Source organism: Candidatus Edwardsbacteria bacterium RifOxyA12_full_54_48, from assembly GCA_001777915.1.
GTDB lineage: Bacteria > Edwardsbacteria > AC1 > AC1 > EtOH8 > UBA2226.
On the sequence record MFFN01000004.1, the window covers coordinates 804,347 to 862,017 of the forward strand.

At 53.6% G+C, this 57,671-nt stretch carries 45 protein-coding genes, 1 pseudogene and 1 CRISPR repeat array (2 of these 47 running past the window's edge); of the genes and pseudogenes, 45 read left to right on the top strand and 1 reads right to left on the bottom strand.

Annotation, left to right across the window (positions count from 1 at the left end; translation table 11 throughout):
- The 21 genes and pseudogenes from A2273_05260 to A2273_05360 all read left to right on the top strand — a co-directional run.
- A protein-coding gene (locus tag A2273_05260; GenBank protein ID OGF07872.1) for a hypothetical protein crosses the window boundary here: on the top strand, positions 1-324 show its end. It extends 1,632 nt beyond the left edge of the window; the window shows 324 of its 1,956 coding nt (coding positions 1,633-1,956); its start codon lies beyond the left edge, outside the window; it ends in the stop codon at positions 322-324.
- Positions 325-480: 156 nt separating this feature from the next.
- The gene (locus A2273_05265) at positions 481-2,379 is read left to right on the top strand and encodes an asparagine synthase (glutamine-hydrolyzing) (GenBank protein ID OGF07873.1); all 1,899 of its coding nucleotides are present in this window, start codon (positions 481-483) and stop codon (positions 2,377-2,379) included.
- A 138-nt stretch (positions 2,380-2,517) separates the two neighbouring features.
- On the top strand, positions 2,518-3,573 hold the full coding sequence (locus tag A2273_05270; protein ID OGF07874.1) for a UDP-N-acetylglucosamine 2-epimerase: 1,056 nt from the start codon (positions 2,518-2,520) through the stop codon (positions 3,571-3,573).
- Between the two features lie 57 nt (positions 3,574-3,630).
- Positions 3,631-4,377, top strand: coding sequence for a hypothetical protein (locus A2273_05275; GenBank protein OGF07875.1), 747 nt, complete (start codon positions 3,631-3,633; stop codon positions 4,375-4,377).
- Between the two features lie 111 nt (positions 4,378-4,488).
- The gene (locus A2273_05280) at positions 4,489-5,919 is read left to right on the top strand and encodes a hypothetical protein (GenBank protein ID OGF07876.1); all 1,431 of its coding nucleotides are present in this window, start codon (positions 4,489-4,491) and stop codon (positions 5,917-5,919) included.
- 30 nt (positions 5,920-5,949) lie between these two features.
- Complete coding sequence (locus A2273_05285; GenBank protein ID OGF07877.1) at positions 5,950-6,939, top strand: GHMP kinase; 990 nt, start codon at positions 5,950-5,952, stop codon at positions 6,937-6,939.
- A gap of 6 nt (positions 6,940-6,945) precedes the next feature.
- A complete protein-coding gene (locus A2273_05290; protein OGF07878.1) occupies positions 6,946-8,061 on the top strand; it encodes an epimerase in 1,116 nt (371 codons plus the stop codon).
- Positions 8,058-8,765, top strand: coding sequence for a hypothetical protein (locus A2273_05295; protein OGF07879.1), 708 nt, complete (start codon positions 8,058-8,060; stop codon positions 8,763-8,765). Before A2273_05290 ends, A2273_05295 begins: the two co-directional genes overlap by 4 nt.
- Positions 8,762-9,337, top strand: coding sequence for a hypothetical protein (locus A2273_05300; GenBank protein ID OGF07880.1), 576 nt, complete (start codon positions 8,762-8,764; stop codon positions 9,335-9,337). The genes A2273_05295 and A2273_05300 overlap by 4 nt, the downstream gene beginning before the upstream one ends.
- Positions 9,338-9,343: 6 nt before the next feature.
- On the top strand, positions 9,344-9,874 hold the full coding sequence (locus A2273_05305) for a hypothetical protein (GenBank protein OGF07881.1): 531 nt from the start codon (positions 9,344-9,346) through the stop codon (positions 9,872-9,874).
- Positions 9,875-9,946: 72 nt separating this feature from the next.
- The gene (locus tag A2273_05310) at positions 9,947-11,395 is read left to right on the top strand and encodes a hypothetical protein (GenBank protein ID OGF07882.1); all 1,449 of its coding nucleotides are present in this window, start codon (positions 9,947-9,949) and stop codon (positions 11,393-11,395) included.
- Positions 11,396-11,402: 7 nt separating this feature from the next.
- Positions 11,403-12,518, top strand: coding sequence for a hypothetical protein (locus A2273_05315; GenBank protein OGF07883.1), 1,116 nt, complete (start codon positions 11,403-11,405; stop codon positions 12,516-12,518).
- Entirely contained in the window at positions 12,515-13,930 is a 1,416-nt protein-coding gene (locus A2273_05320; protein ID OGF07884.1) for a hypothetical protein, read from the top strand. Before A2273_05315 ends, A2273_05320 begins: the two co-directional genes overlap by 4 nt.
- 126 nt (positions 13,931-14,056) lie before the next feature.
- Positions 14,057-15,160, top strand: a complete 1,104-nt coding sequence (locus A2273_05325; GenBank protein ID OGF08035.1) for a hypothetical protein — start codon at positions 14,057-14,059, stop codon at positions 15,158-15,160.
- A gap of 14 nt (positions 15,161-15,174) precedes the next feature.
- Positions 15,175-15,725, top strand: a pseudogene (locus A2273_05330) (hypothetical protein).
- Positions 15,713-16,390, top strand: a complete 678-nt coding sequence (locus A2273_05335; protein OGF07885.1) for a hypothetical protein — start codon at positions 15,713-15,715, stop codon at positions 16,388-16,390. Before A2273_05330 ends, A2273_05335 begins: the two are co-directional and overlap by 13 nt.
- Positions 16,378-17,115, top strand: coding sequence for an LPS export ABC transporter ATP-binding protein (locus tag A2273_05340; GenBank protein ID OGF07886.1), 738 nt, complete (start codon positions 16,378-16,380; stop codon positions 17,113-17,115). Before A2273_05335 ends, A2273_05340 begins: the two co-directional genes overlap by 13 nt.
- A gap of 208 nt (positions 17,116-17,323) precedes the next feature.
- Complete coding sequence (locus A2273_05345) at positions 17,324-18,262, top strand: GDP-fucose synthetase (protein OGF07887.1); 939 nt, start codon at positions 17,324-17,326, stop codon at positions 18,260-18,262.
- Between the two features lie 46 nt (positions 18,263-18,308).
- Positions 18,309-19,514, top strand: coding sequence for an aminotransferase (locus tag A2273_05350; protein OGF07888.1), 1,206 nt, complete (start codon positions 18,309-18,311; stop codon positions 19,512-19,514).
- A 337-nt stretch (positions 19,515-19,851) separates the two neighbouring features.
- Complete coding sequence (locus A2273_05355) at positions 19,852-20,547, top strand: hypothetical protein (GenBank protein ID OGF07889.1); 696 nt, start codon at positions 19,852-19,854, stop codon at positions 20,545-20,547.
- 77 nt (positions 20,548-20,624) lie between these two features.
- Complete coding sequence (locus tag A2273_05360) at positions 20,625-22,172, top strand: sodium:calcium symporter (protein ID OGF07890.1); 1,548 nt, start codon at positions 20,625-20,627, stop codon at positions 22,170-22,172.
- Between the two features lie 1,992 nt (positions 22,173-24,164).
- Here A2273_05360 and A2273_05365 read toward each other — a convergent pair.
- The gene (locus tag A2273_05365; protein ID OGF07891.1) at positions 24,165-24,491 is read right to left on the bottom strand and encodes a hypothetical protein; all 327 of its coding nucleotides are present in this window, start codon (positions 24,489-24,491) and stop codon (positions 24,165-24,167) included.
- Positions 24,492-24,837: 346 nt separating this feature from the next.
- Between A2273_05365 and A2273_05370 the strand changes: the two genes are divergently transcribed.
- The 24 genes from A2273_05370 to A2273_05485 all read left to right on the top strand — a co-directional run.
- Positions 24,838-25,197 carry a hypothetical protein gene (locus A2273_05370; protein OGF07892.1) on the top strand — a complete coding sequence of 120 codons (360 nt, stop codon included), beginning with the start codon at positions 24,838-24,840 and terminating at the stop codon, positions 25,195-25,197.
- Between the two features lie 96 nt (positions 25,198-25,293).
- On the top strand, positions 25,294-25,647 hold the full coding sequence (locus A2273_05375) for a hypothetical protein (protein OGF07893.1): 354 nt from the start codon (positions 25,294-25,296) through the stop codon (positions 25,645-25,647).
- Positions 25,644-25,934, top strand: coding sequence for a hypothetical protein (locus tag A2273_05380; GenBank protein ID OGF07894.1), 291 nt, complete (start codon positions 25,644-25,646; stop codon positions 25,932-25,934). The genes A2273_05375 and A2273_05380 overlap by 4 nt, the downstream gene beginning before the upstream one ends.
- A gap of 309 nt (positions 25,935-26,243) precedes the next feature.
- Positions 26,244-28,676: a CRISPR-associated protein Cas3 gene (locus A2273_05385; protein ID OGF07895.1), complete on the top strand. Its 2,433-nt coding sequence runs from the start codon at positions 26,244-26,246 to the stop codon at positions 28,674-28,676.
- 11 nt (positions 28,677-28,687) lie between these two features.
- On the top strand, positions 28,688-29,389 hold the full coding sequence (locus A2273_05390; protein OGF07896.1) for a type I-C CRISPR-associated protein Cas5: 702 nt from the start codon (positions 28,688-28,690) through the stop codon (positions 29,387-29,389).
- Complete coding sequence (locus A2273_05395) at positions 29,376-31,277, top strand: type I-C CRISPR-associated protein Cas8c/Csd1 (GenBank protein ID OGF07897.1); 1,902 nt, start codon at positions 29,376-29,378, stop codon at positions 31,275-31,277. Before A2273_05390 ends, A2273_05395 begins: the two co-directional genes overlap by 14 nt.
- 25 nt (positions 31,278-31,302) lie before the next feature.
- Positions 31,303-32,163, top strand: a complete 861-nt coding sequence (locus A2273_05400) for a type I-C CRISPR-associated protein Cas7/Csd2 (protein OGF07898.1) — start codon at positions 31,303-31,305, stop codon at positions 32,161-32,163.
- A gap of 4 nt (positions 32,164-32,167) precedes the next feature.
- Positions 32,168-32,863, top strand: a complete 696-nt coding sequence (locus A2273_05405) for a CRISPR-associated protein Cas4 (GenBank protein OGF08036.1) — start codon at positions 32,168-32,170, stop codon at positions 32,861-32,863.
- Positions 32,847-33,878 carry a subtype I-C CRISPR-associated endonuclease Cas1 gene (locus A2273_05410; protein ID OGF07899.1) on the top strand — a complete coding sequence of 344 codons (1,032 nt, stop codon included), beginning with the start codon at positions 32,847-32,849 and terminating at the stop codon, positions 33,876-33,878. The genes A2273_05405 and A2273_05410 overlap by 17 nt, the downstream gene beginning before the upstream one ends.
- Before the next feature lie 4 nt (positions 33,879-33,882).
- Positions 33,883-34,173, top strand: a complete 291-nt coding sequence (locus A2273_05415; GenBank protein ID OGF07900.1) for a CRISPR-associated endonuclease Cas2 — start codon at positions 33,883-33,885, stop codon at positions 34,171-34,173.
- A gap of 179 nt (positions 34,174-34,352) precedes the next feature.
- Positions 34,353-34,648: direct repeats of the CRISPR family, unit length 32 nt; unit sequence GTCGCGCCCCGCGCGGGCGCGTGGATTGAAAC.
- Between the two features lie 319 nt (positions 34,649-34,967).
- Positions 34,968-35,516 carry a hypothetical protein gene (locus A2273_05420; protein ID OGF08037.1) on the top strand — a complete coding sequence of 183 codons (549 nt, stop codon included), beginning with the start codon at positions 34,968-34,970 and terminating at the stop codon, positions 35,514-35,516.
- Between the two features lie 556 nt (positions 35,517-36,072).
- Positions 36,073-38,838 (top strand): hypothetical protein, encoded by a 2,766-nt coding sequence (locus A2273_05425; protein ID OGF07901.1) that lies wholly within the window; start codon positions 36,073-36,075, stop codon positions 38,836-38,838.
- A 200-nt stretch (positions 38,839-39,038) separates the two neighbouring features.
- Positions 39,039-42,245 (top strand): hypothetical protein, encoded by a 3,207-nt coding sequence (locus A2273_05430; protein OGF07902.1) that lies wholly within the window; start codon positions 39,039-39,041, stop codon positions 42,243-42,245.
- 536 nt (positions 42,246-42,781) lie between these two features.
- Positions 42,782-44,089 carry a hypothetical protein gene (locus A2273_05435; GenBank protein ID OGF07903.1) on the top strand — a complete coding sequence of 436 codons (1,308 nt, stop codon included), beginning with the start codon at positions 42,782-42,784 and terminating at the stop codon, positions 44,087-44,089.
- Positions 44,090-44,343: 254 nt separating this feature from the next.
- Entirely contained in the window at positions 44,344-46,824 is a 2,481-nt protein-coding gene (locus tag A2273_05440; GenBank protein ID OGF07904.1) for a glycogen phosphorylase, read from the top strand.
- Between the two features lie 88 nt (positions 46,825-46,912).
- The gene (locus A2273_05445) at positions 46,913-48,697 is read left to right on the top strand and encodes a hypothetical protein (protein OGF07905.1); all 1,785 of its coding nucleotides are present in this window, start codon (positions 46,913-46,915) and stop codon (positions 48,695-48,697) included.
- Positions 48,698-49,039: 342 nt separating this feature from the next.
- On the top strand, positions 49,040-50,782 hold the full coding sequence (locus tag A2273_05450; protein ID OGF07906.1) for a hypothetical protein: 1,743 nt from the start codon (positions 49,040-49,042) through the stop codon (positions 50,780-50,782).
- 72 nt (positions 50,783-50,854) lie between these two features.
- Complete coding sequence (locus A2273_05455) at positions 50,855-51,421, top strand: pseudouridine synthase (protein ID OGF07907.1); 567 nt, start codon at positions 50,855-50,857, stop codon at positions 51,419-51,421.
- Between the two features lie 13 nt (positions 51,422-51,434).
- On the top strand, positions 51,435-52,325 hold the full coding sequence (locus A2273_05460) for a hypothetical protein (protein ID OGF07908.1): 891 nt from the start codon (positions 51,435-51,437) through the stop codon (positions 52,323-52,325).
- A gap of 105 nt (positions 52,326-52,430) precedes the next feature.
- Positions 52,431-53,582 (top strand): hypothetical protein, encoded by a 1,152-nt coding sequence (locus A2273_05465; protein ID OGF07909.1) that lies wholly within the window; start codon positions 52,431-52,433, stop codon positions 53,580-53,582.
- A gap of 138 nt (positions 53,583-53,720) precedes the next feature.
- A complete protein-coding gene (locus A2273_05470; GenBank protein ID OGF07910.1) occupies positions 53,721-54,668 on the top strand; it encodes a hypothetical protein in 948 nt (315 codons plus the stop codon).
- On the top strand, positions 54,665-54,919 hold the full coding sequence (locus tag A2273_05475) for a hypothetical protein (protein ID OGF07911.1): 255 nt from the start codon (positions 54,665-54,667) through the stop codon (positions 54,917-54,919). The genes A2273_05470 and A2273_05475 overlap by 4 nt, the downstream gene beginning before the upstream one ends.
- 159 nt (positions 54,920-55,078) lie before the next feature.
- A complete protein-coding gene (locus tag A2273_05480) occupies positions 55,079-56,554 on the top strand; it encodes a glycine dehydrogenase (aminomethyl-transferring) (protein OGF07912.1) in 1,476 nt (491 codons plus the stop codon).
- Between the two features lie 70 nt (positions 56,555-56,624).
- Positions 56,625-57,671, top strand: the 5' portion of a protein-coding gene (locus A2273_05485; GenBank protein ID OGF07913.1) for a hypothetical protein. The gene runs 198 nt beyond the window's last position; 1,047 of the gene's 1,245 nt are visible here — the first part of the coding sequence; its start codon is at positions 56,625-56,627; its stop codon lies off the right edge, out of view.

Below are 57,671 nucleotides of genomic sequence, written 5' to 3' on the forward strand. Positions count from 1 at the left end.
AACAAAAATCATTTTATAATACGGGACATGATACAGATTAATGATAGCAAGTTGCATATTATCGAAATCCCGTTTCATCTAAACCCCAAGACTGAAGTGTTGAGCATAGATAAAAACAACTATTTATTGAAACACGATAATAGTCGTGCGGTGTCAGTTCAGTTAGATAATCGTTTAAGCCCGGAAATAATATCGGGACAAGATGAACCAATACTGGGTTGGTATTCTAACGCGTATTTCCATAAAGAAAAAGCCCGGGTTATTTATAATCAAATAAAAACCAACAAATCAATTGTAATAACAAATAACATAATAATAGAATGACCAAAGAATTACTTCAGGTGGTGTAAAAAACAGCAGATCCATTTATTTTTCGTATTATATTTAGATTGCAGCAACATTAAAATGGATAATCAGCAAATGAAAATAGATTCGATCAATATATACATCCCGGTCAGAGTCAAGGAGCAACGCAAGTAAATGTGCGGCATAACCGGCGTTTTCAACTACAATTCGGACCGGCCGATCGATCCGGAATCATTGAACCGGATGTGCGCTTCGATAGCCCACCGCGGCCCGGACGACCAGGGGATGTTCTTTGACAATGACGCCCGGATAGGGCTGGGACACCGCCGCTTGAGCATCATAGATCTGGCCACCGGGGCCCAGCCGATGTCCAGCGCGGACAAAAACATCTGGATAGTGTTCAACGGCGAGATATATAATTTTCCGGAACTTAAAAAGGAGCTGATAGCCGGGGGATTTCGGTTCAAAACCACCTCCGACACCGAAGTGATAATATACCTGTATCAGGCATACCGGGAGAAGGCCCTGGAGAGGTTGAACGGGATCTTTGCCTTGGCCATCTACGACAAAAAAGAGCGCAGCCTGCTGCTGGCCCGGGACAAGTTCGGGGTCAAACCCCTGTATTATCATGACGACGGCCAGAGAATATCGTTCGGCTCCGAGATCAAGACCATCCTTCAGGATAAGACTTTTACCAGGAACATCGACCTCCAGGCGCTGGATAATTACCTGACTTTCAGGTACAGCCCCTCGCCTCAGACCCTGATCCAGGGCATAAACAAGCTGCCGCCGGGGCACTGCCTCAAGATAATGCCGGGCCGAGAACCCTGGCAGTCCCGGTTCGACAATAAAGCCCCCAAGACCGACCGGACCATAAAAGAAAGCGACGCCATAGCTAGGTACCAGGAGTTGCTGGAGAACGCCGTCAAGCGGCAGATGATCAGCGATGTTCCGGTGGGTCTGTTTCTCAGTGGAGGGGTTGATTCGGCGGTGCTCGGCACCCTGATGCAGAAGAACCATGACGGCAAACTGAAGACCTTCTCCATAGGCTTCAGGGGAAAAGGGGATCACAACGAGTTGGATGATGCCCGAAAAACCGCCCGATGGATAGGATCGGAACACCACGAAATGCTGCTGGAGAAAAAAGAGTATCTGGATTTTTTTGCCCGTTCATTTTATTATGTCGAGGAGCCGGTGGCCGAGACCACCATTCCGGCCCTGTATTATGTGTCAAAGCTGGCGGCCCGGGACCTGAAAGTGGTGCTGGCCGGGCAGGGGGCCGACGAGCCGATGGCCGGATATCCCAGATATTTTGGCATCAGCCTGATACTCAAGTATCCCCGGCTCTGGAAGAACGGGCTGGTAAAAAGCCTGATCGCTAATTTGCCCCGCAACGAAAGGGCCAAAAGAACAGCATATGCCGGGGGGTTTGACCAGGAGCTGGACCGGTTTTTAGCGGTGCACACCATTTTTACCCCGGAGCAAAAGATCTTTCTGGTCCGGGAACCGCCTGCCGCGGTACGGGCAGATTCCGCCCGAACCTTGATGGCGGATCTCTACGGCCGAACATCATCATTAAGCGATCCTCTTTCCAAACTGCTGTATATCGACGCCCGGATGAACCTTTCCGACGATCTGCTGCTCTTCAACGACAAGATGGCCATGGCCAATTCCCTGGAGATGCGGGTGCCGTATCTGGATCTGGAGCTGATGGACTTTCTGGAATCACTGCCGGTAAACCTTAAACTCCGGGGCAGAACCGGAAAATACATCCATAAAAAAGCCGCCGGGAAATGGCTGCCCGGGGAGATCATAAACAGAAAGAAACGCGGGTTTGCCACCCCCATGGACCAGTGGCTCCAATCGGGCCTGTCCGATACGGCCAAACGGCTGTTCGCCCTTCCCGATTCGGCCTGCCGGCAATATTTCAATCTGGATTATATCAATGGTCTTATAGACAGCCATATCAAACGGCGCCATAATTATCAAAGGCATATCTTCATGTTACTGTCGTTCGAGATCTGGCATAAGACATTTTTTGAAAACAAGGAAGTCGATATCGGCGCTAATTGAAAATCACGGCCTTGGCAGTAAAACATACATCCAATTATATTTGGGTGGAAAATAAATTCGACAGAACATACGACATTAATGTCAGCAGGGTAATTATCCGTGAAAATTGTTAATATTGTTGGGGCCCGTCCCAACCTGATGAAAATAGCGCCACTCCTGACAGAGATGGGCCGTTATCCGGATATGAGCCCCATTCTTATTCATACCGGCCAGCATTATGACGATAATATGTCCACGGCGTTCTTTAAAGACCTGGAATTACCCCAACCTGATTACAATCTGAATGTTGGCTCAGGGACCCATACCTGGCAGACAGCAAATGTGATGCTCAAGCTGGAGCCGCTGCTGAAAGAAATAGCCCCCGATATGATACTGGTGGTGGGCGACATAAACTCGACCCTGGCTGCGGCGCTGGTTGCCGCCAAGATGGGCCTTCCGCTGGCCCATATTGAAGCCGGATTGAGGAGCTTTGACCGGTCAATGCCGGAAGAGATCAACCGAGTGGTCACCGATGCTTTATCGGATCACCTTTTTACCACGGAACGCAGCGCCAATGAAAATTTGCGGCGCGAGGGCATTCCTCGAAAAAAAATACATTTCGTTGGCAATGTAATGATAGACACCCTTCTCAAACACAAAAGACAGGCTGCGGCCCTGGGGATGCCGGGAAGGCACGGGGTTTCGGCCAAGGCCTATGCGGTCATGACCCTGCATCGTCCATCGAATGTTGATGTGCCGGAGTCCCTGAATAATATCTCTGATGTTCTATCAAGCATTCAGGGCCAGATTCCGGTATTATTTCCGGTTCACCCCAGGACGGTAAAATGCCTGGAGACAAGCGGCCTTCGGAGCCGACTCGATGCCATGCCAAATGTGCATCTTCTGGAGCCGCTTGGTTATCTGGAGTTCCAGGGGTTAATATCCCAGGCCCAGCTGGTGATGACCGATTCCGGAGGGATCCAGGAGGAAACCACCATCCTCGGTGTGCCCTGTCTGACCCTTCGCGACAATACCGAAAGGCCGGTCACGATCACAGAAGGCACTAATGAGCTGGTGGGAACATCGCCCAAAAAAATCACATCTGCTGTCCGGAGGATCCTAAAAGGCGGGATAAAGAATGGCCGGCGCCCAGAATTATGGGACGGGAAGGCCTCCAAGAGGATAATTGAGATATTACGGGCAAGCAAGCTATAACCATTACCGGGACCGGTGTAATTAACCATTTAATGCGCAGATTGAAAAACGGGGGAAATGAGCCAGCTTTCAGATGATATAAACTTTTTGGGCTGTCCAGTAAGCCGTCTTTCAGTAACCCAGACCCTGGACTGGATAAGAGAGGCCATTGCCAAAGGAAGCCCTTGCCAGATAGCCGTGGTTAATGCAAATAAATTTTATCTGATGTCCCGGCATGCCGCCTTAAGGGACATTATTCAAAAGGCCGACCTGGTCATCCCGGAGTGGGCGGTGGTTTGGGGAGCTGCCCAGCTAGGGCTGCCTTCGCTGAATCATTCGGGGGGGATAATCCTGGCCAAGGAATTTATGCCCTATGCCGCCCAAAAAGGATTGCGCCCATACTTTTTGGGAGCAAAACATGAAGTGGTAAGTGCTCTGGTAAAAAAAATGAAATCCGATTATTCCGAACTTGATATCGCCGGTTATCATGACGGATATCTGGACACACCGGAAATCGAGGAATCAATAATAGAGGATATCAGGAAGTCCCGCCCGGATGTGCTATTTGTTGCCCTCGGTTCCCCAAAACAGGAGCTATGGATACATTCCCATATGCAATTGCTCAATGTGCCGGTCAGCATCGGAGTGGGCGGCAGTTTTGACGTGCTCTCGGGGCTCAAGCCGGACACCCCCGAATGGGCCCGCGGCAAAGGCTTGGAATGGCTGTACCGGATAGCACAAAACCCCAGGGCGTATGCCAAGCGTTATATTATCACCAATACCTGGTTTGTCTGGCAGATACTAAAAGAAAAATTTAAACAATGAATCCCTGGCAAATATCCGGCCGGTATTTTATTAAACGCAACCTGATCAAACATCTCCAAGGGAATGTCCGGAAAAATGATAACCAAATATAACAATTGCTGTCGATAAACAATGATTTGGCGCTCATCATTAAATAGCAGGATCGCCCAGCTGGTGGATTTTTTAACCGGCATTGCCGGTTTTGCGACCTCATATCTGCTATGGGGCCTGCTGTATAACAAAGATCCGAACTTTTTCCCCCGGCCCTTCTCGGTCGGCGCGGAACATATCTATTGCGTATTGTTCTGCAGCGCACTGTATGTGGTCCTGTTCGACGGGCAGAAAGCCTACAGCTACCTGCGTTTTACTTCGCTGGAAACCGAGTACAATATCGTGATCAGAGTGGTGGGGTTCGCCATTCTGGTGGATTTCTTCTTCCTGCATATGCTGGGCTACCGCGATATCCCCCGCACCGTTTTCATCCTATCCCTGGCGGTGGCCCTGATTTATTTCGCCATTCAGAAGACCATGTTGTTTTATTTGGCCGCCCTGGCCCGGGGGAGGGGCCATAACCGGAAAAGGGTGATAATTATAGGCACCGGACATCGGGCCCGGATGGTGGCGGAAAATGCCAGGAAACACCACGCCTGGGGGCTGGATATAATAGGACTGTTGACGGCCGACGACACCAGGGTGGGAAAGGAGTATTTCGGGATCAAGGTCCTGGATAATTACCGGAATATCGAAGAGATCATAAAAAGCCACAACCCTGAAGAAGTAATAGTCACCAGTTCCACCAAGAGCTTTGACCAGCTTCGGGATGTTTTTGACAAATGCGAGCTGGCCGGGATCCCGATCCGATTGATCTCTGATTTTTTTGGGTCGAACGTCAGTAATGTTCACATCGACAACGTATACGGCCTTAATGTGATCAGCCTTTATCTGGCCGAGCGGCCGGAGTGGAAATTAGCGTTTAAGAGGCTGATGGATATAATCCTTTCGCTGGCGGGGATAGTCCTGTTGCTGCCGTTATATGCCGCCATAGCTTTGATCATTCTGATACAGGATGGCCGGCCGGTGCTGTATGGCTGGAATGTGGTGGGCTATAAGAGGAAGCCCATTAAAAGCTGGAAATTTCGGACCATGGTGCGTAACGCCGATGAGCTCAAGAAGAAACTGATGGACCGGAACGAAATGACGGGCCCGGTTTTCAAGATAACCAACGACCCCCGGATAATTCCCATCGGACATTTCCTTCGTAAATATAGCCTGGATGAGCTGCCCCAGCTTTTCAGCGTGCTCAAGGGAGACCTCAGCCTGGTGGGGCCCCGGCCGCCGCTGCAATATGAATACCGGGAGTTCGATATTTGGCACCGAAGGAAATTATCGGTGAAGCCCGGTTTGACCTGTCTCTGGCAGGTATCGGGCCGCAATGATATCGTTGATTTCAACGAATGGGCCAGGCTGGACCTGGCATATATAGACAACTGGTCGCTGTGGCTGGATATCAAAATACTGATAAAGACAATTCCCGCGGTCCTGATGAGCCGGGGGGCAAAATGATCAACCCTGAAATATAAACGGATCAAGATCATGATAATATCACAAACACCTTTAAGGGTCAGCCTTTCCGGGGGCGGGACAGATTTTTATGATTATTATATACATCATGAGGGATTTGTGGTAAGCACCGCCATAGACAAATACGTGTTCGTGGTGGTTAAGGAGCGCTTTGACGATCTGATATATGTCTCCTACACCAAGAAGGAGATCGTGGAGAACATAAACGAAATTCAGCACGATCTGGTCCGGGAGGCGGCGAAAAGAACCGGCATGGACAAGGGTTTTGAGGTCTCCATGATGGCCGATATCCCGTCCGAGGGATCGGGACTGGGATCTTCCAGCAGCCTGACCGTCGGCCTGCTTAACGGCTTCTATCAGTATAACGGGGTGCAGGTAACGGCAGAGGACCTGGCCCAGCAGGCCTATGAGATCGAGGTCGGCATCCTGAAGCGTCCCATCGGGAAACAGGATCAATATATCGCTGCCTATGGCGGGCTGTCCTCCTTCAAATTCAAGAAGGACGATACGGTTTTGGTGGAAAAACTCAAGGTGGGCAATGATGTCAAAAGAAGATTGGGGGAAAACCTGCTGCTATTCTACACCAACATCAACCGCCTGTCTTCCACCATACTGACCGAACAGAAGGAAAACATCGGACACAAGCGGGAACATCTGGGAAAGATAAAACATTTGGCCCACGAGGTTCACGACTGCATCCTGAAGGGGACCCTGGATTGCGTGGGCGAGACCCTGGACCGAAACTGGATATATAAAAAGCAGCTTTCCTCAAACATCTCTAACCCGGTTATCGAGGAGATGCATGAGACTGCCATGAAGAACGGCGCCATCGGAGCCAAGATCTCCGGAGCCGGGGGAGGAGGTTTCCTTCTGGTCTACTGCCCCCGGGAGAAACAGGACCGGCTGCACCGGGCCATGAAGAAATACCGGGAAATGCCTTTTATGTTAGAACCCCAAGGCAGCCGGATAATATTCAATTACCGTAGGTATGATTGGAAGTAGGTGACTATGTCTCTTGTTTTGGTGACCGGCGGTGCGGGATTCATAGGTTCGCATACGGCGGACAGGTTGATAAGCTTGGGGTATCAGGTCAGGATACTTGATAATCTACAAAAGCCCGTACATTTAAAGGGGAAGCCAGATTACCTGAATCCAAAGGCCGAATTCATGCTGGGCGATGTGCGGGATAAGGAAACCATGATCCGGGCACTTGATGGGGTCGAATATGTGTTCCATTTTGCCGCCTACCAGGATTATCTTCCGGATTTTTCAACCTTCTTTCAGGTGAACTCGGTCAGCACCGCACTGATCTACGAAATTGCCGTGGAGAAAAACCTGCCCCTGAAGAAAGTGGTGGTGGCCTCTTCCCAATTTGTCCAAGGCGAGGGATTGTATAAAAAAAAGGACGGCTCCCTGGTTGCGCCCTACCAAAGGCCGCTGGCCCAATTGGAGGTTGGGGATTGGGAATGGAGGGACCAGGCCGGCCGGCCCATGGAGTGGCAGTGGACCCCGGAGAGCCATGCCAGTCCACCCAATGCCTACGCCATATCGAAATATTCCCAGGAACTGATGACCCTGGCCTTTGGGCGCAGATACCAGATACCATCGGTAGCTTTGCGCTATTCGATCGTCCAGGGCTCTCGCCAGTCCTTTTATAATGCCTACAGCGGGGCCTGCCGGATATTCAACCTGCATTATTTTTTCAACAAAGCTCCCACCATCTACGAGGATGGCCTTCAGCGGAGGGATTTTGTCAATATCCATGATGTGGTGGATGCCAATCTGCTGGTCATGCAGGATCCCCGGGCGGATTATAACGCCTATTGCATAGGCGGCGGTCATCCCTACACCGTCAGGGAATTTGCCGATATCGTGGCCAAGGTTCACGGAAAGGAACATTTAAAACCCAACATACCCGGCGAATTCAGGCTGGGCGACACCAGGCACACCTGTTCCGATATAGCTAAAATAAAAAAGCTGGGTTGGTCTCCCCGTAGAACGGCGGAGGATTCGGTAAAGGATTATCTGGAATATCTCAAGGCCCAGACCGATATAGAGGATATTCTGGAATATGCCGAAAAGACCATGAAGCAGTTGAACGTGGTCAGAATGGCCAGAAAATGAAGGCCTTCTTGCTGGCGGCCGGCCTTGGCACCCGGCTTCGCCCCCTGACCAACGATCTTCCCAAATGCCTGGTGCCGGTTGCCGGAAAGCCTTTGCTGAGCTGGTGGATAGAGCTTTTGGAGGAAAACGGCGTAGATGAGGTGCTGATCAATTTGCATCACCTGCCGGAGAAGGTGGAATATTTTTTAAAAGAACAGGGCACAAAAATCCGGTTCCGGATATTTTGTGAAGAAAAACTGCTGGGCAGCGCCGGAACCCTTAGGACCAACCGTGAGTTTGTGTGTCGGGAAAAAGAATTTTACATCTTGTATGCCGATAACCTGACAAATTATAACCTTACTGAATTTTTGGCCTTCCACCGCCGACAGAAAAGCCTCTTCAGCATGGCCCTGTTTCATTCCAAGAATCCCCAGGCCTGCGGCATCGCCCAGATAGACCAGCATAACACCATAACCAGCTTTGAAGAGAAACCGAAAAAACCTAAATCCACCCTGGCCAATGCCGGACTTTATATCTCCGGCCCAGCTATTTTGGATATGATCCCGGACCGGGAAACGGCCGATATCGGCTTTGACCTGCTCCCGCTGCTGTCCGGAAAGATGAAAGGCTGGATAACCGACGATTATTTGATAGATATCGGGACCTTGGAGAATCTGCGGAAGGCCGGCGAAGAATGGCCAAAAATAATAGGAGCGCGAACATGAGCTTCGAAAGCTATATCCGGGAACTTAATGAAACACTGTCTAAGATCGACCGGGGGCAGTTGGACGGGCTTGCCGACCTTTTGCTGAAGGCCTACCGTCAGGAAAGGACCATCTATGTTATCGGCAACGGCGGGTCGGCGGCCAACGCCTCGCATTTTGCCCAGGACCTGGCCAAGGGATGCCGGGGGGCACTGGACAGTGAAAGGCGCTTTAAGGCCATCAGCCTGACGGACAATGTCCCGTTCATTACCGCCCTGGCCAATGACGACGGCTATCAATATGTATTTGAACAGCAGCTGAGAACCTTTGCCAAAGCCGGGGATGTTCTGGTGGCCATCAGCGGCTCCGGCAACAGCCCGAATGTGTTGACGGCGGTGGACTGGGCCAACCACAGCGGTTTGACGACGGTCGGGGTCACCGGTTTTGATGGCGGAAAATTGAAAGCCTTGGCCGGACATCAGCTTCATGTTCCCCTGAACGACATGTGCACCGCCGAAAGCATACACTCAATTTTATTTCATTATGTAGTACTGGAGCTGCAGAAGATGCTTGACCTGAGCTGCCGGGGATAGGTTCTGATGCCCGGCAAAATAAAAAACATATTTTTGGACCGCGATGGGACCATCAATGAGATCATCTTCCGGGACTCCAAGGCCACCTCGCCCCGGTCGGTGGAGGAATTCCGGCTGCGGGACGATTTTATAAGATTCCACAGGATGGCAACTTCCCTGGGGCGGGACCTGTTTATAATCTCAAATCAACCGGAGGTTTCCCGGGGATTGATCGATCGGGGGTTTCTGGAACAGGTCGATCTGATGATAAGGTCGGCCTGCAGGATAAAGGATGTTTCCTACTGCCTGCATGACGACGGGGATGGATGCGACTGCCGCAAGCCCGAACCCGGCATGATCAACCGAATGATCGAAAAACACGCCCTGCAGAAAGATGAAACCATCATGATCGGGGACACCTGGAAGGATGTGGCTGCCGGCAAAGCCGCCGGAGTAAAAACCGTCATGTTGCGGAGGGATTATAACCGTCAGGCCAACTGCCAGCCGGATCACCAGGTTGACCAGCTGATGGATCTATGGGCAACCGGCATCTTCTAATCTTTTAAGAACGCTGTTGATAGTATGAGGACGATCAGAATAATAATAGGCCTTATTTGTGCCGCGTTCCTATTGGTGTCGAACCGGGCCCGGGCCTTCGATTACTCGGTGCCCGATCATTGGGGATACCGTCAACTGCTGGAGGAGCTGGAGATCAGGGGCCGGGCTCCGCTGTTGAAAGGATACGGGCCGTACAGCTATCAGGAGATAGCGGCGCTGATAGACAATCTGCCGAAGGAGGAATGGCGCTTAAATCACTCCGCAGCCTTGAACGCCTTCAATCCGGCCTGCGATGCCCTTCTTTTCATCAATCCCCGGGCCGCCGGCAATCTGGGAAGCGATACGCTGGACGGCCGGCTATACAACAAGACCTTCGGCGGGATAAATATCGGGCAGGGGCATTGGTCAATGGCCGGTGCTTACTATATGCTGGCCGGAGAACAGCCCGCCGCCGACTATTACAAAAAATTATGGAGGGGATTTTCCGGCGGTTCCGATCAGATGTATCTCAGGTACTCCTCATCCCGGGGGTACTTTCAGATAGGCAAGGATCATCTTTCCCTGGGGTCCGGACTGGTATTGTCCGGCCAGCAGGCCTTTGAAAAAGGGCAGGCGGAATACCGCCTCAATAAGCACCTCAAAATATTCTTCTTCACCGGACAGTTGGACAAGATGGCGGATTCCCCGGCCGTCTATAACCGATACCTGGCCGGACACCGGGCCGAACTGACCTTCGGAAGGGTACAACTGGGATTCAACGAATTTGCCATATACGGCGGAGAGGGCCGAAACATCGAACCATATTACCTCCTGCCGTTTTACATATTTCAGGCCGAACAGCTGAACAAGTTGTATGTCGACGACAATGTGATATGGGATATGGACATCAAGGCGGTGCTGCCGCCCTTCAGGTTCCGGGCCGAGTTGATGGTGGATGATTTTCAGATCGACAGCGAATCTCCCACCGACAACGAGCCGACCCAGGCCGGGTTCCTGGCCCAGGCCGATTGGGCCGTCCTGGATCGTCCCTTCTTTGCCACGGCTTCGATCAAATACCAGATGGTCACCGACTGGACCTTCAATCAGCCGAATATCTGGAATCGGTTCCTGTTCGAGGGACAGCCGCTGGGGGGTGAATATGGGAACGATTACGACCGCCTGTCCCTGGGGGCCAGCCTGGTGACCGGAAGGGACCGGGGCTCTTTGGAAATATACCACCGGAGGAAGGGGCAGGGAAGCATAGATCAGCCATGGAACGAGCCCTGGGTCAGCGACACCACCTGGCAGGGGAGATTCCCCACCGGAACCGTGGAGAGAGCAATGGGGGCCAAATTTGCAATGTCCCATTACCTGGGTCATTGGGATCCGCTGGCTATCGGGGGAGACTACTATCTGGTGGCCGAAACCGGGTGGGAGAGAACGAAGAACCTGCACCATTCAGCCGGCGCCACCGGGACCAGCTGGCAGATCAGGCTTGGCCTGGAGGCCATGTTCCGGTCTGATATATTCAAGATAGATTGAACCAATGATGGGCCATAATCCAAAGGTCGCCATAGTTCACGATTATCTTAACCAGTATGGCGGGGCGGAGAGGGTTCTGGAGCTTTTGCACCAGATCTATCCCGGGGCACCGGTCTATACCATTGTGCACGACCCAGCAAAAGTGCCGGCGGCCTACCGCGGATGGGAGATCAGGAGTTCTTTTATAAACCGTCTGCCCGGGTCCAGGGATCATTATGAAAAATATTTCTTCCTGTATCCCCGGGCGGTGGAAAGTTTCGATCTGAGCCGGTTCGACCTGGTGATATCCAGCTCCAGCGCCTGGGCCAAGGGGGCGGTGACCAGCAAGGATGCCTTTCATGTCTGCTACCTGTACAGCGCCATGCGGTTCGTCTGGGACTGGAAGGAGAATGTGCTGCGGGAGCATGGCCCGCTGATCCGGCCAGTGTTGAGCCGTTTTTTGGACGCGGTAAAAAAATGGGATATCAGAACCGCCCGTAACCCCGACCTGATCATAGTGGATTCCCAGGAGGTCCAGGGCCGGGTCAAGAGATATTACGGAAGGGAAACCCTGGTGCTCAATCCGGCGGTGGACACCGAATATTTCAGGCCCGGCGGAAAAGGGCCGGGGGACTATTACCTGGTGGTGGCCCGCCTGAAGCCTTACAAGCGGGTGGATGTAGCGGTGGAGGCCTTCAATAAAACCGGCCGCCAGCTGATAATAGCCGGCGATGGGCCGGAGTATAAAGCTTTGCAAAAGGCCGCCAATGACAACATAACCTTCGCCGGCAAGGTCAGCGATTCGCAGCTGCTGGAACTGTATCAAAATTGCCGGGCGCTTGTCTTTACCCCGTTGGAGGACTTCGGCATTGTCCCCCTGGAGGCCCAGGCCTGCGGCCGGCCGGTGATCGCCTTCGGCAAAGGCGGAGCCCTGGAGACGGTGATCGACCGGCGGACCGGGCTGTTTTTCCATCGCCAGGATCCGGAATCACTGTTGGAGGCGGTGGAGGAATTTGAGGGATCGGAGTTTTCCAGCGCGGTTATCAGGGAACACGCCGTCCGATTCGATAAAAAAATATTCATTGATAAATTCCGGGCCATCGTGGAGCAGGGGTACCAAAAACACAGGGGCGGGCAGCAATGACGATCAAAAAAAACTGGAAGTTCCTCTACTCCGGGATGACGGTGCTGGCCGACCTGCTGTGCGCCTGGTCTGCGGTTCACCTCAGCTGGTGGCTATGGTTCGACCTGATATCGTTTTCGCCGGTCCACCGGCCCAGCGAGCATCCGCTGAAGATGATGGTGGTGGTGGTATTTGGGACGGCCCTGATCTTGGGCGGCGGCTATCGCGGCATATTCAAGAAGAGCATTGACGATCAATGGGTGGAGATATATAAAACAGCCCTGTACAGCCTTTTGATAACCGCTGCCTGGGTGTTCGCCACCAAGGGTTACAATTATTCCCGGGGTTTCATAATCGCCTATTTTTTAATTCTCCCGGCGATCCTGTCCCTGGTCCGCCTGGCATTTTACCGGGTAAGAATTCATCTGATGAAATCCGGCTGGGGGGTCAAGAACGCCCTGATAATAGGGAACAGCCAGACCGCCCGCGATATCATCGACCAGCTGGCCATCCACCACGCCTTTGGCTATAAAATAGTCGGGATACTGACGGAGAACAGCCGGGACCTGAATTTTGCATATCGGGGGATCAAGGCCATAGGGCTGTCCCAGGAATGCGACAGGGTGGCCAGGCAATATGACGTCAGCCAAGTGTTCATTCCGGACCTTTCCGGGGAATTGACGGATTATAATTTTCTGATAGCTTCCTGCCGCAGACTTAATGTCGAAGTTCGGGTGGTATCCCACCAGGCCGATCTTTTGGCCCGGGTGGCCGGGATCTACGACATGGCGGGGATCTCGCTGCTGGAAAGGCGCAGCCGGCCGCTGGCAACCCTGTATGCCGTCCTCAAGAGGGCCAGCGACATCCTGGTCTCCGGGGTAGGCCTGGTGGCATGTTCGCCCCTTTTTGCCGTGATTGCAGCGGTGATCAGGCTGGATTCTCCGGGGCCGGTGTTCTTCAAACAGGAGCGGGTGAAAAAAGGAGGGAAGCCTTTTCAGCTCTACAAGTTCCGCACCATGTTTCAGGGATCCGACGGCATCAAGGATCAAATGTCCGGACAGAATGAGCTGGAAGGACCCATCTTCAAGACCCGCCAGGATCCCCGGATCACCCGGACCGGACGGTGGCTGAGACGCCTGAGCCTGGACGAGCTTCCCCAGCTGATCAACGTCTTCAAGGGGGAGATGAGCCTGGTGGGCCCGCGTCCCCCGCTGCCTTCGGAGGTGGAGCATTACCAGGAGTGGCACAAATACCGGCTTAACGGCCCCCAGGGCATGACCGGGCTTTGGCAGGTCTCCGGGCGAAGCGAGCTTTCATTCGAGGAGATGGTGCTGCTGGACATCTATTATCTTGAGTATAGTTCGCCCCTGATGGATCTGGAGATACTGATCAAAACCATTCCGGCGGTGATCAGCGCCAGGGGGGCCTACTGATCGATGACGGTTCACTGATAACATATTAAAGCAGATCGATAAGTGGAAAACACCGGGAATAAAAAGATATCGCCCAGCGTGGTCCGGCTGGGGTGGGTCAGCCTGCTGACCGACACCTCCTCGGAGATGCTGTACCCCCTGATCCCCCTCTTTCTGACCACGGTGCTGGGCGCCCCGATGGCGGCCCTGGGGCTGATCGAGGGGCTGGCCGAGAGCGCCGCCAGCATCCTGAAGATATTCTCGGGATGGTGGTCGGACCGGATCGGAAAACGCCGGCCCTTCGTGATCGGCGGCTATTCGCTGTCGGCCCTGTCCAAGCCGCTGATGATATTCGCCCTGACGGCCGGCTGGCCGCTGGTCCTTGTGCTGCGGGTGATGGACCGCACCGGCAAGGGCTTAAGGTCATCGGCCCGGGACGCCCTGATCGCCGACCACACCCCGGACTGTTTGCGGGGGCGGGCCTTCGGACTGCACCGGGCCATGGATTCCCTGGGAGCGGTGCTAGGCCCGCTGGCGGCCCTGTTCTTCATCAGCCGGCTGGGGGAGGACGCCGCGGCCTACCGGACGGTATTTTTATGGGCCTTCGTCCCGGCGGTGCTGGGGGTGTTCCTGCTGTTCACCGTCCGGGACAAGCCCTTTGTCAGCCGCTATGTAAAACCCCATTTCCAGTGGAAGGCCTTCAACCGGGATTTCAAGATATTCATTTTCATCAACCTGATCTTCGCCGTCGGCAACTCATCGGATGTCTTCCTGATCGTCCGGGCCAAGGAGCTGTTTGCCGTCAATCCGGTGGTGATGTCGCTGCTGGCCTACATGCTGTACAACCTGACCTATTCCCTGGGCTCCTACCCGGCCGGGATGCTGGCCGACCGGATAGGTTCGCGCAAGGTCTTCACCCTGGGGCTGCTGGTCTTCGGGCTGGTCTATCTGGGATTCGCCTTCAATCACAGCCCGCATATGCTGTGGGCGCTGTTCGCGGTCTACGGGTTCTACACCGCCCTGACCGACGGGGTGGGCAAGGCCTATGCCTCCAAGCTGGTGCAGCAGGAGCTGCGGGCCACCGGGATGGGGGTGTACCACATGTCGACCGGACTGGCCAGCTTTGTGGCCAGCACCATCGCCGGGCTGTTGTGGCAGACCCTGGGGTTCAGGTCCGCCTTCGTCTTCGGAGCGGCCGCCGCCCTGCTGGCGGCGATCATGTTCGTATTTTTAGTCAAAGGAAAGAAATAAAAAAAGTTCATAGCGTGCCAGAAAACGAACCAAAATATAAAAGAAGGTCGATTCGTTTGCCAGAGCATGATTATTCAAAACCAGGTTTATATTTTCTGACAATTTGTGTTAAGGATCATCGGTGTCTGCTGGGAAAGATCAAAAATGGAGATTGCGTTCTATCCCAGGTTGGCCGGATCGTTAAAAAGAACTGGATGGATATCCCAAATGCGTTTTCCGGTGTTATTTTGGATGATCATGTGATAATGCCAAATCATATCCACGGCGTGATCATATTGGCCGGGCATGGTAGATTAATCAAACCCCTACAGGTAACGATGATAAATGGATATTGATGAAAAATCCGAAACAAACCTTGGGGAAAATAGTCCGGCATTTCAAGGCTAAATCGGCCAAGCAGGTCCATGATGCTGGAGGAGCCATATTTAAATGGCAAAGGAATTATTGGGAGCACATAATTCGCAACGAAAAATCATATTATAAAATAAAAGAATACATGTACCAGAATCCTTTATACTGGTCGCAGGACGAAGAAAATCCGGGAAGAGATAGATGCACCCAGTAATTGAGGCCATAGATGTGAACCGGATATTCCCGGCTCCCAAAGGCGATCTTAAGGTCCTGGCAGAACTGTCCTTCTCCATCGAAAGAGGCGGAACCGCCTCCATCGTGGGGGCCTCGGGCTCGGGCAAATCCACCCTGCTGCACATCCTGGGATGCCTGGACCGGCCCACCGCGGGAAAGATCCTGCTGGGCGGGCAGGACACCTCGCTGCTGTCCGACCACGACCTGGCGGGGGCCAGGAACAAAAGCATCGGCTTCGTCTTCCAGTTCCACCATCTGCTGCCGGAGTTCACCGCGGTCGAGAACGTGGCCCTGCCCCTGCTGGTCGGAGGCATGGAAAAAAACGAGTCGTTGGCCCTGGCCCAGCAGCTGATGGACGAGGTGGGCCTCAAAGAGAGGTGCCTGCACCGGCCCTCGGAGCTGTCGGGCGGGGAACAGCAGAGGGTGGCGGTGGCCCGGGCCCTGGCCAATTCGCCGGAGGTCATCCTGGCCGATGAGCCCACCGGCAACCTGGACAGCCGGTCCGGGGGGGCGGTGGCCGACCTGCTGTGGCGGATGAACCGGGAGAAGAATATCGCACTGGTGCTGGTGACCCACAATACCGAACTGGCCGGGCGGGCCGACAGGATAATGGAACTGAAGGATGGAAGATTATGGCCCAAGTGAACAATCGCTCCCTCAAGGTCAAGGACATCTACAAAAGCTACCGCAAGCACCGGGCGGTGAACGGCATCTCCATCGAGATCAATCAGGGGGAGATCGTGGGGCTGCTGGGGCCCAACGGGGCCGGCAAGACCACCACCTTCAACATCATCACCGGGCTGGTCAAGCCCGACGAGGGCACGGTGCGCCTGGATGAAACGGACATCACCGAGATGCCGATGTACCAGCGGGCCCGGCACGGCCTGGGCTACCTGACCCAGGAGTCCTCGGTGTTCCGCAAGCTGACGGTGGCCGAGAACATCATGGCCATCCTGGAGATGATGCCGCTGAGCCGGCAGCAGCGGCAGGATCGTCTTAAAGATCTGCTGCAGGAGCTGAGCATCACCCATCTGGCCGACAAGAAAGCCCATTCCATCTCCGGCGGGGAGCGGCGCCGGGTGGAGGTGACCCGGGCCCTGGTCACCAATCCGGCCTTTCTGCTGCTGGACGAGCCGTTCACCGGGATAGATCCCATTGCCCGGGCCGACATCCAGCAGGTGGTGGTCAAGCTCAAGGAGCGCGGCATCGGGGTGCTGCTGACCGATCACAACGTCCGGGAGACCCTGGAGATCACCGACCGGGCCTACGTGATCTACGAGGGCCAGGTGTTCGCCTCGGGCACGCCCCAGGAGATCGTGGACCACGCCGGGGCCCGGGAGAAGTTTCTGGGGGACAAGTTCACCCTGTGAGGCCGGAGGGGGATTTATTAACGCGGCAATGGAATAGGTCAATAATACCGATTGTCATGCCATTCGCGCATCAAGTGCGGGATAAATTCCGAATGGCCTCCCGGCCTGGATTCCAGCCTGCGCTGGAATGACAGGGGCGGGAATGACAAGTTGCTGTATTTAATTGTCGGAGTAATAATAAGCCGGATCATTATATAAGGAAAATACCATGGAGAAAAGTTCCAAGATCTATGTGGCCGGACATGCCGGGCTGGTGGGATCGGCCATGCTGAAGCAACTGAAAGGGAAAGGCTATCACAATATCATTCTGCGGGAGATGAGCCAGCTGAACCTGCGGGACCAGCCGGCGGTGGGTGAATTCTTCCAAGCCGAAAAACCGGAATATGTGTTTCTGGCGGCGGCCATGGTGGGCGGCATCCATGCCAACAACACCTATCCGGCCGATTTCATCTACGACAACCTGCTGATAGAGTGCAATGTCATCCATGCCTCCTATCTCAGCCGGGTCAAAAAGCTGCTGTTTCTGGGCTCATCCTGCATCTATCCCCGGGATTGCCCCCAGCCCATGAAGGAGGAATACCTGCTGACCGGCCCGCTGGAGCCCACCAACGAGCCCTACGCGGTGGCCAAGATCGCCGGGATCAAGATGTGCCAGGCCTACAACAAGCAGTACGGCACCAAATTCATCTCGGTGATGCCCACCAATCTGTACGGACCCAACGACAATTACCATCCCCTCAATTCGCATGTCCTGCCGGCCCTGATCCGCCGCTTTCACCAGGCAAAAATAGAGAACAAACCGTTCGTGGAGGCCTGGGGCACCGGCTCGCCCCGCCGGGAGTTCTACTATTCCGAGGATATGGCGGCGGCCTGCATCTTTTTGATGGAAACCTACGACGGCAGCCAGATGGTCAACATCGGCTGCGGGCAGGATATGACCATCCGGGAGCTGACCGTCCTGGTGGCCCAAACCGTGGGTTATCAGGGCCAGATCCGGTGGGATGGATCCAAGCCCGACGGCACCCCCCGGAAGCTGCTGGACGTCAGCCGGCTGCACGCCCTGGGCTGGACCAGGCACACCCCCCTGGAGGAGGGCCTCAAGCTGGCCTACCGGGATTTTCTGGAGAATCCCAAGATCAGAAAATAATGACAATGCATTCAAATAAATAAATACAAAGATGGAGGAACATGGGATGATCAAAGACCTTTCTGCTTTCTATTCCAAGAATGCCCTGAACATGAAACGCTCCGAGATCCGGGAGCTTCTCAAATACACCCGCAAGCCGGAGATCATCTCCTTTGCCGGCGGGCTGCCCGCCCCCCAGACCTTCCCCCTGAAGGACATCGAGGAGATCGCCTGCCAGGTGCTGAGGGAGAAGGGGAATGTGGCCTTGCAGTACGGCACCACCGAGGGCGAACTGCCGCTGCGCCAGGAGATAGCCAAGTGGATGGCGGCGCACAAGGCGGGCATCAATCCCGATAACATCATGATCACCTCCGGCTCCCAGCAGGGGCTGGACATCATCGCCAAGGTATTCATCGATCCGGGCGATCCCATCATCGTGGAGCTGCCCAGCTATATCGGCGGACTGCAGGCCTTTCAGGCCTACCGGGCCAAGATGATCGGCATCCCCCAGGACAACGACGGGATGAAGGTGGACAAGCTGGAGAAGGTCCTGGCCAAGATGGCCCGGAAGAACAAGAAGCCAAAATTCATCTATGTGGTGCCGGATTTTCAGAACCCCTCGGGGGTGACCATGCCGCTGGAGCGCCGCAAAAAACTGCTGGAGCTGGCCTACCAGTACCAGGTGCCGGTCATAGAGGACAGCCCCTACCGCGACCTGCGCTTCACCGGGGACGACGTGCCGCCCATCTACAGCCTGGACACCCAGGACCAGGTGATAGTGCTGGGCACCTTCTCCAAGATATTATGCCCCGGCCTGAGGCTGGCCTGGATGATGGCCCCGGCCGCCTGGACCGACCGGATGATAGTCTCCAAGCAGAGCATGGATCTGGCCTGCCCCACCTTCAACCAGCTGATCGTGGCCGAGTACATGAAGCGCGGCCTGCTGCAGCCGCAGATCGAGAGCATCAAAAAACTGTACGGCAAAAAGCGGGAGGTGATGCTGAAGGCCCTCAAGAAGAACATGCCCAAGGGGGTCAAGTGGACCAAGCCGGAGGGCGGGCTGTTCCTGTGGGTCAAACTGCCCAAGAACCTGAGCGCCACCGAGTTGTTCATGAAGGCCATCGAGGAGAACGTGGCCTATGTGATAGGCTCGGCCTTCCACTGCGACGGCAAGGGCCAGAACACCATGCGGCTGAACTTCTCCTACGCCTCGGAGGAGCAGATCGAGGAGGGCGTCAAGCGGCTGGCCAATATGATCAGAAAGAATATGTGATCCCGGCTATATAAGCAGAAGGGGTATACAGTATATGGTATACAGGAGACAGTTAGTAGTTTAAAAGCCGAATCTGTCACACTGAGAAGACCTGCTTGTCTGGCTGGCTGAGTGCCTCCGCTAAAGCTTTGGCACTCGTGGAAGCCAAACATGTAAGCGAAAGCGGAATGTGTGTGCATAGAATTAAGGATACGAATCATTGCCACCCGTTCAGTGTGTCGGGCGGGGGATCTCTCAGGGTGACAACCCCAGGGTGCATTGTGGAGATGTAGGTATGACTAGGCGGCCAAGGATAATTCTGGGCATCAGCCTGTGGCTATGTCTGACGTCGGCAGCCATGGCCCAGCCGGCCTTCAAGCAACGGCAGTTACAGTACCCCCGGGTCCGGGCGGCCTTCGTCGAGAAAGAGCCGTTGCTTAAGGCAAAATTTTCGGAAAAGGAATTGGCCTACCCGCCCGCCAACATCTTCCTCCGGATATTCAAAAATGAAAAGCAGGTAGAGGTCTGGGTGGGATCGGGGCAAAACGGATATCAATTGGCCGAAATTTATGATATCTGCTCCTCGTCCGGGGGATTGGGGCCCAAGCGGGCCCGGGGAGACCGGCAGGTGCCGGAGGGCTTTTATCACATCAGCCATTTCAATCCGGCCAGCAGTTTTCACCTGTCGCTGGGCCTCAGCTATCCCAACCGCTCCGACCGGATCCTCAAAAAGGGGAGCGATCCCGGGGGCTCCATCTACATCCATGGCGACTGCGTGACCATCGGTTGTATTCCCATAACCGACGACAGGATCAAAGAACTGTATGTCCTGGCGGTGGAGGCCCGGGCCGCCGGGCAGGCCAGGATCCCGGTGCATGTCTTTCCGGCCAGGCTGGACAGCCTGAACTTCGCGGCCCTCCAAAGGGAATATGCCGGGGATGGGGCGCTGATAGGATTCTGGGAGAACCTCAAGACCGGCTATGACCGGTTCCAGTCATCGGGCCGGGTCCCCAAGGTCACCATCGACAATAAGGGAAAATATCTGTTTGAATAAATACGCCATCTGGGAGGTGGTCAGTTACTCTTTTTGAACGTTTTCAACCTTTTTATCTTTTTAAGAAGGGTGCAATTATGCCTGATAAAAGAGAACACTGGGGATCCAAACTGGGGGTGATACTGGCGGTGGCCGGCAGCGCGGTGGGGCTGGGAAATTTCCTAAGGTTCCCGGCCAAGGCGGTGCTGAACGGCGGCGGCGCCTTTATGATCCCCTATTTTGTGGCCTTTTTGCTGCTGGGCATCCCCCTGATGTGGGTGGAGTGGACCCTGGGCCGGATGGGCGGACAGCGGGGCCACGGCACCGCGCCGGGCATCTTCGACGCCCTGGACGGGACCGGCCGGTGGGCCAAATATCTGGGCATCATCGGCATCCTGGGGCCGTTCGTGATCCTGATCTATTACCTGTACATCGAGTCCTGGACCCTGGCCTATGCCTGGTACTCCTTCAGCGGTCACCTGTCACGGGCGGCCGACCAGGCCTCCATGAAGGCCTTTCTTTCCGGCTACCAGGGATTGGCCCACAATCAATTTTTTTCCGGACGGGGTCCGGCCTACACCTTCTTCATCATCACCTTTCTGCTGAACTTCTTCTTCATCTATAAGGGGCTGCAGGGCGGGATCGAAAAGCTCTCCAGGTACGGAATGCCGGTGCTGCTGGGCATCGGGGTCCTGCTGGCGGTCCGGGTGCTGACCCTGGGCACGCCGGATCCGGCCCTGCCGGAACTGTCGGTGAGGAACGCCCTGGGCTTCGTCTGGAATCCCGATTTCTCCCAGCTGGCCAACGCCCGGGTGTGGCTGGAGGCGGCCGGGCAGATATTCTTCACCCTGTCGGTGGGCATCGGCGTCATTCTGACCTACGCCAGCTACCTGCGGAAGAACGACGACGTGGCCCTGTCCGGCCTGTCGGCCGCGGCCACCAACGAGTTCTGCGAGGTGATCCTGGGGGCCTCCATCATCATCCCGGCGGCCTTCATCTTCTTCGGCGGGAGCGGGGCGCTGGAGGTGGCCCAGAGCGGGACCTTCAACCTGGGCTTCGTCACCATGCCCCTGATCTTCGAGAAGCTGCCGCTGGGCGCGCTGTTCTCCGGGCTGTGGTTCCTGCTGCTGCTGATCGCCGGCATCACCTCCTCGGTGTCCCTGATCCAGCCGGCGGTGTCCTTTCTGGAGGACGAGTTCAATTTCTCCCGCCGCAAGGCCACCCTGACCCTGGGGGCGGCGGCCTTTCTGGCCTGCCAGCCGGCCATCTTCTTTTTGGGCCACGGCTTTGTGGACGAGCTGGACTTCTGGGGCGGCACTTTCTTCCTGGTGGTGTTCGCCACCATCGAGATCATCCTGTTCGCCTGGGTGTTCGGCATCAAGAAGGGCTGGGAGGAGATGCACCAGGGGGCCCGGATGAAGATCCCGGCGATCTACCAGCCCATCATCAAGTACGTCACCCCGGCCTATCTGCTGATCCTGCTGGGGGTGTGGTCCTACCAGCAGTTCTGGCCGTTCATGGTGATGAAGGGCATAGCCCCGGCCGACCGGCCCTACATGTGGGGGGCCAGGATCTTGATCCTCCTGCTGGGGGCGGCCCTGGCGGCCATGGTGGCCCGGGCCTGGGGGAAGAGAAAGAAGGCATGATAAGTTCAAGGTTAAAAAAGTTTAAAAAGTTCGAAAGGTTTCAAGCACAACAAGGAGGCATGGTATGAACCTGTGGGGCGCGATATTCATGGCCCTGTCCTGGGCCACCATTCTTTTCCTGGTGATATATTCCTTCGGGAAGATATTCTCCGAGAAGCCGGAGGACCCCAACGGCGGGCAATAGGGGTTTTCACCGCAGAGAGGCGCAGAGGACACAGAGACCTTTTCACCACAAAGACACCAAGGCACAAAGATACTTGGATCATTACAGTCATTGCGAAAACACTCCCTGCCACCCAGCGGGTGCAATCCTCTATCTTGTCACCCCGGGGCTTTTTCACCGCCAAGCGATGCACTGAGTTTAATCGAAGTGACGCAAAGGACGCAAAGATAATTTAGTTAATAGTTATTGGTGGTTGGCCAATCAAATATAATGGCCCAATATCGTAGGGGAGGGTTTAAAACCCTCCCCTACATGCATGCCCGGCGGGAAATATTGTGCCATTTTGGGATTTGTGTGACATTTGGTCACAGCGGGGGAAATTTATGATCGCCAAGAGGTTATAGGAAGAGGCGGGGAAAAGCGGGACATTATGTCCCGCTTTTTTGTTTGGGAAGGGGGAGGGGGGAATTGGCAGGCCCGGGGATGACAAGGGTTTGCCGGCGGCCGGCCGGTGCGGCACAGGTTTTGCGTTTGTAAATATGTTAAATATAAATCTTTAACATATTCTCATGGGGTTGGAACAGGGCCTTACTTTCTCTTGTGACACCCCTCCCTTTATCCCTCCCCGATACGGGGAGGGTAGGGTGGGGTCGGAAGTCTTATCCGCCCGGCAATTTCCGGCAGGAATGATATCCCCGGGCTAAATTCCTTGACCAGGGCGGGGTGCCCTGCTCTGCAATGAATTTTCACGCCCGCTCCCGCCAAAGCAAAATTGCCGCAGGCGGGGAACGGCCCTTGACAGTTCTTCCGCCACCGCAGGTAAATCCATATAGGCGGATCCGCCTTTGGCGTGACTTTGCAACTTTCTCTTCAAAGAGAAAGTGGGGAAAGGGTGGTTTTGGTACCATGCTTTACTTTCTCTTACAGCACCAGTTAACACCTTGAAAGGAGTTAAGATGTAAAGAAATAATATTACCTAATAATATTAAAAACAACAACAACCGACAAAGGAAAAGAAAATGAAAAAAGTATTTTTGGTTCTAACATTAGTTTTACTGGCGGTGACGGTTTTTTCAACAACAGCAGATGCAGACACGTGGTGCGTATGTTATGGGATGGTGCGCAACGGGGATCTTGTAAATTATCCGCCATTGGCTGGGGCCACTTGCACCTTGGTAGAAAATGGCTGGTATACAACCAGCACCAGCACGGGCAATTTTAGCATTAACCTACCAGGCACAACTTTACCTTCGGGCTATTACCATGTAAGGGTGACAAAAGCCGGTATGACCACGATTGAGAAATCGTTTTACTACGATAGCACAAACCACAACGGTACAGATGTGGGCGATTTTCGCTTACATGAAATTTAAACCATAACAGCGTATTATTTATTAAATAGAGCACTATCGTTTATAACAATTTAACGTGTGTGCTCTTTTTAAAACAGTATTTGCCCGCTCCCGCCAAAGCAAAATTGCCGCAGGCGGGGAACCAGGGAACCGTCCGGTCGCATCAGCGCTGCTGCTGAACCAAGAAGGCCGTTAAGAATTTGGCAGTGTCTGAAGCGCAGCGAGTTTGTCAAATTTAGGCCGCCGGTCTGCGGCCACCGGGCAGAGGTGCAGCGACAGTTCTCTTTGCAACTTTCTCTTCAAAGAGAAAGTGGGGAAAGGGTGGTTTTGGTACACCAGTGCCCGGCCTTACTTTCTCTTGTGACCAAGAGAAAGTAACAAAGAGAAGTCTTATCCGCCCGGCAATTACCGGCAGGAATGATATCCCCGGGCTAAATTCCTTGACCAGGGCGGGGTGCCCTGCTCTGCAATGAATTTTCACGCCCGTTTCAGCCAAAGCAAAATTGCCGAAGGCGGGGAACGGCCCTTGACCGGTTCATTCTTCCCCGGCCCGGCTTGGGTTTGGTACTGCAAAATTGCCGCAGGCGGGGAACGGCCCTTGACCGGTTCGTGCTTAACCGGCCAAGCTTGGATTGGACGGGTTAACGTAACCCAGGTCGCATCAGCTCTGCTGCTGAACCAAGAAGGCCGTGAATAATTTGGCAGTGTCTGAAGCGCAGCGAGTTTGTCAAATTTAGGCCGCCGGTCTGCGGCCACCGGGCAGAGGTGCAGCGACGAGCTTTTTTCTTTTTGGTTCTTTTTCATTTTGGCGGCACAAAAAAGAAAAAGAACAATATCATTTCCTTGGTTGGTACTTACTTTTCTGTAGGCCAGAAAAGTAACAAAAGCATGTCCCGAGCAAGACCCATGCAAAACAAACGAGGGAAGCCTTGCCTGCCTGGCAGGTTGAACAGGCGGTAATTGTCATCCAACAAACTGTTATGCCTCGAAGTGTACTCAGGATGACAAGATCTTTTTCCCGCCAAAGCAAAATTGCCGCAGGCGGGGAACGACCACCGACGAGCTTTTGAACACAACCATCCTGGCCAATATAAAACCGCCCACCAAAAGCAAAAGGCAATAAACAATTTCAAACTAACGAAAGGATTATATGAAGAAAAGCATGATCCTGCTGGCCATCGCGCTGGTTTGCCTGGCCTCGCTGGCCCAGGCCGATATGGCCTGGTGCAACGGCAACGCAAGGAACACCACCAACGGTTATCTTAACGGTTGGACCATCAAATGCAATAGCGGAACCTATGGAACTTCGCCGGCGGATGCACCCTATGCAGACTTTGCCATGCCCTACGATATGCACCCAGCTGCCGGGTATTACTTTTTTACCGCCGACTCTTCGAGCCAGAAAAAAAGGTATTCAATTTCAACCTATTACTATGACGGCAGCACTGCCGGGGTTGAGTATGGGAATATTGTTTTCAGTATAAACATGCCTAATTACCTGGGCCACTAATTAAGAACCCGCCTTTTGCTTTTGGTTACAATAATAAACCGCCTTTTATTCTTTTAACTTTCAGCTTTAAACTTTTAACTCATGTAAGGAGGAGCCATGCGCCGGTATCCATCATCCACCGCCGACTTTTCCGAGGGGGCCAAACTGCTGGTGAAAGGGGGCGAGGCCAACAAGGCCGAGATCGCCAAGTGGGGGCTGATCCCCGCCGATCTGCAGAAATTATTGGACGGCTACCAGGCCGCCAACTCCGAACAGGAACGGGCCAAAGCCGCCCTGCAGCAATCCACCATTGACTGGCAGGACACCAAGAAGGCGCTCAAGGAGGAGATGGCCCGCTGGGTAAGCACCCTGGAGGGGAATTACGGCAAGACCGGGGAGAAACTGCAGGAGTTCGGGATAGCGCCCCGGAGCTTCCATCCCAAAAAAGGGCCGAGGGTGAAAAAACCTTGACCAACCACCAAGACACCAGGGCACAAAGGGTAAAATACTGTTCCGCCGGCAGGCAGATCGGGGCCGATGCGGGTATGAACAGGACCGTTGCCTGTGTGATCGGTCCCGTTGCCGGGCGGAACAATCCCGTTTTCATGTGGAACGGTCCCGTTCAGAGGTTGAACGGGACTGTTCTTTGCCATAACGGGACTGATCGGGGGTCGAACGGGACCGATAAGGGGTCGAACGGGACCTATCGGGGGTCGAACGGGACTGATAAGAGGGTGAAAGGGACTGATCAGAGGTAAAACGGGACTGATTTAAGGCCGAAAGGGGGCTATTTGAGGTTGTTTATATGTGTTAGTTTATAAATTGCAATAAGTTGTAGTTATATCTGCATTTTATGAATAAAATTTGATATTTTTGAACTTTTATAAACAACGTAAAATACCAAGAAATACTATTGACTTTAAACCGTATTTAGATATATCATAGATTATAGTAAAATTATAATATTTCATGTAAATGTTTTATATTTTAAATTACAAAAATAAACCGCAGGCATGGATAGGTGCGCCTGCGGGTTTTTGTCACCCCTAAGTGGTAAAAATAGAACGATGAAAAAGAATGAAACATACATAGCACACTACAGAGACTCTGATGATGGTGCTCAAACGGTAGAGCAACATCTAGTGGCTACGGCAAATTTAGCTCGTCTCTTTGCCGGTAAAATAGGTTTGCCGACAATTGGTGAAATAATGGGTTTAACGCACGATGTTGGGAAATATAGCCAAGCCTTTCAAAATTATATAAAATCAGCCGAAGGTAAGATCAATCCTGACGAAGATGAATATGTAGATGCAGCAAGACTTAGAGGGCATATTGATCATTCAACAGCCGGGGCACAACTTATATGGAGGTATCTAAAAGAGGAAGGTAACCTGCAAAAACTATTGGCTCAAGTATTGGCGCTTTGTGGGGCATCACACCATTCTGGTCTATTAGATTGTTTAGCGCCAGATGGAACTGATATTTTTACTAAACGAATGGAAAAACGGAGTGAACAAACCCATCTATATGAAATAGAAGATAAAATAGATGAGGTAATTAAAAATCGTTTACAGAAATTACTTAAAGATAATGATGTCCATGAAGAATTAAGGATATGCCTTCAAAAAGTTATGGGTGGTAAAAGTTCGTGTCTTATTCGTGAGTTTAATATAGGTATACTGGCACGCTTCCTTTTTAGCTGTCTGATAGATGCGGACCGGCTCGATTCCGCTAATCGATGTAAACCTAACACGCCTGAATGGGATTTACTTATTGATATACTGGAAAAGCATATAACGTCTTTTCAAACTATCAATGTTGTTGATGAAGTACGGGTTAAAGTTTCTGCAGCTTGCAAGGCACATGCCGCACAGAAGAAAGGTCTCTACCAACTAACAGTGCCAACAGGCGGCGGGAAAACATTGGCTAGTTTACGGTTTGCGTTGAGCCATGCAAAAGAACATGAAATGGATAGAATCATTTATGTAGTACCCTACACGTCGATCATTGACCAAAATGCTGAAGTTGTAAGGAAGATATATAAATCTGTAGAAAATGAAAGCACTCAAGTAATATTGGAGCATCATTCAAACTTAACCCCAGAACATGATACCTGGCAAAGTAAAGTGCTTTCAGAAAATTGGGATGCACCAATAATATTTACTACGGCAGTTCAATTTTTAGAAACTTTGTTTGCCAGTGGTACGCGTGGTGTACGCCGTATGCACCAGCTTGCCAATGCAATTATCATATTTGATGAGGTACAAACAATACCACTTAAAACGGTACACCTTTTCAATAATGCAATAAACTTCCTGGTAGATAATTGTGGCTCAACAGTTGTTTTTTGCACGGCTACACAGCCGCTATTAAATAAAGTGGATAATCAAAAAGGTGCCGCAAAGTACGATAAAGAACATGAAATCATGCCGGATATACACGGCCTTTTTAAAGACTTGCAACGGGTAGCAGTAAAAGATAAACGTAAGGCTGGTGGTTGGTCGGATGATGAAATTGCTGAACAGGCGATTAAAGAAACGAAAAGCGCTGGCAGTGTTTTAGTAATTGTCAACACAAAAAAAGCGGCACAAAAAATATATCAACTTTGTAAAGCCAAAGAGCAAAATGTATACCATCTAAGCACAAATATGTGCCCTGCCCATAGAATTGATATTTTGAATACTGTAAAAGCATGTCTAGATATAAATAACCCCAAGCCGGTTATTTGCATAAGCACACAATTAATTGAAGCGGGCGTCGATATTGACTTCGGTGCGGTAATCCGTTATTTGGCGGGTTTGGATTCTATAGCCCAGGCAGCCGGGCGATGTAATAGAAATGGTCTTCGTAAAACAGGGGAAGTTATTATTATTAACCCGATAAACGAAAGCCTAAGCAATCTTCCTGAAATACGGAAGGCCAAGGACATTGCCGAAAAAGTCCTTGGTGAATATCATAAAAACCCAGTCATTTTCGACAATGATTTATTGAGCCCAAAAACAATGGAAAGATATTACAAGTATTATTTCTTTGATCAAGCAAATATTATGTCTTTTAATGTGTCTGCGAGAGCAATAGGGCATGATGACGATCTGTTAACTATGCTTTCCACGAATGGAAGTGCTGTTCAAAATTATATACAAGCGAAAGGACAAGCACCCCCAATAAATCTACGCCAATCATTCAAAACTGCGGCTGAGGAATTCAAAGTAATTGACATGCCGACTGAAGGCATTGTCGTGCCGTACGGGGATGGTGAAAAGATGATAGGTGAACTATGCGCGGCATTTGAAGTAAAGACACGATTTGATCTATTAAGAAGGGCACAAAGATATTCTGTAAATATTTATCCTCAGGACATGAGAAGATTAATGGAAGCGAACGGTATTTACGAAGCACAAGCAGGCACCGGCATATATTGTCTCAAAGCTGAAAATTACAGTAATGAATACGGAATAAGCCTTGAAAAGACCCAAGACATGAAATTCCAAAACGCATAAGGAGATATAATATGGGCAACACAGTTGATTTTAAAGTATCAGGGCGGTATGCGCTTTTTACAGATCCGCTGACAAAAATAGGTGGAGAGAAATGCACATACCATATTCCGACTTACGAAGCACTTAAGGGCATTGCCAAATCCATCTATTGGAAACCGACTTTTGTTTGGGTGATAGATAAAGTGCGAATAATTAAACGTATCCGTACACAGTCAAAGAGCATAAAACCCTTAAAATTCAGCGGCGGGAACGATCTTTCAATATATACGTATCTTGCCGATGTAGAATATCAGGTACGGGCACATTTTGAATGGAATAAATTCCGGCCGGATATGGAACATGACCGCGTTGACGGCAAGCATTACTCAATTGCCAAACGAATGGTGGATAAGGGGGGGAGGCAAGACATCTTTTTAGGGACGAGGGAATGCCAGGGATATGTTGAACCATGTATTTTTGGTGAGGGCAGTGGATACTATGATAACAGCCCCGAATTAGCTTACGGGCTTATGTTTCACGGTTTTGATTATCCTGACGAGAGTGGTAATAAGGAACTGCATAGCCGGTTTTGGCGACCAATAATGGTAAACGGGGTAGTTGAATATCTAAAGCCTACTGAATGCACCATTCGAAAGTTTGTCAGGGAAATGATCCCCTGTCCACCCCAATCGGTAGGTTTGAAAGAGGAGGGCCTTGAAAATGAGCTGGATTGAAAAGTTGAAGAGGACATATGATAACAACAAAGGGCATATTGCTGACCCCCGAGATGTGATCCCTTTGTTGCCGTTGTACCATAACATACAAAATGCACAGGTCTGTGTCGTTTTAGATGGTGATGGCAATTTTAAGCGGGCCACGGTCATAGATAGAAACGATGCACCAACAATAATACCAGTGACAGAGGAATCAGCCGGGAAGGCTGGTGCGAAAATAGCCCCGCATGTTTTATGTGACAAGCTGCAATATATAGCGGGTGATTATATTAAATGGGGCGGTAATCCGTATAAAAAGAAAAACGAGTCTGGTTATGTACAATATATTGCCTCTTTGCGAAAATGGGTGGAATGGTCCAAGGATAAGAAATTAACTTCTGTTTTAAAATATCTTGAAAAAGGGATTCTAATAAAAGATCTTATTAATGCAAAAATATTGTATGCAAATGATAAAAAGAAGCTTGCCCTGAAATGGGATAAAAAAACAGAAGAGCCTCCAATTTTCAAGGTTATTAAGCTCGCCAATAAGAAAGGTCAGTTTGAATCTTTTGTTCGCTTTTCCGTTGAAATACCAGACGATATGCCTTCTGAAGTGTGGAAAAGTAAAATGCTTCAAAAATCATGGACTGAGTATTATCCTACGATACTTGACGAAAAGAATTTATGCATTGTTGAAGGTAAAGAAATCAATATTGCTAGTAATCATCCTAAAGGAATAAGATACCCAGGTGATGGTGCAAAACTGTTGTCGTCCAATGACGGAATTAACTATACCTTTCGTGGTCGTTTTACAGACGACAAAGAAGCATGTACTGTCGGTATTGAGGTAACACAAAAAGCGCATCATGCTCTACGTTGGCTTATTGCACGGCAAGGGCGACATGACGGCGATCAAGCAATAGTGGCTTGGGCTGTCTCAACCATCGATGTGCCAGACCCCCTTGCTGATACTTATTCGCTGCTTATTAAAAAGCAGGAAAAAGATAATGAAACAATTGAACAAAAGTCATATGTTGCCCAAAATACGGCTATAAAGTTTAATCAGTATATTGCCGGATATTCTGTAAAACTTGGGCCAACTGACGATGTCGTGGTATTGGTGTTGGACTCGGCCACGCCTGGCCGTATGGCTATACGATATTATCGTGAGCTTACCGGCTCTGAATATCTGGAAAGGATCAAAGCCTGGCATGAAGGATGTTGCTGGCCGCAAAACTATAGCAAGGAGATTAAATTTATTGGCGCACCATCCCCGCGGGATATAGTTGAAACGGCATACGGCAGTAAAGTTGATGATAAACTAAAAAAGGCCACAATCGAACGACTGCTGCCCTGTATTGTTGATGGTGTGCCGCTTCCCAGGGATATCGTGGAATCTTGCGTAAGACGAGCGAGCCATAGGCAAGGATTCAAATCATGGGAATGGGAAAAGGCATTGGGTATAACCTGTGCGCTTTACAAACAATTTCATAAAGAAAGGGGCTATACAATGGCACTAGATACGGAGAGAAAAACAAGGGACTATCTTTTTGGCCGTTTGCTGGCGGCCGCTGATGGCCTCGAAGGCTATGCCTTACGCAATGCCGGCGAAAAACGACCAACCAATGCTGCGCGGCTAATGCAACGATTCGCTGACCGACCATGCAGCACATGGCGAACTATCGAGTTGGCATTAGCACCATCCAAAGCAAGGCTGGGAAATCGCGCTAAAAAGTACAATCAAACAATTGATGATGTGATGCATAACTTTGACACATCTGAATTTGTTGATGATTCACCTTTAAGCGGCGAGTTTCTACTTGGGTTTCATTCGCAACGTGTGGCATTTTGGCCGCAAGGTGAAACAGTAGAAACTGCTCAAGAAGCCGAAACCGAAAATAATGAATAAAACCATAACTGAAAGGACAAAAACAATGAGCCTTACGAACAAAATCGATTTTGCCGTTGTGTTCAGCGTTAAAAACGCTAATCCTAATGGCGACCCGCTCAATGGCAACAGACCCAGGACAACTTATGAAAACCTGGGTGAAATATCAGATGTTTGCATAAAGCGTAAGATACGCGATAGGCTTCAAGAGAGTGGACAAGTGATCTTTGTCCAGTCAGATGACAGGAAAAAGGATGAATTTGAAAGCCTTCATGATAGGGCCGTATCTGTGTTGGATTTTAAAAAGAAACCCAAGGCCATAGAAGATAAAGCATGTAAAGAATGGTTTGATGTCAGGGCTTTTGGACAGCTTTTTCCCTATAAAGGAGGTGCCGGAGAAGATAAAGGTGTATCTATTGGTATAAGGGGACCAGTATCAATACATCCAGCTTTTAGCATATCAAGGGTTGATGTATCATCAAACCAAATAACAAAAAGCGCTAGTGGTGAAAAATCGGGCAAAGCTCGTGCTTCCGATACAATGGGGATGAAGCATAGGGTAGATAGCGGCATTTATGTTTTCTATGGGAGCATGAATCCACAGCTCGCCGTCAGAACTGGTTTTAGCGATGGAGATGCAGCGGTGATAAAATCATTGTTGCCTAAGCTATTTGAGAACGATGCATCTTCAGCAAGGCCGGAAGGGAGTATGGAGGTTCTCAAAGTGATATGGTGGGAACATAAAAGCAATAATAAGCAACCATGCCCCAACGGTCTTATTTCATCGGCTAAAGTACATCGGAGCTTAAGGGATCTTTTAAAGGATGATGCGAACAAACCTTTTGATGAAGATGCTTTGAAGAAAGCATTACCGGGTCTTGTTCCCGAAATCGTTAATGGTTTTTAAACAATTGATAGAAGAAGACCTTCTACCCATCTCCGCCCTGCAGCACCTGATCTACTGCCCCCGGCAATGCGCGCTTATACATATAGAGCAGGTTTGGTCCGAAAACCTATTCACCGCCGAGGGCCGGGACATACATGACAAAGTGCATGACGGCGGGACAGAAAGCCGCAAGAATATACGCGCGGCTACCGGAGTACGTTTGGTCTCGCACAAGTTAGGCCTTACCGGACAGGCGGATATGGTGGAGTTTCACAAAGCCGAAGAAGAAAAAGACAGCAGTGGCCAAACAATTGCCGTAAAACTGCCGGGTGTAAAGGGTCTTTGGGAACCATTCCCTGTGGAATACAAGCGTGGCAAGCCCAAAAAACACCAGGCTGACGAGGTACAGCTTTGCGCCCAGGCCATATGTTTGGAGGAAATGCTAAAGGTTAATATCCTTGCTGGAGCTTTGTTCTATGGCGCAACCAGACGGCGGCAAGAGATGGCTTTTACAAAACAGCTTAGAGAATTAGCAGAAACCACCGCCCGAAACCTGCATGAACTGATATCAAAAGGTATAACCCCGCCGCCAGAATATAACACAGGCAAATGTGAAAGGTGTTCATTGCTTGAAATATGCCGGCCCCAGACAAGCGAACGTCAGAGTGTAACGCGTTACATCAAACGCATGGTAAGCGAGGACAATGAAAAAACTCCTTAACACACTGTATGTTACAACCCAAGGGGCATATCTCCATCAGGAGGGTGAGGCGGTGGTGGTAAAGGTGGAAGGCCAAGAAAAGTTACGTCTTCCAATTCATACCTTGGGCGGCATTGTCTGCTTCGGCAATGTGCTGTGCAGTCCGTTTCTTCTGGGCCTTTGCGGACAGCGCGGGGTCAATGTGGGTTTTTTAACCGAGCATGGCCGTTTTATGACCAGGGCGCAAGGGCCGATAAGCGGCAATATTCTATTGCGAAAGGAACAATACCGCAAAGCGCAAGCGCCAAAGGAAGCCGTCGGAATAGTTCAAAATATCCTTGCCGGTAAATTGACCAATATGCGGACGGTTTTAAGACGGGCCATGCGCGACCATCCAGAAAACGACAAAGACAAGGCTATTTCACAAGCTACGGACCGGCTGGATTATATAGTAGGAAAAATAGAGCAAACGGTCGATATAGATGTTTTACGGGGCTTGGAAGGAGATACCGCCAAGCTGTATTTTTCGCTGTTTGACAGGATGATAACTGCCGATAAAGAATCATTTTTCATGAAGGAACGGAGCCGCCGGCCGCCCTTAGATAAGCTTAATGCTTTGCTTTCATTTCTTTATACTTTATTGACGCACGATGCGGTAGGGGCCTGCGAGGGCGTGGGCCTTGATCCGCAGATGGGCTTCTTACATGCCATGAGGCCGGGCCGTCCCAGCCTGGCCTTGGATTTAATGGAAGAATTCAGGTCGGTTATAGCTGATCGCTTGGCGTTGTCTCTGATCAATTTAAAGCAAATAAACGGCAAGGGTTTCAAGACCACAGAGACCGGCGCAGTAGCAATGGACGATGAGACCCGTAAAACCTTGTTGGTGGCCTATCAGAAAAGGAAACAGGAGGAGATAATGCATCCCTACTTGCAGGAAAAAGCCCCTATCGGTTTATTGCTGCATTTACAGGCTTTGTTATTAGCCAGATATTTGCGTGGTGATATTGACGGCTATCCGCCGTTCTTTTGGAGATAATTATATGATGGTGTTGGTGAGTTACGATGTTTGTACCAAGACGCTGGAGGGGCGCCGTCGTCTGCGGCAAGTGGCGAAAGCCTGCAAGGACTACGGGACAAGAGTTCAAAATTCGGTTTTTGAATGCAATGTTGATCCGTCTCAATGGACTGCCCTAAAAAATAGATTGTTAAAAATATTTCAGCCGGATATGGATAGCCTGCGATTTTACTTTTTGGGCAGTAATTATAAAAGAAGGATAGAACATTTGGGGGCCAAGCCTGCGGTGGATGTGGAGGAGCCGCAAATAGTATGATTGCGCGTACCGTATGCTTACAGTAAAACCCCGGTAGTTTCGCAATGTTTGGTAATGCTTGATAATAGTGGCTGTTTTATGATTGACGATATTTGGTTTATGGTTCGCAGATTGTATTTTAATGCTTTCGCAAAACAATATCTTTGCCCGGTTGGATAACAAGACTTTACAAGCCGAGCGTCGCGCCCCGCGCGGGCGCGTGGATTGAAACTTCTATTGACCATACCCATACAGCCGAAGAGTTAAGTCGCGCCCCGCGCGGGCGCGTGGATTGAAACTGGTTTTGGTCGCCGGTCAGGGTGAACACATGGCGTCGCGCCCCGCGCGGGCGCGTGGATTGAAACGCTGGCCAGCCGTACCAGGAACCAGCGGCCAGGCGTCGCGCCCCGCGCGGGCGCGTGGATTGAAACACTTCTTGACTATCCGAAACGTGTCGGTGTTCAGTCGCGCCCCGCGCGGGCGCGTGGATTGAAACTTGAGATAGTCTATATATGGTCAAGAGGGGGGCGCGTGGATTGAAACAAAGACGGGAAAAAGGTAGAACGCAGGGTTTGTGGTCGTGCCCCGCACGTGCGGGGATGAACCGGTTGTTATATTATTACCCCAACCCCAATCCAAATTTTAACGCCATGACCAAACAAACCATCACCCCGTTAAGGGCCGCCCTTATATTCACCGCCTTCACGGCCTATTTCTACCTGCTGTTATTCACCCTGCTGCCGTTCCTAAAGGCAAACATTTCCCTCAACCCGGCCCTGTACTGGTTCATCACCGGATACTTCCTGTTCATCCCCCTGTTTCTCTGCGCCCTGGCCCTGGCCAAACGCGAGGGCCACGCCGGTGCGGGACAATTGCTTTCGGCCCTTAACCTGAGGCCCTTCGATCCCCGGGACTGGAGATACTCCATCGCCGGGCTGCTGCTGTCCTTGGTTGCCACCGGGATCATCTTCGGCGGGTTCTTTTTGTCCCAAAAATGGTTCGGGACGCCGATGCTGTCCACCACCCCCTGGTTCATGCAGATGGAGCCTTTCCGCGGGGCGGAGAAATTTTATTTGCTGGCCTGGCTGCCGATGTTCTTTTTCAATATCGTGGGTGAGGAGTTTTTATGGCGGGGTTACATTCAGAGCCGGCTGTCGGGCCAGCATGCCTGGCTGTGGTGCTCATTTTTATGGATGGTCTTCCACCTGCCGTTCGGCTTGGACCTGTTGATCATGCTGGTCCCAGTGATGCTGATAATTCCCTATGTGTTCCATAAGACCCGAAATTCCCTGACCGGGATCTTCATCCACGGCCTGTTCAACGGCCCGGTGTTCCTGGCGGTGGCCCTGGGGCTGATAAAATAACCGGCCATTTCCCATTCGCAGGGGCGGGTTTGAAACCCTCCCCTACAGGTATGCCCGGCGGAAATACGCCGGGATCCTGCCCACTAAAAAAACACTAAATGATCTAAAAAATGTTTCGTGCAATTTCGTGTGTTTCGTGGGGAAGGTACCAGGACCCTGCCCACTAAAAAAACACTAAATGATCTAAAAAATGTTTCGTGCAATTTCGTGTGTTTCGTGGGGAAGGTGTCAGGACCCTGCCCACTAAAAAAACACTAAATGATCTAAAAAATGTTTCGTGCAATTTCGTGTGTTTCGTGGGGAAGGTGCCAGGACCCTGCCCACTAAAAAAACACTAAATGATCTAAAAAATGTTTCGTGCAATTTCGTGTGTTTCGTGGGGAAGGTGCCAGGACCCTGCCCGCTAAAAAACACTAAATGATCTAAAAAGATGTTTCGTGGGGAATGTGCCGGGTTTTTTGTTTGACACCGGGGGCGATCAATAGTAGAATACTTTTAACCTATCATCATCGGGCCTGAACAATATCATCACAATAATAATGTGGGAGATAATGAGATGAAGAAGACCTTGTCCGCAGTCCTGATGGTGCTGGGGGCTTTTTTGTTCCTGGCCGGTCCGGCCCGGGCCGACTGGGTGACGGCCACGGTGCCAACGGAAAGCCAGCCCGAAGCCATAGCGATAAATCCGGCGACCAATAAAATCTATGTGGCTAATAGGAGCAGCGGAAGCATCACGGTAATCGACGGTGCCACAAACACGACGGCAACCGTGGCTCTGGGGAACTTGCCACTGCCTACGCCCCGGGCCGTGGCGGTGAACCCGGTAACCAACAAGATATACGTGGCCTGTTGTGACAGCAACTATGTCATAGTGATAAACGGGGATACCAATGACACCGCCTCGGTCACGGTGGGAACAACCCCGGTCGCTTTGGCGGTGAACCCGGTGACCAATAAAATTTATGTCGCCAACTGGTCCCTTGATACGAGCATTACGGTGATCGATGGCGCCACCAATGATACAACCCTTGTGAGAACAGGGACCTTCATCTCAAATGCAGTTGCGGTAAATCCGGTGACCAACAAGATATATCTGGTGACTTTGTTAAACGTTAAGGTCATCGATGGCGTCACCAACGATACGGTTACGGTGGAAGTGGGGGTGAACCCTCATTCCGTTGCAATAAACCCGGCCACCAACAAGATCTACGTGTCCAACTGGTCGGATGCCAGCGTTACCGTGATCGATGGCGCCACCAATGATACGGTAACCGTACCGGCCGAGGATCTGCCAAGCGCCGTGGCGGTGAACCCGGTAACCAATAAGATATACGTGGCCAACAGGAACAGCGCCAGCGTTACCGTGATCGATGGTGCCACCAATGCGACGGTGAATGTAAAAGTTACTGGCAATCCCGAGGCTTTGGCAGTGAACCCCATAACGAATAAAGTCTATGTCGCCAATTTCTACAACGACAGCGTCACGGTGATCGACGGCGCCACCAACGGGACCACTACATTGACCGCAGGCTATGAGCATTTGGCCCTGGCCGTCAATCCGGTGACAAACAAGATCTACGTGCCGAACAGCGGGGGCAATACCGTCACCGTGATCGACGGCGGCGACTACGCCACCGCCACCGTGGCCTCGGGAACCTTCCCCTCCATCCCCAATGATGCGGCGGTCAACCCGGTGACCAACACGATCTACGTGACCAACACCAACAGCGACAACGTCACGGTGATCGACGGGGCCACCGGCGACACCACGCTGGTGGCGGCCGGGGACAGCCCCTGGGCGGTGGCGGTGAACCCGGTAAGCAACAAGGCCTATGTGGCGAACTTCATGAGCTTTACCGTGACGGTGATCGACGGGGCCACCGGCGGAACCACCACGGTGCCCGTCCGGTCCACCCCCCGGGCGGTGGCGGTGAACCCGGTGACCAACCGGATCTATGTCGCCAACAGCGGCGGCAATTCCGTCACCGTCATCGACGGGACGAGCAACGACACCGCCACTGTGGCCACGGCGGCGGGACCCTACGCCCTGGCGGTGAACCCGGCCACCAACAGGATCTACGTGGCAAACTACGGCAACAACAACGTGACGGTGATCGACGGGGCCACCAACGGCACCGCCACCGTATGGGCGGGGGCCAATCCCCTGGCGGTGGCGGTGAACCCGCTGACCAACCGGGCCTACGTGGCCAACTACTACGACACCAGCGTGACGGTGATCAGCGGTCCCGGCAACGACACCGCCACCGTGACCGTGGGTGCCAAACCCCGGGCGGTGGCGGTCAACCCGCTGACGGACAGGATCTACGTGGCCAACGAAGGCAGCGCCAGCGTCACGGTGATCGACGGGGCCACCAACGGAACCACGACGGTGGCCACCGGACCGTCGCCCTATGACGTGGCGGTCAACCCGCTGACCAACACGATCTACGTAGCCACCGGCGGCAACGACAGCCTGACGGTGATCGACGGGGCCACCAACTCGACCCATGCCATCCCCGCCGGGGACTTTCCCTGCGCCCTGGCGGTGAACCCGGTGACCAACATGATCTATGCGGTGAACAACGGCGGCCACACCGTGACGGTGATCGATGCCGCCCCGTTCCAAGACACCGGGGTGCGGGCGGTGATGGACCCGGCGGTATCGCACTTCACCGGCCTGTCCCAGCCGTACCTCCACGGTCGGGCGGTCAACCGGTGGAGCCCCGATGCGACCCACCTGATGGGCGTGATCAACGACTGCCTGCCTAATCTTACTCCATGGAAGTGGGCGGCGGGCCCCTTCGACAGCACCTCGTCGGACTCCATCGGCTTTAATTTCAACTGGGGCGATTCGCTGATCTGGGGGGAGAACTTTGTAACCTTCGTGCCCCTGGAGATGCAGGCCGCCACCAGCAACAATCTGGGGCTGGGCACGCCGTTCGCCGGCAATATGCTGGTCTACCCGGTGTACCGGATCGACTCCACCGCCTACGGGGTGGAGGGCCGGCCGGCCGACGGCGGAAAGCCTCTGGTTTTGCGGCTGGAGCAGAACTGGCCCAATCCCATCAAGGATCGGACAACCATCAGGTATCAGCTGCCGAAGGAGAGCAGGGTCAGCCTGACGGTCTACAACGTGGTGGGCCAGGCGGTCAAGCGGTTCGACCAGGGGACCAAGCCGGCCGGGTATCACCAGATCAAATGGAGCGACAATACCCTGCCCAACGGCATCTACTTCTACCGGCTGCAGGCCCGCCTATGCCAAGGCTCCGGCGGACAAGCCGGGGAGTTCAGCGCGACAAAGAAACTGTTGATAGTCAGGTAAACTCGGATCAAGGCAGTTTAAGCGATAAAGCCCCGCTTCAGGCGGGGCTTTTTATATTCGCTCCGGTCTGGTTAATGGGCCTGACATATTTTAGTTGTAAAGGGGCCGGGGATTTGATAAAATGAACCCCGTTTGTTAGTAAACATATAAATAATTCATAAACCAAAACCACAAATAAGGAGCGTATGTCAAGGAAAGCAATGTTGGTTCTATCGCTGGTCCTGATGGCCGGCCTGGCCTGGGCCAAACCCGAACCGGGCGCCGATGGCAGACCCGACTACGCCAAGGCTTCGTCGGACAAGCCCCTGCCGCCGCACCTGCGGCACAAAGGGCCCCAGGCACAGAAACAGCAGCCGGTAAAGATGAGGCAGCAACCGGGCCGTTCCCGGATGCCCGGACGGACGGACCTCTCCAAAACATCAAAGGCCAACTCGGCCAAGTTCGGAAAAGCCCAGCCCCGGCCGGGCATCAAGGGCCTGGTCAAGGACGATTTTCTGGTGAATGACGACATCACCGGCATCGGCTACTCCGCCGGCTACCAGTACGACCCCAAGGCGGCCCTGCTGCCCACCGGGGAGATGATGGTGGTTTGGTACGACTACCGTAACGACTATGACTACCAGATATTCGGCCGCCTTTTTGACGCTTCAGGCAACCCGGCGGGGGAGGATTTCCTGATCAACGAACTCAACGGTTGTTCCGCTTATGAACCGTCCATCGCCGCCTGCGGCAACGGCTTTGTGGTGACCTGGTATGACTACCGCAACGGAAACGGCTACGACATCTATGCCCAGCGCTATAGCTCGACAGGCTCAGCCTTGGGCGTAAACTTTTTAGTGAACGACGACGCGTCAGGCTACGACCAGGATTATCCCTGCGTGGCGGCCAACGACAGCGGGTTCATCATAACCTGGGAAGACTATCGCAACGACAACGACTACGACATCTACGCCCAGCGCTATGATGCCTCGGGTGCGGCTTTGGGCTCCAACTTCCTGGTAAATGACGATGTGTCGGGCTACGACCAGTATTATCCCAGCGTGGCCCTCAGCGACAGCGGCTTCGTGATCACCTGGGATGATTACCGCACCGGCAGCGTCTTGGAAATCTACGCCCAGCGCTTTAATGCCGATGGCGACACCCTGGGCGGCAACTTTTTAGTGAACGACGGCGGGAGCAATGATACGTGGTGCCCCAGCGTGGCGGCCAACGACAGCGGGTTCATGATCGCCTGGTATGATTATCGCAACGGGGACGCTGACATCTACGCCCAGCTTTACAATCCCAACGGCGACTCAGTGGGCGGCAACTTTTTGGTGAACGATGACGGCACCGGCAACGACCAATACACCTGGGGCGCTTCCAATGTGGCGGCCAGCGACAGCGGGTTCGTGATTGCCTGGTACGACTACCGCAGCGGCAGCTACTACGATACCTACGCCCAGCGCTATGATCCGGCAGGCTCGGCCCTGGGCGGCAACTTCATAGTGAATGACACCACCTCCATCTACTGCTACGATCCCAGCGTGACGGCCAATGACAGCGGGTTTGCAGTGGTCTGGTACGATACCCGCTACAACCCCAGCGGGTACTACGACATATTCTGCCAGCGCTATGACGCGGCAGGCTCGGCATTGGGAACTAATTTCATGGCCAACAACGACACCGGAACCGCCGACCAGTGGGACGCCTCGGTGGCCATGGACGCCTCCGGCAACTCGGTGGCGGTGTGGTATGATCTGCGTAACGATGATGGCACCTGGAACACCGAGGACATTTACGGCCAGAGCTACGACGCGGCTGGAAATCCGGTGGGCTCCAACTTCATCATCAACGATACCACGGGCACCTTCAATCGCTATGGCTACGATCCCCGGGTGGCCTTTTTGCCGGGTGGAGGGTTTGTGGTGGCCTGGGGCGGCTACGACTTCGGCGGGAACGGCCAGATCTATGCCCAACTGTTCGATTCGGCCGGGGCGCCGGTGGGAGGCAACTTTGAGGTCAGAGACGTCAGCAGCAGCTACGGATATAGTCCCGACGTGGCGGCCAGCGACAGCGGCTTCGTGATCACCTGGTGGGACCACCGCAACGGCAATGACGACATCTACGCCCAGCTTTACAAGGCCAACGGCGACACCATCGGAGGAAACTTCTTGGTGGATGATGGCGGAAATTCCCAATATAACCCCAGAATAGCATCCAACGCCAACGGGTTCGTGGTCACCTGGTATGACTACCGTAATGGCAACGCCGATATTTACGCCCAGCTATACAAGGCCAACGGGGACACCGTGGGCGGCAACTTCCTGGTGGACGACGGCGGCGGTTCCCAATACGATCCCAGCGTGGCCATGGCGGACAGCGGGTTCGTTATCACTTGGCATGACGACCGCAACGGCGACTGGGACATCTACGCCCAGCTTTTCAATGCCAACGGCGACACCCTGGGCGGCAACTTCCTGGTGAACGACAATGCCAGCGGGAATAACCAATATTATCCCAGCGTGGCCCTGTCTCCGGACGGACACAATATGGTGATCGGCTGGGAGGACTACCGGAACGATCCCAACGAAAACCTGGCCCAGATAATGGCCCAGAAATACGTGGACGGGGTGGCGGCCGGCGGCAACGTGGTGGTCAACGGCAGTACAATTTCTAACCGGTATTTCTGGGGCGGCAAGCGGATAGCCAGCACCAACCAGCGGATACTGTTCAGCTGGGACGACAACCGCCGGATGAAGGGATACGATATCTACGCCAAGCTGACCGACTGGGACCTGCAGCACATCGAGGCCGAGCCCCCGGTGATCTCCTATGTCGACTCGCTGGGCGACGACGCCATCGCCCCCTACGGTCCTTACACCATCAAGGCGGTGGTAAGCGACAACCAGCTGTTGTCGCACGTCAAGCTGCTGTATCAGATCAACGGCGGAACGGCGGATACCCTGGACATGTCTTTTGTGTCGGCCGATACCTTTGAGGCCGTGATCCCGGCGCAGGTTTTGGGGGCATATGACACGGTGTCAGTGGATTACTGGGTTATAGCCCGGGATTCCAGCTGGAACACCGCCGCCTCAAGCGTCTATGGCTTCAAGGCCCTGGAGCTGACCGGGGTGGCCGGCCAGCCGGCCACGATCATCCCCGGGAGCTTTGCCCTGAACAACGCCTACCCCAACCCCTCCAGGGGGCAGACCACTTTCAAGTACCAGCTGCCGAGGGAATCCAGGGTCAGCCTGGCGGTCTACAACGTGGTGGGCCAGGCGGTCAAGAAATTCGACCAGGGCGCCCAGCCGGTGGGGTATCACCAGATCAATTGGAGTGACAATACTTTGCCTAACGGCGTCTACTTCTACCGGCTGACAGCCGGAAACTTCAGCGCCACCAAGAAACTGTTGATAGTAAGGTGATCTCGGATCAGGCAGTTTAAGCGAAAAAGCCCCGCCGAAGGCGGGGCTTTTTATACCCATTTTTAAAGTAAAAAAATGCTCCACTTTGTTATTGCAGTCCGGGCTTAATTATTGTAACATTATCACTGGCGTGGGGCATACGACGGTAGACAGTATACGGTTTTTGCGTTACTCTCTCTCTGACGGCTCCCTACCCACCCGTTCAATCTGCCGGGCGGGAAGGATTCTCAGGGTGACAATCGTGCATTAAGTAAAAAGCCCCGGTGTTCTCTGTGTGCTTGGTGTGAGAAAGGGTTCCCTGGATCGCTTCACTTCGGTAGCCATTCAAGGGGTTATGCTCAGTGCGGGCTCTTGTCAGGTAAAATCATTTTCTCAATGACGGCTCCCTACCCACCCGTTCAATCTGCCGGGCGGGAAGAGGTCTCAGGGTGACAGGTTTGTATTGATAAAAATTTTGGTGTCTTGGTGATTAAAGCTATGGATTCCTGCCTGCGCAGGAATGACAATATCAAATAAAAATTCATTAATAAATTTTTATGCCGGCAAAGGATCAAGCCAAACGGGCCTGGGTGGTCTCGGTGGACATGGGCTACGGGCACCAGCGGGCCGCCTACCCCCTGAACGAGATCGCCAACGAGCGCATTATCACCGCCAACAACGACCAGATCATCTCGGAACGGGAGCGGGGCATCTGGCAATGGAGCCGCATCGGCTACGAGACGGTATCCCGGCTGAAGACCATCCCCGGGATCGGCAAGTTCATCTTCGGGGCCTACGACAGCCTGCAGGCCATCGCGCCGTTCTATCCCTTCAAGGTGAACGCCCGGCCCAATCTGACCGTGCTCCGGGTCAAGGGCCTGATCAAGCGCTGGGGGCTGTGCAGCAGCCTGATCGACTACGTCAAGAAGGAAAAACTGCCCATGGTCACCACCCATTTCATTCCGGCCCTGGCGGCCGACTACCTGGGGCTGGATGACGTCCACTGCATAGTCACCGATACCGACATCAACCGGGTGTGGGTAACGGACAAGCCCGCCCAGACCAGGATCAAATACCTGACCCCCTCGCGCCACGCCGCCATCCGCTTAAGGCAGTACGGGGTGCCCGAGGACCGGATCATCATGACCGGCTTCCCCCTGCCCCGGGAGAACACCGGGGGCCGGGACCAGAAGGTCCTGAAAAAGGACCTGGCCGAGCGCCTGCCCAACCTGGATCCCAACAAAAAGTTCATCACTGCCTACGACGAGGTGCTGAAGAAATACCTGGGCGAGACCAGGGCCAAGAGCAGCCATCCCCTGACCCTGTGCTATCTGGTGGGGGGGGCCGGGGCCCAGACCGAGATCGGCATCACCATCGTCAAGGCCCTGCAGAAGAAGCTCTGCGCCGGCGAGATCAGGATCAACCTGGTGGCCGGCACCCGGCTGGACGTGGCCTCGTATTTCAACCGGGAGTTGAAGGCCCTGGGCATCGATCCCCAGACCAACTCGGGGGTCAAGGTGGTCTACGCCCTGGACAAGCGGGCCTACTTCGCCCAGATCAACCAGGAGCTGCGGACCACCGACATCCTGTGGACCAAGCCCTCGGAGATGTCGTTCTACACCGCGCTGGGCCTGCCGGTGATCATCGCCCCGCCGGTGGGGGCCCACGAGAAGTTCAACCAGGAGTGGCTGGAGCACATCGGCTCGGGCTTCGTCCAGGAGGATCCCCGCTACGTGGACCAGTGGCTGTATTACGTGCTGGAGAGCGGGAAATACGCCGAGGCCGCCTGGCACGGTTTCATGAACGCGCCGTCGATGGGGACCTACAACATCGAGGATGCCCTGTTCGGCAAAGCGGGGGATTAATTGAACGCTGATTTGATGGATTTGGTTTAGGATAGCGTAATCCTTAGGTTGATAAGCCAGCCTGGCTATCCGAAGGATCTGCCCGCGAAAAGAACGAAAAAGGTTTTGGTGCCGACCCCGCCCTCCTGGCGGTAGTGTCATTCCCGACTTGATCGGGAATCCATAATCCCTTCCCGCATCGGGAAGGGGAAGGGGTTAGGTCCGTTCTTATCCAAGGCATTCATTTTACAAACCTATAATTAAGTTTATCGACCATGCCGGAAAAGAAAATAAAAATATCCGACGAGGTGACCCGCCAGGGGATCGACAAGGAGTCGCTCAAAAGATCCTTCCTGGACCACATCTCCTTCTCGCTGGCCAAGGACAAGTATTCGGCCACCAAGCGAGACTACTATCTGAGCCTGGCCCTGGCCATCCGGGACCGGCTGGTGGAGCGCTGGGTGCGGACCCAGCAAAAGTATTACCAGGTGGACGCCAAGCGGGTCTACTACCTGTCGCTGGAATTTTTGATGGGCCGCAGCCTGGGAAATTCCATCATGAACCTGGAGATGGATTTCGCCTGCCGCAAGGCCCTGGAGGAGCTGGGATTCGACCTGGAGGAGATGATGGACGTCGAATGGGATGCCGGGCTGGGCAACGGCGGCCTGGGCCGCCTGGCGGCCTGCTATCTGGACTCGATGGCCTTTCACGCCCTGCCGGCCTACGGCTACGGCATCCGCTACGAGTACGGGATATTCTTCCAGAAGATCCAGAACGGCTACCAGGTGGAGACCCCGGACAACTGGCTGAGATACCAGAATCCCTGGGAGCTGCCCCGGCCGGAGCACCTGTATCCGGTGAAATTCTACGGCCGGGTGGAGGTGGACAAATGGCCCGACGGCCGGCCCCGCTTCCGGTGGCAGGACGGCGAGGAGGTGATGGCCATGGCCTACGACACCCCGGTGCCGGGCCACGGCAACGACACCGTCAACACCCTGCGGCTGTGGTCGGCCAAGGCCACCCGGGAGTTCGACCTCAGTTATTTCAACAGCGGGGACTACGTGGCGGCGGTGGAGGACAAGAACCAGAAGGAGAACATCACCCGGGTGCTGTATCCCAGCGACAATGTCTACCAGGGCAAGGAGCTGCGCCTGAAGCAGCAGTATTTCTTCGTCTCGGCCACTTTGCAGGACGCCATCCGGCGCTATAAAAAGACCCAGCCGGACATGACGGCCTTTCCCGAGAAGACCGTCTTTCAGCTCAACGACACCCACCCGGCCATCGCCATCCCGGAGCTGATGCGGCTGCTGATGGACCAGGAGGGCATGGAGTGGCAGGAGGCCTGGGACATCACCGGCCAGGTGTTCGCCTACACCAACCACACCGTGCTGCCGGAGGCCCTGGAGCACTGGCCGGTGGACATGATCGAGCGGATGCTGCCCCGTCATTGGCAGATCATAGGCGAGGTCAACCGCCGGCTGATGGACGAGGTGGGAGAAAAATACCCGGGCGATGAGCAGAAGAAGCAAGCCATGTCCATTATCTCGTCCGGCCCCGAGCCCCAGGTGCGGATGGCCCACCTGGCCATCGCCGGATGCTTCTCGGTGAACGGGGTGGCCGAACTGCACACCCGGATCCTCAGGGAGATAGTGTTTCCGGAGTTCAACGAATTCTTCCCCGGCAAGTTCAACAACAAGACCAACGGCATCACCCCCCGCCGCTGGCTTAAGAAATGCAACCCGGGGCTGTCCGAGCTGATCACCAAGCATATCGGGCCGGAGTGGATCAAGGATCTGACGCTGCTCAAGGAGCTGGCCCCGCTGGCCGGGGACTCGCTGTTCCGCGAAAGGTGGCGGGTGGTCAAACGGGAGAACAAGATCCGGCTGGCGGAATACATCCGGACCCACAACGGGCAGGAGATCAACGTCAATTCCCTGTTCGACGTCCAGGTAAAGCGTTTTCACGAGTACAAGCGCCAGCTGCTGAACGTGCTGGGGGTGATCGCCCAGTACAACCGCATCAAGAAGGACCCCAAAGCGCCGGTGGTGCCGCGCACCGTCATCTTCGGCGGCAAGGCGGCCCCCGGATATTTCATGGCCAAGCTGATTATCAAACTCATCAACTGCGTGGCCGACAGGGTCAACAGCGACCCCGATATCGGCAACAAGCTCAAGGTGGTCTTTCTGGCCAACTACGGGGTGTCGCTGGCCGAGCTGATCATGCCGGCCGCCGAGCTGTCGGAGCAGATATCCACCGCCGGGATGGAGGCCTCGGGCACCGGCAACATGAAGTTCGCCCTGAACGGGGCCCTGACCATCGGCACCCTGGACGGGGCCAACATCGAGATCATGGAGGAGGTGGGCCAGGACAACATCTTCATCTTCGGGCTGACGGCCGAGGAAGTATCCCAGTTAAGGGCCAGGGGCTACGATCCCCAAAATCAGTATCATTCCAACGGCCAGCTCAAAGAGGTGCTGGACCAGCTGGACGACGGATTCTTCTGCCGGGATGATCCCGGGCTGTTCAAGCCCATAGTGGACAGCCTGCTGAAGCAGGGCGACTACTATCTGCTGCTGGCCGACTTCGCCTCCTATATGGAATGCCAGGAGCGGGTCAGCCGGACCTATCTCGATCCCGACCAGTGGTCCCAGAAGGCCATCATCAACGTGGCCCGGATGGGGAAATTCTCCAGCGACCGTTCCATCAAGGAATACGCCGAGCAGATCTGGCAGGCCCGATCGGTGCCGATCGAGTAGGCGGTAGTTAATAGTTGTGGGTCATCAGTAATTGGTAATCCGCTAGTATTCAGTAAACATCATCACCAAATATATGGAAGGACAGTTTATGGCGGGGCAGGAATTAAAGTGGAACCTCAACGACATCGTGGCCAAGGGAAAATTCGACCAAACCTATTCCGGGATCGAAAAGGACATCGCCGGGATGGCGGAGCAGATAAAGCTGCTCAAGCCCCAGATGTCGCTGGGCGAATTCAAGCAGGTCATAGAATTCCGCGAGGATTTGAAGACCAGGGTGTCGAAGATCTCTGCTTACGGCGAGCTATGGGAGAATGCCGACCTGAAGTCACAGGACGCCAAACTGTACAAAGCGCGCACCCAGGACCTGGGCATCAAACTGTCCGATGCCCTTCTTCCCCTGGAACACTGGCTTAAAGGGCTGACGGTGGAGGGCCTGGAGAAGCTGGACGACTTCAACGCCAACCGGCTGTTCGCCGAACTGCCGGATCTGGAGTACGTATTCAACTATAACCGGGCGGCCGCCCAGCACACCTTAAGCCAGGGCGAGGAGAGGCTGATCACCCGCAAGAGCGTCACCGGCTCCCAGGCCCTGGTGGATATGTACAACCTGGTCACCGACAGCTTCGAGTATAAATTCCAGCCCAGGGGCGGAAAGGCAAAGGTATTCAAGACCCAGGGCCAGGTGCGCAATTACTATTACAGCGCCAAGGCAGCGGAGCGGGAGGCGGCCTATAAAGCCGTCTTCAAACCCTACCATGACAACGAGGACAAGCTGTTCGTCATCTACCGGGCGCTGGCCAAGGATTGGGACAACGACGCCCGGCTGAGGAACTTCCCCGGCCCCATCTCCATGCGAAACTTCTACAACCGGGTGCCGGATGCGGCCATCAACACCCTGCTGGAGGTCTGCCAAAAAAACGTGGGGATATACCAGGATTTCTTCCGTTACAAGGCCAAACTGCTGAAGATAAAGAAACTGCGGCGCTACGACCTGTACGCCCCGCTGGAGGCCCCCAGGTCAAAAATGTCGCTGCCCGCGGCCAAAAAGCTGGTGCTGGAGATCTTCCGCGACTTCGCGCCGGGCTTTGCCGACAAGGCCGAGTCCATCTTCAAGGCCGATCACATCGACAGCCATCCCCGGCCGGCCAAGGACACCGGGGCCTTCTGCTCCGACATCGCGCCGGGGGTCACCCCCTACATCCTGCTCAACTACACCGGCAACAATTCCTCGGTGTCCACCCTGGCCCACGAGCTGGGGCATGGGGTCCACGACCTGTACGCCCAGAACCATTATTATACCTCGTCCCACACTACCCTGCCGCTGGCCGAGACGGCCTCCACCATCTCCGAGCTGATGGTGTTCGAAAAACTGCTGGGCCAGGCCAGATCCGACAAGGAGCGCCGGTCCATGCTGCTGGAGAAGCTGGGCGACTCCTACGCCACGGTCATCCGCCAGGCCTATTTCGTGATGTTCGAGAACCAGGCCCACCAAAGGATAACCCAGGGCATCAAGTCCGACCAGCTGAGCGACCTGTACCTCAAGCAGCTGCGTTCCCAGCTGGGCTCGGCGGTGGAGGTGGCCGAGGAATTCCGCAGCGAGTGGTCCTACATTCCGCACATCTTCCAGACCCCGTTCTACTGCTACGCCTACAACTTCGGGGAGCTTTTGGCCCTGGCCCTGTTCGCCCGGTACAAGGACCAGGGCAAGCCCTTCGTGCCCAAGATCGAGAAGATCCTGGCCTACGGCGGCTCCCAGAGTCCGGACCGGATCATCAAGGAGGTGGGCATGGACATGTCCTCGCCGGAATTCTGGCAGGGAAGCTTCGAGGTGGTCAAGAGCTGGCTGAGCGAGCTGAAGAGACTGTCAAAATAACCATTCCAAGGGCTGCCGGCATCCGGCAGCCTTTTTTGGTGACGTCAGCTCGAGAAAGACGGACCCCTCTCCGGCCTCTCCCCCAAAGGGAGAGAGGCCCAATACTATATTTTTGGGTTGCGGAAATACGCAACCTGTAGTAATATGAAAAAATGGTCATTTTGGTTTCTTTCCTCATCGACCGGCTGAACAATTCCCGGCTGGGGCGGGAGGATCCCGCCCTGCCGCTTCAGCAGTCAATAAAAAATGAAATTTCAGGGCAGGCTCATCCCTGATAAATCAGAAGAGGGTCGATCTTGCCTGTCACGAAATATATTAGCAATCAAAACTATCGGAGGCATTATGAAGAAAATAGTTATGATCCTAACCCTTCTGGCGGCGGCTCTGATCCAAAACGGCTGGACGGCCAGGCCAGCCGGGCCCGGGGATAATTTCCGTTTGGTGGTGCTGGCCGACCGCACCGGCGGAGCCAATCAAAAGGCCTTCGAGATGGTGCTGAGGGATATCGAGTGGATGAAGCCGGATCTGGTGGTGACGGTGGGAGATCTCATCCAGGGCTATGCTGACTCGGCCGGGACGGTCAAGGACTGGGATGCCACCCTGCCGATGTTAAAAGCGCTCTCCTGCCCGGTGTACCTGACCCCCGGCAACCACGACATCACCACTCCCGAGGTGCGCAGCATATTCATCAAAAAGACCGGACGCAACCCCTATTATTCCTTCGATCACCAGAACAGCCATTTCATCGTGATGGACAACTCACTGGTGGAGACCCTGGACAAGATGGATCCCGCCCAGATCAGGTGGCTGGAGAAGGACCTGAGATCGCTCAGGAACAGATCCGGCATCTATATTTTCATGCACAAGCCGTTCTGGGCGGCGGGGGTGGGGGCCGGACAGCCGGACAAGCTGCACGACCTGTTCAAGAGATACAAAGTTACGGCGGTGTTCGCCGGGCACTGGCACAATTATGCCTCGGAGGTCATTGATGGCATCCGCTACGTGGTGATGGGCAGCTCCGGGGCGGATATCGGCCCTTCGGAAAATATCAGCCTGGCCGGCTTCTACCAGTACCTGTGGGTCACCGTCAAGGACGGAAAATTCAGCCCGGCATTGGTGCGGGCCGGCAATACCTTTGATCTAGATCACGTCAGCCTTAAGGAGGAGACCTTCGCCCATCAGATACCCACCAAGGCGGTGTTTGTTGATGGGCCGGAACTGATCGAGGGCAGAAAATTATCATCCCTGGAGGCCGAGGTCAGGATCAAGAATCCCACAGACAAGCCTATAAAAACCGAGATCTTATGGGAGACCGGCCAGAACTGGAAGGCTGTCAAGAACAGCATCCCGGTGGAGATAGCCCCCGGCGACAGCTTGAAGTCCGTCTTCAGGTTCAAAGGCTCCGGAACCCTGTATCCCCTGCCGGTGATGAAAATGTCCTATCCCTTCGGGCGCGATAAATTTTATAACCTGGAGATGAGCCCCAATGTGACCCGGATCCTGGAGTGCCCCCGGGCCAAAAAATCTCCGGCCATCGACGGCCGGTTCGATAAGAATGAATGGCTGGGGGCCGGCAAGATAGCCGATTTCTGCGGCTGGGACGGCAATCCGGCATCGGCCGATCCCACCCAGGTCTACTTCATGCACGATGGGGAGAACCTTTATATCGCCGCGGTCTGCCGGGACACCGTCATGGCCCAGCTGAAGGCCGCCAAGACCGTCCGGGACGACCAGGTGTACAACGACGACTGCATCGGATTCCTGTTCGCCGCCAATAAGGACACGGTCTACCAGATGTACGTCAATCCGGCATCCACCGTCTGGGACCAGCTGATAGACAATACCCGCGACGATCTGGACCAGAAATGGAACGGCGGCTTCCAGGCCAAGGCCCAGGCCGGGGAAAGGGAATGGGTGCTGGAGATGAGGGTGCCATTAAAGGATATCGGCCTGCCGGTGCTGAACAAGGCAGCCGAGATGAGGATGAACATCCGCCGCAAGCAGCAGCGCAACAACCAGTCGGCCCTGTGGATGTACGACTGGTCGTACCAGACCAAGAACTTCGGAGTGGTCAGGTTCAAATGATAAAGCCGGGAGTAGCATGAATGTTTGGGCCGGCGGGATGTCCGCTTTCCTGAACAGGAAGGGGTTAAAGTTATGCTGATCGCTTTCAACAAACCATACGGGGTGCTGTCGCAGTTCACTTCGGACGATCCCCGCCATGTGACCCTGGCCAAGTTCGGCTTCCCCAAGAACGTCTATCCCCTGGGGCGGCTGGACGCCGACTCCGAGGGCCTGCTGCTGTTGTCCGACGAGGCCGAGCTGAACGCCAAACTATTGAATCCCCGGCAGGGCCATTCCCGCACCTACTGGGTCCAGGTGGAGAATATCCCCGGGGAGAAGGATCTTTTAAAACTGCGAAAAGGGGTAACCATCAAGGGACATCCGACCCTTAGCTGCCAGGCCATGATCCTGGATCCCCAGCCGGTGATGGAGGAACGCGACCCGCCTATCAGGTTCCGCAAAAATATCCCCACCTGCTGGCTGGAGATGGCTTTGACCGAAGGCAAGAATCGCCAGGTGCGCCGGATGACGGCGGCCATAGGATATCCCACCCTGCGGCTGGTGCGGGTCAGTATCGGAAATTATCAGTTGGGCGGCCTTAAGCCGGGGCAGCGAAAGCCGGTGACCTCCGGGGAAAGACGCAAGATATTCAACGTTTAAAGAGGTAGGAAACATGCCTATTAAAAGGATCACCTTTGCTCTGCTGTTTTTGACCGGGTGTTGCTTCTGGATCACGCCGGGCCTGGCCCAGCAGCCGATCAAGGGCCGGCTGCGGATGGCGGATTCCACCTTCATCCAGATAGTCAAGACCATAGACGGCTCCAGCAACGTAGGAAGCATCATTCAAATCGATTCTGTCAATATCCTGTTGCAAACCTCGGTGACGGCAATGACCATTCCCATCGTCAAGATCACCGAGATCAAGGAGATCCCGGCGGAGTCCATCAAAAACGGCGAGTACTGGTTCTCCAATCCCAACGCCACCCGGCTGTTCTTCGGGCCGACCGCCCAGATGCTTAAAAAAGGCCAGGGCTATTTTTCCGACACCTATATTTTCTTCCCCCAGGTGGTGTTCGGCCTCACCGACAACATCACCCTGGGAGGCGGAATATCCCTGTTTCCCGGGGGCGGCGGCAACCAGATAATTTACTTGATGCCCAAGGTCGGGATGCCGGTCAGCGAAAAATTCCATCTGGCAGGAGGGGCGTTGATCATCAAGCTTCCCGATCTCGACCAGGAGGCCTCGACGGTAGGGGTCCTTTACGGGGCCGGCACCTACGGCGGCCCCGACCGCAGCTTCACCGCCGGACTGGGCTATGGTTTTGCGGGAGATGAAATGGCCGACCGGCCGATGGTGATGGTGGGCGGGGAGCACCGCCTGTCGCGCCGGGTATCCTTTGTCACCGAGAACTGGCTGTTTCCCGGCCTGGACCAGCCGCTGGTCTCGGCCGGCTTTCGTTTCTTCGGCGAGGGGCTGGCGGTGGACCTGGCCCTGGCCAACGTGCTGGGCGAGGACATGGTCACTCCGGGGATCCCCTTCATAGATTTTGTTTATAACTTTTGAGCACTCAATGCTGCTGATAGAACATAACTCACGGCCCGCCGGACAGGGTAGGAAACCACCCCCAGGTCATCGGAGCCTAACTGGCAACCCAACATTGACGACATTATGGAGATAAAACCCAAAAATGCGGTCGGGACCGTAATTCTGGTCCTGATCGCCGTTGAGCTGGTCTTCATCATCAAGGGAAACGGGCATCTCGAAATGCTCCAGAGCCGGAGGGCCAGACTTGAGGAGGCCATAGAACTATCCAATCAGGGGGTGGCGCTTTCCCGGCAGGAGGAATATCCCGGGGCCCTCAAGCTCCTGGAAAAAGCCCGGAGGCTGGCCCCGGAAGATTCGCTGATAGGGGAGAATCTCCAGGCGGTCTATTTCAATTCCGGCCTCAGCCAGATTCATCAGGGAAAATATCAGGAGGCGCTGGAGCTCTCCGGCCGGGGCCTGAAACTGATGCCGGAAAAACCGGCCCTCTGGTACCTGCGAGCGGAGGCCTGGTATGGTCTCGGCAGGAACGATTCCTGCCTTTCCTGCCTGGGCCAAGCCTACGACCTGAATCCCGGGGATTCGACGATAAGCGGCCTGTTGGGCGACCTGGACAACCGCTGCCGCCGGGAGGACGGCTTGGAGTCCAGCCAGACCGGGTATTTCGACATCAAGTTCGAGGGCGGGGAGAACCGGGAGATGGCCGATAAGGTACTTTTCATGCTGGAGGGCATCCGGGACAGGCAGGGGGCGCTGTTCGGCTGGCAGGCCCAAAGGAACATCAGCGTGATACTCTACAATAACCAGCAGTTCTCCGACATCACCAGCCTGGCCTCCTGGGCCGGGGCGGCCTTCGACGGGAAGATCAGGGTGCCGGTGGCCAATTACCGGGAGGCCCAGGAAGTGCTGGAGAGGGTGCTGACCCACGAGTTCGTCCATGCCCTGCTGTTCGAGATCGGGGGCCGGAAATTTCCGGGATGGTTCAACGAGGGCCTGGCCCAATATCAGGAGGGACAGCGGGCCGTCGATCACGCCTACCTTCCGTTATCCCAGCTGTCAGGTTCGTTTATGACCCTGGAGCGGGAGGATGCCCAGCAGGCCTACCGGGCCAGCCTGTCGGCGGTAAGTTTCCTGGTCGAGGACAACGGATGGGATATGGTCCGGCTGTTTGTGGACCAGATGGGGCAGGGGGGTGATTTTAAAGGGGTTTTTAAGGCATCATTCAATCTGTCGGTGGACGAGTTCGACCGGAAATGGAAGAGGAGCATCGATAAATAAGCAAGTCAAAATAAAGTAGTCAGTATACAGGAGACAGTATTCGGTATACGGGGAATTGCCCCAGCTTGTCCTCGCGAAGGCGGGGAATGGGAATCCAGGCCTTTCTTTACTACCAACGTAAATGAAAAAAGTATACGCATGAACGCTGCCAGAAAAGCATTGCGGGAAAAGTTTTACCTGAACCCACACGGCAATATTTCCGATATTTACGAGAGCCGGGGGGAGGTGCACCATTTGATCGGTAATTACGATCAGGCTTTGTCTGATTTTAGCAGGAACTTATTCGTCAGCGAAAAATTAAAGGACGAAAAAAGAGAAGCAAAAGCTATAGGTCAAATAGGGAATGTTTATTTGCACCAAAGCGACTTTGAAAAGGCAGAAACAAGATTCCATGATTCTTTAGCTTTGTATAGAAAAAATAATGGCAGTGAAGGCATGGCGTATTGCTATCGGCAATTAGGCAAAACTTTCCAATATAAGGAAAAATTCCAGGAAGCGAGTGAATTATTTAATAAATCACTTGAAATATATAATAATCTTGAAGAAGAAAACGGTGTTAATGCCGTATTGTTGAACATAGCGGATAATCTTATAAGCATTGAAAAATATAATGAAGCCTTAAAGCTGATTCAAGGGAAATTATTATTATTGACAAATAAAGTCAACCTAATAAGAGCTTACCAAGTATGCGGAAAAGCAATGCGTGAAATGGGGAATCATGAAGGAAGTATAGAGTATTTTAACAAGGCATTTTCCCTCTCCCGGGAAATTGGTGAAAAAAGCAGTATGGTTAATATATTGTGTGATATAGGGTTAGAATACTACAGCAGAGACGATTATCCTAAAGCAAAAAAATTGTTTAAAGAATGCCATAATCTAGCAGTTCAGCAGAATATGACCTTTATGAAAGTTGTGGCCCTTCTAAATATCGGTGATGTCTGCCATAGAATGAAAGATGATCGGGAGGCAATGATCTACTTAGATAAAGTTATTTCGCAAGATGTAAACATTGAGGGAATAAAAAACGAAGCTAAAAGGCTTGTCGAAGAAATTCAATTTGTTTTGAAAGGGGGTGAAAAAAGATGATTTATATTGGTATAAGGTCAGCCGGAAAGAAATATATTGTTCATCCAACGACGGAACAGGCATACCAGAATTCCAATGCTCTTAAAGAGAATAATATCTGGTATTATACTTCGGAAAAATCCATTGACGAGTTTGCCATTGCCGGAGCTTTTGGCACCTATGATTCCCTGGCGGAAGCAGAAAATACTATTAAGTCGGTGGATCCCGGGATCCAGAACGTTTATAAGCCCCCGGCACCACCAGCGGAGTGATAAATTAAAAGCGCCCATAAGGGTGCTTTTTTGATCTATACTAATGATTTTGAAACTGGTAAGTAATGCATTAAGCAATCATAATTTTATCTTGACATCATCCACTCTTTAATGATATCCTATGCTGTTATGCTACAACACATTGTTTAAAGGATTCCCATGATCGAGAAGAGCATTTTTGAACTATCATCCGCCGGCCGCAAGGGGCATCCCCTGCCGGCCTGCGACGTGCCCGTTAACCCCTTGAACCGGCTGATCCCCGAGAAATATTTGCGACCGGAACTGTCCTGCCTGCCACAGGTCTCGGAGATAGACGTGATGCGCCATTTCGTCCGGCTGTCCACCCTGAATCATCATGTGGACAAGGGCTTTTATCCCCTGGGCTCCTGCACCATGAAGTACAACCCCAAGATCAACGAGGATATGTCCCGCCTGCCGGGCTTCACCGGGCTGCATCCCCTGCAGGACCAGGCAGACATGCAGGGCGCCCTGCGGCTGATGAATGATCTGGGCGGCCAACTGTGCAAGATCGCCGGGCTGGAGGCCATCACCCTGCAGCCGGTGGCCGGGGCCCACGGCGAGCTGACCGCCTTGATGATGATCCGGGCCTATCATGTCAAGAAGGGAAATCCCAGAAAGAAGATACTGATCCCCGACTCGGCCCACGGCACCAACCCGGCCTCGGCCACCATCTGCGGCTACCAGGCGGTCCAGATAAAATCCAACGCCCAGGGGCTGCTGGATCCCGAGGACCTGAAGGCCCACCTGGATAACGAGGTGGCGGCCCTGATGCTGACCAATCCCAACACCCTGGGGCTGTTCGAAAAGAACATCTGCACCGCCACCAAAATGGTCCACGATGTCGGCGGCCTGGTGTTCATGGACGGGGCCAACCTCAACGCCCTGATGGGCATCGTCCGGCCCGGCGACATGGGCATCGACGCCATGCACTTCAACCTGCACAAGACCTTTGCCACGCCCCACGGCGGCGGCGGCCCGGGCGGGGGCGGGGTGGCCTGCACCAAGGCGCTGGAGCCTTTCCTTCCGGTCCCCACGATCGGGGCTCGAGAAGCGAAAAGCGAAAATCGGGAAACCGAATATTATTTGAACTACGACCGGCCCGACAGCATCGGCAAGGTCCACAGCTTCTTCGGCAATTTCCTGGTGATGGTCAAGGCCTACACCTATCTGCGGATGCTGGGGCCGGAGGGCGTCCGGGCAGCCGCTGAAAACGCCATCATCAATGCCAACTACATCATGCGCTCGCTGGAAGGGATCTACGACCTGCCCTATAAGGCCCACTGCAAGCATGAGTGCGTTTTCTCCGGGACCAAGTTCCGGGAGAAGGGGGTCAAGACCCTGGACATCGCCAAGCGGCTGCTGGACTACGGCTATCACGCCCCGACCATCTATTTCCCGTTGATCGTGCCCGAGGCCATCATGATCGAGCCCACCGAGACCGAGAGCCAGGAGACGCTGGATGCCTTCATCGAGGCCATGAAGAAGATAGCCCAGGAAATCGAGACCGATCCCGAGATCGTCAAATCCGCCCCCCATAATACCCCCATCGGCCGGCTGGACGACGTCAAGGCGGTCAAGGAGCCGAGGCTCAGATATTCAGGCGGGTGTTTATAAACGTTTGAACCGGTTGGAAACAGTTCGAACCGTTTCAAACAGTTTCAAATAGTTTAACGGAGGTGTAACCATGAGGGTAAAATTTCTTTTTGCTGTTGCACTATGTTTTGCCGGGCAGACGCTGGCCCAGGACAGCTCTAACGTGCGGACAGTAGGCTTTTACGACACGCCGGGCGATGCTTATGGCATAGCAGTATCCGGTGGCTACGCCTATTTGGGGGATTATGGACTGCGAATAATCAACATTTCAAATCCAGCCAATCCAACCGAAACCGGAGCCTACGAAGATTATGGCAATACTTATGGCGTTGCCGTCACCGGCAATTATGCTTATGCGACGAATGGTTATAGCGGATTGAGGATCATAGATGTTTCTTCCCCGTCCAGTCCCACCGAAACAGGGGGCTACGATACGCCCCATTACGCACAGGCTGTAGCGGTAGCCGGAGGATATGCCTACGTGGCCGAAGGAGATTCAGGGTTGCGGGTCATAAACGTATCTGATCCGGCCAGTCCCACCGAAGCAGGCAATTACGTTACGCCCCATTTTGCTTATGGTGTGGCGGTTGACGGCAATTATGCTTACGTAGCGGACTATTATGCAGGGTTGCGGGTCATTGACATTTCAGACACAGCCAACCTGACCGAGACAGGCTTCTATGATACTCCAGGAAGGGCTTTGAGTGTAGCAGTAAACGGGAATTATGCCTATGTAGCTGACTTTGATGCCGGGTTAAGGATAATAGACATATCAAACCCTTTAAATCCTTCAGAAGTTGGTCATTGCGATACTCCGGACAATGCATGGGGCGTAGCCGTGTCGGGCATATATGCCTATGTCACTGCAGCTACTGCCGGACTTCGAGTAATAGATATCAGCGATCCGGCTGCACCTGTAGAGGTAGGTTATTACGACACGCCGGGATCGGCAACTGGGGTGGCCTTTGCCGGAGGCTTAATATATGTGGCAGACGGATCATCCGGGCTTGGTATTTACCAGGGCTACGGGCCGGCGGGGATAGCTGGCGACCCACTGCAAAATGCAAATTTAAAAATTCAGAATTTAAAATTACGGGTATACGGAAATACTGTTGAGTATTCTCTCCCGCAGAGCGGT

Excerpts from the sequence above, each read along its gene's own strand:
- A2273_05275 (OGF07875.1), top strand. The coding sequence starts at position 3,631 with ATGAGCCAGCTTTCAGATGATATAAACTTTTTGGGCTGTCCAGTAAGC.
- A2273_05365 (OGF07891.1), bottom strand. The coding sequence starts at position 24,491 with ATGAAAAAGAACCAAAAAGAAAAAAGCTCGTCGCTGCACCTCTGCCCG.
- A2273_05295 (OGF07879.1), top strand. The coding sequence starts at position 8,058 with ATGAAGGCCTTCTTGCTGGCGGCCGGCCTTGGCACCCGGCTTCGCCCC.
- A2273_05475 (OGF07911.1), top strand. The coding sequence starts at position 54,665 with ATGATTTATATTGGTATAAGGTCAGCCGGAAAGAAATATATTGTTCAT.
- A2273_05290 (OGF07878.1), top strand. The coding sequence starts at position 6,946 with ATGTCTCTTGTTTTGGTGACCGGCGGTGCGGGATTCATAGGTTCGCAT.
- A2273_05400 (OGF07898.1), top strand. The coding sequence starts at position 31,303 with ATGAGCCTTACGAACAAAATCGATTTTGCCGTTGTGTTCAGCGTTAAA.
- A2273_05320 (OGF07884.1), top strand. The coding sequence starts at position 12,515 with ATGACGATCAAAAAAAACTGGAAGTTCCTCTACTCCGGGATGACGGTG.
- A2273_05340 (OGF07886.1), top strand. The coding sequence starts at position 16,378 with ATGGCCCAAGTGAACAATCGCTCCCTCAAGGTCAAGGACATCTACAAA.
- A2273_05440 (OGF07904.1), top strand. The coding sequence starts at position 44,344 with ATGCCGGAAAAGAAAATAAAAATATCCGACGAGGTGACCCGCCAGGGG.
- A2273_05270 (OGF07874.1), top strand. The coding sequence starts at position 2,518 with ATGAAAATAGCGCCACTCCTGACAGAGATGGGCCGTTATCCGGATATG.
- A2273_05315 (OGF07883.1), top strand. The coding sequence starts at position 11,403 with ATGGGCCATAATCCAAAGGTCGCCATAGTTCACGATTATCTTAACCAG.
- A2273_05285 (OGF07877.1), top strand. The coding sequence starts at position 5,950 with ATGATAATATCACAAACACCTTTAAGGGTCAGCCTTTCCGGGGGCGGG.
- A2273_05370 (OGF07892.1), top strand. The coding sequence starts at position 24,838 with ATGAAGAAAAGCATGATCCTGCTGGCCATCGCGCTGGTTTGCCTGGCC.
- A2273_05350 (OGF07888.1), top strand. The coding sequence starts at position 18,309 with ATGATCAAAGACCTTTCTGCTTTCTATTCCAAGAATGCCCTGAACATG.
- A2273_05480 (OGF07912.1), top strand. The coding sequence starts at position 55,079 with ATGATCGAGAAGAGCATTTTTGAACTATCATCCGCCGGCCGCAAGGGG.
- A2273_05455 (OGF07907.1), top strand. The coding sequence starts at position 50,855 with ATGCTGATCGCTTTCAACAAACCATACGGGGTGCTGTCGCAGTTCACT.
- A2273_05435 (OGF07903.1), top strand. The coding sequence starts at position 42,782 with ATGCCGGCAAAGGATCAAGCCAAACGGGCCTGGGTGGTCTCGGTGGAC.
- A2273_05415 (OGF07900.1), top strand. The coding sequence starts at position 33,883 with ATGATGGTGTTGGTGAGTTACGATGTTTGTACCAAGACGCTGGAGGGG.
- A2273_05300 (OGF07880.1), top strand. The coding sequence starts at position 8,762 with ATGAGCTTCGAAAGCTATATCCGGGAACTTAATGAAACACTGTCTAAG.
- A2273_05280 (OGF07876.1), top strand. The coding sequence starts at position 4,489 with ATGATTTGGCGCTCATCATTAAATAGCAGGATCGCCCAGCTGGTGGAT.
- A2273_05390 (OGF07896.1), top strand. The coding sequence starts at position 28,688 with ATGGGCAACACAGTTGATTTTAAAGTATCAGGGCGGTATGCGCTTTTT.
- A2273_05305 (OGF07881.1), top strand. The coding sequence starts at position 9,344 with ATGCCCGGCAAAATAAAAAACATATTTTTGGACCGCGATGGGACCATC.
- A2273_05445 (OGF07905.1), top strand. The coding sequence starts at position 46,913 with ATGGCGGGGCAGGAATTAAAGTGGAACCTCAACGACATCGTGGCCAAG.
- A2273_05410 (OGF07899.1), top strand. The coding sequence starts at position 32,847 with ATGAAAAAACTCCTTAACACACTGTATGTTACAACCCAAGGGGCATAT.
- A2273_05325 (OGF08035.1), top strand. The coding sequence starts at position 14,057 with ATGCTGTACCCCCTGATCCCCCTCTTTCTGACCACGGTGCTGGGCGCC.
- A2273_05470 (OGF07910.1), top strand. The coding sequence starts at position 53,721 with ATGAACGCTGCCAGAAAAGCATTGCGGGAAAAGTTTTACCTGAACCCA.
- A2273_05265 (OGF07873.1), top strand. The coding sequence starts at position 481 with ATGTGCGGCATAACCGGCGTTTTCAACTACAATTCGGACCGGCCGATC.
- A2273_05425 (OGF07901.1), top strand. The coding sequence starts at position 36,073 with ATGAAGAAGACCTTGTCCGCAGTCCTGATGGTGCTGGGGGCTTTTTTG.
- A2273_05395 (OGF07897.1), top strand. The coding sequence starts at position 29,376 with ATGAGCTGGATTGAAAAGTTGAAGAGGACATATGATAACAACAAAGGG.
- A2273_05345 (OGF07887.1), top strand. The coding sequence starts at position 17,324 with ATGGAGAAAAGTTCCAAGATCTATGTGGCCGGACATGCCGGGCTGGTG.
- A2273_05375 (OGF07893.1), top strand. The coding sequence starts at position 25,294 with ATGCGCCGGTATCCATCATCCACCGCCGACTTTTCCGAGGGGGCCAAA.
- A2273_05450 (OGF07906.1), top strand. The coding sequence starts at position 49,040 with ATGAAGAAAATAGTTATGATCCTAACCCTTCTGGCGGCGGCTCTGATC.
- A2273_05360 (OGF07890.1), top strand. The coding sequence starts at position 20,625 with ATGCCTGATAAAAGAGAACACTGGGGATCCAAACTGGGGGTGATACTG.
- A2273_05465 (OGF07909.1), top strand. The coding sequence starts at position 52,431 with ATGGAGATAAAACCCAAAAATGCGGTCGGGACCGTAATTCTGGTCCTG.
- A2273_05355 (OGF07889.1), top strand. The coding sequence starts at position 19,852 with ATGGCCCAGCCGGCCTTCAAGCAACGGCAGTTACAGTACCCCCGGGTC.
- A2273_05430 (OGF07902.1), top strand. The coding sequence starts at position 39,039 with ATGTTGGTTCTATCGCTGGTCCTGATGGCCGGCCTGGCCTGGGCCAAA.
- A2273_05335 (OGF07885.1), top strand. The coding sequence starts at position 15,713 with ATGCACCCAGTAATTGAGGCCATAGATGTGAACCGGATATTCCCGGCT.
- A2273_05385 (OGF07895.1), top strand. The coding sequence starts at position 26,244 with ATGAAAAAGAATGAAACATACATAGCACACTACAGAGACTCTGATGAT.
- A2273_05460 (OGF07908.1), top strand. The coding sequence starts at position 51,435 with ATGCCTATTAAAAGGATCACCTTTGCTCTGCTGTTTTTGACCGGGTGT.